Source organism: Chloroflexota bacterium, from assembly GCA_020850535.1.
Lineage (GTDB): Bacteria > Chloroflexota > UBA6077 > UBA6077 > JACCZL01 > JADZEM01.
Genome location: JADZEM010000094.1, coordinates 1 through 57510, shown reverse-complemented (window position 1 = coordinate 57510; position 57510 = coordinate 1). Strand labels below are relative to the sequence as shown.

Genomic DNA, 57510 nt, shown 5'->3' with positions numbered 1-57510 from the left:
TTGAAAGCCCCGCCTACGATCCTGCAGTCGCTGCGCGACGCTCCAGTTGCACCAGTGCCGGCCGTTCCCGACGGCCGTCGCGCAGCGACGGCGTGACTGTAGGCGGGGACTTCAGTCCCCGACCGCCCGTTCTATGATGCTTCGGGTACACCAATGAACATGCAATCGCCCTGAGGGCAGCGCCAGTGCAATCGTATGTTGAGCGCGTCGTGCCGCCGCGTCGGGGCTTGAAACCCCCGCCTACACGCATGCAGTCGCTGCGCGACGCTCCAGTCGCACCAGTGCCGGCCGTTCCTGACGGCCGTCGCGCAGCGACGGCGTGACTGTAGGCGGGGACTTCAGTCCCCGACCGCCCGCTCCATGATGCTTCGGGAACACCAATGAACATGCAATCGCCCTGGGGATCGACTCCCTGCCATTGTGTCAAACTGTCAATTCTGTCGAAGGGGGTATCCCCCGCGCGCCATGCGCCGCGCCCGCTGCTTGCGACAGCCTGCCCGCCTCGATAGACTCCCTATCAGACTGCACCGTCAGCATCAAGGGGAGGCCCAGGCGGAATGGCAACTGTCATGAAGACCAGCCGCGACGTGCGCGGCATCGGCTTCGAGATCCCCCGCTACGACGCGCCAGACAAAGTTGTCGGAAAGACGCAGTACGTCAACGACCTGATCCTGCCGGGCATGCTTCACGCGCGCCTGCTGCGGAGTCCACACGCGCACGCGCGGATCACGAAGCTGGACGTCAGCAAGGCGAAGGCCCTCAAGGGTGTGCGTGCCGTCCTCACCGCCGCCGATATCCCCACCCTGGAGCACGGCGCGAAGACGCGCGGCCACGCCATCATGGCGATCGACCGCGTCGTCTTCGCCGGACAGCCGATAGCCGCTGTCGCCGCCGACGAGCTGGCGATCGCGGATGAAGCGCTCGACCTGATCGAGGTCGAGTACGACGTGCTGCCGGCCGCCATCGACCCGATCAAGGCGATGCAGCCCGACGCCCCGCGCGTGGCCGACGAGGGCACCGAGGCCGACACCTCCGAGGCGCTGGCCCACTCGGGCATCGCGCCGACCGAGAGCGAGACGCTCACCACCGCGCCGAACGTCACCCAGACGGCCAAACTGGGGCGCGGCGACCTGGCAGCCGCCTTCGCGGCCAGCGATCTGGTCCTCGAGAAGACCTATCACATCCCGATGGTTCACCAGGGATACATCGAGACGCACGGGGCGATGGCGCACGTCGATCAGACGGGCAAGGTGACGGTCTGGGCCAGCACCCAGGGCGCGTTCAACACCCGCTCGGAGATCGCGGACATCCTCCACATCCCCGAGCCCGACATCAAGGTGATCCCCCTGGAGTGCGGCGGCGGCTTCGGCGCGAAGATCCGCGCCCTGACCGAGCCGATCACCGTGCTGCTCTCGCAGGTCACGCGGCGGCCCGTCAAGTACATCATGAGCCGCCGCGAGGAGCTTGAGGCTGGTATGCCGGCCCCGAGCGTCACCATCAAGCTGAAGACCGGCGTCAAGCAGGACGGCACCCCGATGGCGCTGGAGGGCGAGACGGTCATCGAGGCCGGGGCCTACTCCGGCGCGATGCTCACCATGAGCGGCGTCTTCCTGGCGAGCGTCTACCAGTGGCCCACTTTCGAGGTCAAGCTGTTCGAGGTCTTGACCCACAAGCCGAGCATCTCCGCCTACCGCGCCCCGATGGCCCCCCAGACGGCCTTCGTCATCGACTCGCACATGGATCAGATCGCGCGGCAGCTCGGGCTGGACCCGGCCACCTACAAGCTGGCCCACCTCCAGAAGGGCGGCGACCTGATGGCCCATGACCGCCCCTGGGCCGTCAACGGCGCGAAGGAGTGCCTCCAGAAGCTCATCGAGCATCCGCTCTGGGCCGCTCGCGACGCCTGGCGCGAGAGCGGCAGGCAGGACGGCGTCCTGCGTGGGACCGGCATCGCCGTCGGCGGGTGGGTGCCGGGCGCGCAGCCGTCCAGCGCCACCATGCGTCTCGACACTAACGGCACGCTGACCGTCTTTACCGGCTCGGTGGACATCGCCGGCACCAACCAGGGCCTCGCGATGATCGCCGCCGAGACCTACGGCGTCGATATCAGCAAGGTCAAGATCGTCACCGGCGACACCGACAGCTCGCCGTGGACCGGCCTGAGCGCCGGCTCCAAGACGACCTACTCGGTCGGGACCGCCGTGCTGGAGGCCGCGAAGGACGCTCGTCGCAAGACGCTCGACGTGGCGGCCACCGAGCTGGAAGCCTCGATCGACGACCTGGACATCGACGGCAACGCCGTGGTGGTGCAGGGTGTGCCCGGCAAGTCGATGACCCTCGCGGCGGTCGCCAAGAAGGCGACGGCGCTGGCCTCGTCGCTCGGCCCGATCATCGGGCTGGGGGCCGCTGGCGTCTCGGTGCAGGCGCCGGCCTTCGCGGCCCAGCTTGCCCGCATCGAGGTCGATCCAGACACCGGCCAGATCACGCTCACCGACTTCGTCTGCGCGCAGGACGTCGGCAAGCTGATCAACCCGCTGGGCGCAGAGGGCCAGATTCAGGGCGGCGCGGTGCAGAGTCTCGGCTTCGCGCTGACCGAGGGCCTGATGTACAGCGACTCGGGCCGCCTGATGAACCCGAGCCTGCTCGACTATCGCAAGCTGACGGCTGCCGACGTGCCGAACATCGAGACGATCATCGTCGAGGTGCCCGCGCCGCAGGGGCCGCTCGGGGCACGTGGGGTCGGCGAGCCGCCGATCATCCCGGCCCCGGCCGCCCTGGCGAACGCCCTGGAGGACGCGACGGGCGTCCGCCTGACGACGCTGCCGCTCACCCCTGAGCGGGTGGCGTTGGCCCTTGCCGCGAATGGCCCCAGCAACGGCCACTGAGTAGCGACCCACGCTGAACAGTTCAGCCCCCTTCCCCGTTCGCGGGGAGGGGGCCTTTTCGTGCGGCGACCCGCGGCTACACTCGGCGCAGACGCGGCCGGAACGTGTGCAAGGGCGTGCAAATGAGGCGCAGCATGGCGCAGAGCCGCTGCGGTGACCCGAAGGGATTCGGGCCTGAATTGGGTTCGAACCGTCAGAATGTGCTCGCTTGGGTCTGCGCTGATGCCAGGTGACATGGCGGATGGCCTTCCTTGAGAAGGAGTACCCGCCGGGAGGGAGGCTCGTCCACCAGCGCCTGCCCCTTGCGATGAGGAGGGGGAGTCGGAGCAGATGACACCGTCGCTGCTCGGCTGCGCGGACGGCCAAGGAGAGAGGCGGTGATTCGACGTTCTGGAGGCGCTGCGCCGTACCGGTGAAGCGACGTGGTGCACTGCCGCGCCCAAGCACCGGAACGCGGTAGGCGCGGCGCGGAGATCTGCCGATAATCGGTGCATTGGTTGGTCATGTGGACGATCGCGAGGACTGAGCCACGAGTCGATGGCACGCGATCCGCGGGCCGGTGTCCAGACAGTGTTCTCACGCTGCGCGACCGGGAGATGGACGGAGTAGCATCGCGGCTGTCACGCTGCGACATCTCTTCCGGGAGCCGCCATGCCACCGTCCGGGTGCGAGATCGGTACGGCGCGGCGACTGGGATCGAGATCGGCGCGATGCCAGGCACGAGGTGAGATGGGAGCCGCGTGGATCCGGGCTCCAGGCCGCGGGCCTGACCGTCGAGGCTGCCTCGTGCCGCTCCTCGGGTAACAAGGCAAGGAATGGGGCAAGGCGGCGTCCTGCCATCGTCCGCCCGGCTTCCAACTCGCATCGCTGCGCCGAATACCATGAACAAGGACTGAGCGCCGACCGAGACCGCCGACAGGGTCGGGCTGACGTCAGGGATGGACGGTGCCAGGCAGGCGAGCCAGGACGAACGCCATGACATCGCGGGCGGCATCCAGCGCTTCGAGCGCGTCGAGATCGGTCGGGCCGACGGCGATTGGCGGGTAGCGGAACGCCGTCCCGTACGGCGTGACCTGCGCAGCCACCGTCGAGAGTGCCCCGAAGGCCGAGTCGATCTGATCGCAGAGGATGACAAGGTCGGGCAATGCGTGGGTGCGCGGGACGGCCTGACGGTGCCAGACCAGGAACGCTTTCAATGCCTTCTCGAACGCCTGCTGGCAATGGTAGACCACACCTGACAACATCGGCGGGTCGGCGCCATTGGCGAGGTCAGCAAGACTCAGATCGTCGGCGGCCACTCGGAGCCACTGGCGCGTCAGTTCCGACCGGGGATCGAGCGTCATACAGCAGTTGACCTTCGCGGATGACGGTCGCGGCGAGCGAGCCGGGCACCGGCAGGAAATGCGCAAACTCGTCGTGTGTCCACACCAGGATGTCGGCCGCGATTCGGATGCCCCGCAGAGCGCGGTGCGCGAACTGCGCTCTGCGGTGCGGCGCGAGGTCGGAGGCTGGAACCACGATCATCAGATCGTAATCACTGTCCGCCTGATGGTCGCCGCGCGCCCGCGATCCGAAGAGGTAGATCGCTTCTGGCCGGAGCGCGTTGACCAGGCGGCGCACAACCTCGGCGAGCTGCGGTTCAGCTACGGTCGCACCCGTGCCTCGTCGCGCGTCGGCGTGCTCGCTTACACGCTCAATCGCCACGCCTGATCCCTTCCTGACTGCCCGCCTGGGTCCGCAGGCGAGTGAATGCCCCCAGAGAGATCATAGCCTACGGAGAGCCGTATCACGCTGCCAGAGCCGGTGACGTTACCGTCGCAGATCAGGCGGGACAGACGCTGAACCCGCTCGGGGCTGAGGGCCAGATCCAGGGCGGCGCGGTGCAGAGCCTCGGCTTCGCGCTGACCGAGGGCCTGATGTACAGCGACGCGGGCCGCCTGATGAACCCGAGCCTGCTCGACTATCGCAAGCTGACGGCTGCCGATGTGCCGAACATCGAGACGATCATCGTCGAGGTGCCCGCGCCGCAGGGGCCGCTCGGGGCGCGCGGGGTCGGCGAGCCGCCGATCATCCCGGCCCCGGCCGCCCTGGCAAACGCGACGGGCGTCCGCCTGACGACGTTGCCGCTCACCCCTGAGCGGGTGGCCCTCGCCATCGCCGACCACGCCTGACGGGGCGTCACGGCGCAAAGACGCAGCGCGGGGGACACATCCCCGCGCGACGTTTGCTCGCCATCCCCGTCGCCGCCCGTGAATGCCGCGCCCCCGGGACGCTACCCTTCGTCACTCTCGTCGGCTGGCCGCCGTTCTCCCTGATGGGACGTGGCTTCAAGACTGTCGCGCTGGATACTCGACGTGCTCGCTCGCTTCGCGAATGTGCTCCTGGCCATACTGGTCCTGGCGGCGCTGTTCGTGGCGGGGCCAGCGGGCGGCGTGACATCGAGCTTGGGGACGTTCGCAGCACCTTCAAGCGGCGCAGCGGTCGCTCACGCCCAGGCCAGCCTGCCGGCTATCCCGGCGAGCTGGCCATCCAGCCTGCGCTCGCTCCAGCTTGGCCGCGCATCCGTGCCCAACGAGGCCGCCGGCATGATGGCCCGCGCGCCGTTCGGCTTTTGCTACCAGTATCTCGCCGGCGGCGTGAACACCGGCAACGGCTGGGCCACCTGGAACGCCGACGGCCAGTTTGTCACGTACTACGTGCAGGAGTCCGTGGCCAGCGGCGTGACACCGGTCTTCACGTACTACATGATCTATCACTCGGCGCCGGCCAACGGCTCGGGCGCGGAGGCGGCAGCCGTCCTCGGCAACCTGAACAACACCTCCACGATGCAGGCGTACTACGCCGACCTCAAGCTGTTCTTCCAGCGGGCCGGCGCGTTCCCGAACAACACGGTGGTCCTGCACGTCGAGCCGGATATGTGGGGGTATGCCCAACAGGCCGCCAGCAGCGACAACGCCGCGACCGTCGCGGCGAAGGTCGGCGCGACCGGCGTCTCAGAGGTCAGCGGGCTGCCGGATACCGTCGTGGGAGTCGCGCAGGCGGTGGTTCGGCTCCGGAACCTGTACGCCCCGAACGTCATCCTGGCCTACCACCTCTCGGACTGGGGCACCGGCTCCGACATCACCCTGAACGATCCGTCAAACAGCCAGGTGGACGTGCTGGGCGACCGCGCAGCCGCCTTCTACCGTTCCCTCGGCGCAGACTTCGACATCGCGTTCGGCGAGCTGAGCGACCACGATTCGGCCTTCGACCAGACTTACTACGGCATGGGCGCGGAGGCCTGGTGGAACGACGCCGACTTCACCCGCCACGCCCGGTTCGTCGGGCGGTTCGTGCAGGGCAGCGGCAAGCGGATGGTGCTGTGGCAGGTGCCGCTCGGCAACACCAGGATGCTGGCGATGAACAACACGGACCACCATTTCCAGGACAACCGTGTCGAAAAGCTCCTGGACGAGCCGTCTCGCGCCCGCCTCCAGATGTACGTCGACGCGGGCGTCCTGGCGTTCCTGTTCGGGGCTGGACACGCCTGGGCCACCAGCCCGACTGACGCCGCCGGCGATGGCGTGACCAACCCGGCCGCCATCAACGGCAACTCCCAGACCTCGTACAACGCCGACGACGACGGCGGATTCTTCCACAACCGGGCGGCGGCCTACTACACGGCCGGCGCGATGAGCGTGCCGTCCGGCGTGAGCGGCCCGCCCACCCTGACCCCGACGCCGACCGCCACGCCAGCCGGCGCGACGCCGACCCCGACGATCCTGCCGGGCGCCTACACCCAGAGCGCCGTAACGGCTCCGTTCACGGTGGCGGCCGGCGGCAGCACCACCGTCTCGGCCACGTTCGGTACCGGGACGGCCGGCAGCTACCTGCTGGATGTCGAGGTCTACTCGCCCACCTGGGCGAAGGTCCATCAGCAGTGGTTCGATAACCAGAGCTTCGCAGCGGGGCAGCATCGCACGGTCCAGACGACCTGGAGCGTGCCGGCCAACGCCGCGCCGGGCGTCTACACGATCATGCTCGGGACGTTCTCGCCCGGCTGGGGCACAAACTACGCCTGGAGCGCCAGCGCCGCGACCTTCACCGTGACGGCGGCCGGCGCGCCGACCGCCACCCCCGGGCCAACCTTCACCCCCTCGCCCTCACCGACCTCCACCTCGTTGCCGACCGCGACGCTGACACCCACCGCCACCGCGACGCTCCCGCCGGTCGCCTGCTCGCCCCGCCCGCCGGTCTCCGTCAGCACGGCCCCCGTCGGCGGCAGCCTGCGCGTCGATCTCGCCGCCACCGGCGCGAACAATCGACTGCTCTCGGTGCAGGTCACCCAGACGACGAACGCCCTGGTGGACATCGGCGGTCAGACCGGCCGGACCGGGGCGTTCGCCGTCAGCCTGAACGGCCTTCCCACGACCACCACGTTCAACATTCGTCGTGCCGCCGCTGGATCGGCGACGGTCCGCCTCAACGTCGTGGACCGCTGCGGCTCCTGGTCAACCTTCGTGGGCGGCGGCCCGAACGGCGGCTTCTCGTGAGTGTGTTTCTCGTGGCCTCTGCCTATGCGCTCAAACAGTACATCGGGCAACTTCCCGAGTGACGATTGGTAGATATCGGCGAGCCATACGAGCATATGGGCGCGCTCATCTGCGATGCCGGGCTGCAGCCAGGCGTCAACTACCTCAACGTGGTCTGGCCGCGCATCGAGAATCTCATGAAGGCGCATCCATCGGCCGCGACAACGTCCGGCTTCCTGTGCGTTGCCATGGAGCACGGTCTTGGGCAGATACTGTCTTGGAGCGGCTCGAAGAAACTGCAGACAATTGCCGTGCTGACGGAGTTACTCCATCGGCACGGAGTTGAGACGGTTTCCGATCTTCGCGTCTGGCTCAGCAATCCCCAGCATTTGGAAGAACTGGCAGCCATCGTCGGCATCGGACGCAAGACGGTGGACTACATCCAGCTCATCGTGGGGTTGCCAGCTGTCGCCGTCGATGTGCACATAGCGAAGTTCGTGGAACAGGCAGGTATCAACGCCTCGGAGTACCAGGACATCCAAGACTTGATCGTCCGCACGGCTGCGCTCATGGGTATCAGCAGCGCCGTGCTCGACCACAGCATCTGGATGTATATGTCGAGCAGGCGATCTGGCAAGTGACAGGGGGACGCGGCCCGAGGCGGTCCCGAGATACGTCCTCACTTATGTGGCGTCGGAAGCAGCGGCCTGACAGGGCCAGGCACGCGTCACCGCTCGCGTCAGCGAGTTGGACCCCGGTACAGGGTATCTGGTGTCCAACTCGCTGACGCGATCTTGACGGTCAGCGGGTGAGATCCTTCGCTGCGCTCAGGATGACAACCGAGAGTCGCGTGCTTTCACCACACCATTCCCACGACCCACGACCCACGACCCACGACCCACGACCCTACGACCCACGTACCTACGCCGGCAGGTACGACAGATCCACGGCCTGGGTATAGGCGACTGGCTTGCTCACCACGCCTGCGAACAGTTGCTGATCGAGCACCGTCTGGTGCGCCTTCTCGCCGATCTTACCGTCCTTCGAGAGGCGTGGCAGCGTGTTGACGACCGCTGCTTCCAGGGTTGTTGCCGGAATGTCCCCGAACTTCTCGCGGGCCACCGCCTGGGCTGCTGCCGGATCGGCCTGCAGCTCGGACTCGGCGGCCACCAGGCCAGCCAGCAGACTCCGCGCCGTCGCCTCGTTCGCCTTGAGCCAGTCGCGACGCAGTGTCACGCAGAGCAGCGGGTACTCCAGCGAGCGGAAGTCGTGGACGACCTGGTAGCGCTCCGGCTGTTGCAAGAGCTGCGTCAGGAGTGGATCGAGGAACATGCCGGCCGCGATCTGGTCGTTGTCGAGGGCTGCCAGCATCGGCGCGCCCCCGCCGACCGAGATCAGCTCGACGCCGCGCTCAGGATCGATGCCGCGCTGCTTCAGCCCGAAGCGCAGGTTGATGTCCGTCGAGGAGCCGGGGCCGGTCGTGCCGAGCTTCGTGCCCGCCAGTGCCTCCAGCCCGGTCAGGGTGGCCGACTTCTTCGCCATCAGCGCGTAGGCGTACGTCGCCTCGACGTTCGCCACGGCCACCACGTCCATCCCCTGGTCGCGCAGCTTCAGGACGTGATCGTACGAGCCGATTAGCACATCGGCGGCCCCACCCACGAACGCCTTGCCAGCGTCGCCGCCGCCCTTGAACTCGCGCAGCTCCAGCGCCAGACCTCGGTCCTTCAGGTGGCCGCGCTGCATGGCGGCGTAGAGCGGCAGGTAGCCAAGATAGGGGTAGACCGTGGCCACCTCCAGCGTCTTGAGCGCGCCGGGCACGGGCGCGGTCCCGGACTTCGGGGCGTCGGCCGGCGCGGGGGCCGTGGCCGGCGCGGCGGGCTTGCCGGCCGGCTCGGTCCGACCGCCTGGCGTGCAGGCCGCCAGCGACCCGACGGCCGGCAGTACGGCGAGCGCGGCCATCTGGCCCAGCAGCGCGCGTCGCGAGCGGCGAGCCGATCCTGCTGCTCCGACAGGCGGGGCGTCACGGTGCGCGGCAACGCTGGCGATGGCGGCGGCTGCATTCGCGATACTGGTGTCAGTGGTGCGTGTGGTGGTCTGCATGGGACGCCTCCCGTCTGAGGCTCTAGCGGGCCTCGGACGACTTCCAGCGGAACAGGCGCGCCTCGGCCAGCTTCATCAGCTCGCTCAGCGCGATGGTCAGGATCATCAGGACGACCAGCCCGGCAAAGACGCCGGTCGTGTCGAAGTTGGCGGCGGCGGCTTCGACGTAGTAGCCGACGCCCCGGCTGGAGCCGACCAGCTCGCCGACGACCGCCCCGATCAGGCTCATGCCAAGCCCGATCCGCAGCCCGGCGAAGATCCACGGCAGCGTTGACGGTATCGTCACCCGCCGCGCAACCGTCCACGGCGAGGCCTGCATCGTCCGCAGCATGTCCACCAGGTCGCGGTCAACCCCGCGCACGCCCTGGTAGGTGTTGATCAGGACTGGGAACACCACCAGCGAGAAGGCCAGGATGACCTTCGACGGCAGCCCGATCCCGAACCAGATGATGAACAGGGGCGCCAGCGCCACGCGCGGCAGACTGTTCAGCCCCATCAGCAGCGGATCGAGGACGGCGGCGACCCGTGGGTACCCCCCGAGCAGCAGCCCCAGGCCCACCCCGACCACCCCCCCGAGCGCCAGCCCGAGCAGGGCCGCCTGGAGGGTGGCCCAGACATGCCAGAACAGCAGGCCGCTGGCGGTGAGCGTCAGCAGACGCTCGAAGACCCGGCTCGGCTGGCTGACCCAGAACGGCGTTGTGACGGTGGTCGCGGCCACCTCCCAGGCCACCAGCAGCAGCGCGGTCAGCGCCAGCCGCCAGCCGTTCAGGATCAGTCGCTGCCGCCAGCGTCGCGCGACCGTCGTCTCCTGAGCGCCTGCCGCTGGCGTCGTCCGCTGACCGGGGGCCGCCGCCTGGGCGGCCGCGCGAGAGAGGGCGCGAGCAGCGCCGTATGGAGTGCTCATCGTCGTCCTCCGCTAGCTCGCCGCGCCGACCGGCGATGCGCCGACCGGCGATGCGCCGGCCAGCTGCGTCTGCTCTGCCAGATCGCGCCAGATCGCCCGGTGCAGCTCCTGGAACCGGGGTGTGAACCGGACCTCGTAGAAGTCGCGCGGGCGCGGCAGGTCGATCCGGTACTCGGACGCGATACGGCCGGGCCGCCGACTCATCACCAGCACCCGGTCGGACAGGCCAATCGCCTCTTCGATGTCGTGCGTGACAAACAGGACGGTGCGGTCCAGGTCGTCCCAGATCCGCAGCAGCTCAGCGCCCATCGCGACCTTCGTCTGGGCGTCGAGCGCCCCGAACGGCTCGTCCATCAGGTAAACCGAGGGGTCGTAGGCGAGCACCCGCGCCAGCGCGACGCGCTTCCGCATGCCGCCAGACAGGGTGGCCGGATAGGCGTCCTCGAAGCCCTCCAGCCCGACCAGCTTGAGGAGGTCGCGGGCGCGGCCCTCGCGCTCGGCCCGCGCGACACCGCGCAGCTCCAGCGCCACCAGGACGTTCCCGAGCGCAGTGGACCACGGCAGCAGCGCATCGTGCTGGAACATGAAGCCGACGCTCGGCGGCACGCCGTTGACCGGCTGCCCGTCAAGCTGCACCGAGCCCGTCGTCGGCACGAGCAGCCCCGAGATCAGTCGGAGGATCGTGCTCTTGCCGCAGCCGCTCGGCCCGACCAGCGCCACAAACTCGCCATCACGCACGCTGAAGGAGACCCGGTCGAGGGCGCGCACCGCGCCCCGGTCCGTGGGGTACTCCAGCGAGACGTTCGCGAGACGAATCTGGTTCACCGTCACCCTCCTGCCCGCCAGGGCCACACGCCCGCCAGGGCCACACGCCCGCCAGGGCCACACGCCCGCCAGGGCCACACGCCCAGCAGGGCCACTCGCCATCAGTCGTTGCGCTCCAGCGGAATTCAACTCTGACTGAGTTCAATATACCACATGGTGTGGCCCGGTGGTCTGCTCTGGGCGACGATTTCGCACGTTCGGTGCCGGCTGGCGGCGCGGCTGTGGCTGCAGGGGCTATCATGGCGGCGCTCGGCCATGGCGGCGCTCGGCCATGGCGGCGCTCGGCCATGACGGCGCTCCGCGGCGCTCGCCTGCTTCGGCGGCTCAGCTCGAATCGGCTGGAGGTCTCGGCGTGGCTTCTGACTCAGCTTCCGAGCCGCTCACCGCTGGGCCGGCCGCTCCCGGCCCGGGCATTCAGCGTGTCGGCCAGATCGGCGTGCGCATCCTCGATCTCGACCGTGCCGTGGCGTTCTACCGCGACGTTCTGGGGTTGCCGCTGCTGTTTCAGGCCCCGCCAGGGCTGGCGTTCTTTCAGGTCGGCCACTCTGGCCAGCCCGGAGCGTCGGGGCCGGCGGGTGGCGTCCGCCTGATGCTCAGCAGGCCGGAGTCAGCCGAGCACGATCACCCGGGCTCGATCGTCTACTACGAGGTCGCGGATCTCCACGCCGCCTGGGCCGCCGTCACCGGACGGGGCGCTCCGGCCGTCGCTGAGCCGCACCTGATCGCGCGGATGCCGGATCACGACCTGTGGATGGCGTTCATCAACGACAGCGAGGGCAACCTGCTCGGGCTGATGAGCGAGGTGCGCCCGCCGTCGTCGTCCTGACGGCGAGCTGCCCCCGCGCTTGATGGCGCACGGCTCGGCGCGTCAGAAGCCCCGCAGCCGCGTCGGCCGGAACCGAATCGCCACCGGGTAGTCGGCGGCGAAGCTCTCCGGCGTCATCTTCAGCCCCTCGACGATCTGGCGTCCGTACTTGGCCTGATAGGCGGGCACGGCATTCGACGGCGGTGCCGCGGGATCGACCGCCGCCTCGCCGAGCAGCACGACGATGTCGCCGCCGTGCTCGTCGCCGTGCAGGTTGATGCTCGCCTTCGGGTTGGCAGCGAGATGTCGCAGCTTCGCCTGGTTGTCCTGGCTGTAGATCAACAGCGCCTCGCCGTCCCACAGAAACCAGACCGGTCGTGGCTGGGGCGTCCCGCTGGCGTCGACGGTCGTCAGCCAGCCGATCACCTCGTCGTTGAGTCGGCGCGCCACCCGCTGCCCGAACTCGGTCGTCGTGTCGATCTGCATGGTTGCTGGTCCTCCGGTGGACGTGGGCTGCCTGGAGCCGCGCCGGGTCCACTCCTCTACCACAACCAAGAATGTGTGCCCGGTATGCCCATACGACCATCCCACGCTGCCACGTTGGCTTGCATCGGCGTCTGCACGTACTATCCTCGCGGGGCTGCCGGGCGCAGCACGGGGGCAAGCAGTATGGGGCGCGGATGCCTGGTGATGGTCCTGGCGGCGGTGGCCGTGGGCTGTCTGTTCTTCGTCGCGGCCAGCGTGGTCGAACTGGCGACCGGCGGCGACGGCAAGACCTCGCCGGCCGTCTACGCCGGACTGCTCGTCTTCTTCGGGGGCATGGCTGCCGTCAGCGGGTTCGGGGCGTGGAAGCTCTACCGTTCCCGGCCTGCCGCCAGCGGCGCGGCCCGTCCAGGGGCCGGTGGGACAGGTGGGGGCTACGGCTACGGCGGGCCACCCGAGCCGCCCCGCACAGCCGAGGAGCGCGAGCAGCGGGTGCTCGACCTCGCGCGGGCGCAGCGGGGGCGGGTGACGCTGCCGGAGGTCGCCTCGGCCTGCGACATGACGGTGACGGACTCGAAGGAGACGCTCGACACGATGGTGCTGCAGGGCATCGCCGAGCTGCGTGTCACCGAGACGGGCGTGCTGGTCTACGTCTTCCCAGGCTTCCTGTCCGACGAGGAGAAGCGCGGCGCACAGGACTTCTGAGGCCGGTGCAGCCCGGCGCAGCCGCCCGGGCGCTGCTGCCCGGGCTCGGCCTCCCGGATGCCTACCCTGGCACCCGGCCGGCCGCTGCGATGATCCCCAGCAGGTAGTCGGCCAGCCGTTTCAGGTCGGCGGTGGCGACGTGCTCGTCGCGCGTGTGCGGCTTTCGCATGGCCGCGCTGAGGCACGCCGATGGCAGCCCCAGCTCTGAGAAGGTGTTGGCGTCGCTGCCGCCGCCCGTGGCGATGGCCTGGAACGGCACGCCGGCCAGTTGCGCGCCCTGGCGGGCCAGCGTCATTCGGAAATCGTCCTCGGTCAGACGGTAGGCGCGGTACTCGCGCTTGGTCGTGATGTCCACCGAGCAGCCGACCTCGGCGGCCGCCGACTCCCAGTGCTCGCGGAGGTCGCTGAGGACCCGGTCGAGCTTGCCATCGTCCAGCGAACGGGCCTCCGCGTCCACCGTCGCCAGGGCTGGCACGGCGTTGCGGACGCTGCCCCCGCCGATCAGCCCGACGTTGCAGGTGGTCTCGGCGTCGAGCCGTCCGAGGGGCGTCCGGGCGATGGCCCGCGCCGCCGCCAGGATCGCGCTGCGCCCTTCCTCTGGCTTCATGCCGGCGTGCGCGGCCACGCCCCGGAACTCGGCGTGGATGCTCTCGTAGCTGGGGGCGGCGGCGACGATCGTGCCGATCTCGCCCTCGGCGTCGGGCACGAAGCAGACCTTCGAGCGCAGCTTGCTGACGTCCACGGCTGCCGCGCCGAGGTGCGCGCGCTCCTCACCCCAGGTCAGGATGATCTCGAGGGGCGGATGGGGCAGCCCGGCCTCGCGCAGCACCAGCAGCGCTTCGAGGATCGCCGCGATGCCGGCCTTGTCGTCCGAGCCGAGGATGGTGTCGCCGGCGCTCCGCACGATGCCGTTCTCGATGACCGGCTCGATGCCTTCGCCGGGCTGGACGGTGTCGAAGTGCGCCGACAGGGCGATGGGCAGCCCGGCCCCGCCGTCCAGCCGCGCGATCAGGTTTCCGACGCCGTCATGGCCGGACCCGTCGTTCTCGACGGGCAGCCCGAGCGCTTCCAGGTCGGCCGCGAGCCGGCGGCAGATCGCCTGCTCCTTGAACGACGGCGAGTCGATCCGCACCAGATCCAGAAACGCTCGGGTGACGCGCTCCTCGTTGGCGGCAGCCATCCCGTCCTCCCAGGTCATGCCGAGGCATGGATTCGGCGAGAGGGTACGCGGGCCGGTCGGTCGGATGCCAGCGCTCGCGGGCGGCCCTCACCCCCGACCCCGTGCCCCGGCCCGGCGGCCTGGCCGGGCCGGGGGTGATTGCCCGTCTCCGCTTACCCGAGCGCGGCGGCCCGTCGTCCCCGTTCGGCGACGGCGGCGGCAACCTGCCCTTCGCGAGCTTTCCGCCACGCGACGTCACGCGCCAGTGTGGCCTGCATCTGGGCGGCGTGGGCGCGAACCGTCTCCGGGGCCGGGCCGCCGGGGATGGTTCGCGCCCGCACGAACGCCCACGGATCGAGCGCCGCCGCAAGCTGCTCAGCCGACAGGTTGACGGTCGAGCCGAGATCGGCTCCGAGCGCCTCTGTGGCCGCCTCGGACACGAGCGCCGTCGTCACGCCGCCCGGCTCGCCGCCGGCCTTCCGCACCACGGTGGACGCCACCTTGTGCGCCTGCCGAAACGACAACCCGACATGCCGCACCAGCGTATCCGCGATCTCGGTGGCTGTCGTGAAGCCCTCGGTGGCCCTGGCGGCAAGCCTCTCCTTGTCGAACTGGCAGGTCGCCAGGGCCGAGTCGGCCAGCCGCAGGAACGCGATGCCGTGCTCGAAGGTCCGGAACAGCGGCTCGTACAGCTCGTCTTCCACGTCCACGGTGTCCCCGAAGGCCGCCGCCTGCACCAGTGACTGCGCCGTCCCTGCGCTTCCCAGCACCCAGGCCACGCGCGCCCGCAGATGCTCCAGCACCACGGGATTCCGCTTCTGCGGCATGATGCTGCTGATCTGGATGAAGCTGTCGTCGATGCGGAGGGTGCCGTACTCGCGGGTGGCCCAGAGCAACAGCTCGTGGATCAGCCGCGCGAGGCCCAGCGCACAGGTGGTGATGGCCGCCAGCCCCTCCAGCGCGTAGTCCACCCCGCCGATGGCGTCGTAGCTGTTGATGACGACGTCGTCAAATCCCAGCAGCTGCGCCGTCAGCGTACGGTCGATGGGGAAGCCGGTCGTGGTCAGGGCGGCAGCGCCCAGCGGTCCGCGATTCGTCCGCGCCCAGGCGGCCTGGACCCGGACGGTGTCGCGCTCAAGGGCTTCGGCGGTGGCCGCCAGAAAGTGCCCGAGGGTGGTCGGCTGGGCCGGCTGGGTGTGGGTGTGACCGGGCATCAGCGTCTCGGCGTGCTCGTCGATGCGGCGCAGCAGGGTGGCCCGCAGGGCTTCGAGCAGACGGTGGACTTCGAGCAGCATCCCGCGCAGCGCCAGGCGGGCCATCGCGGCGTCGAGGTCGTTGCGGCTGCGGGCGAGGTGGAGGTTGCCGCCGGCCTCCTCGCCCGCGTGCTCGACGATCCGCGCCTCCATCTGGAAGAAGAGGTCTTCGACCCGCGGATCGTAGGCGAAGGCGGCGGCTCCGGCCTGCTTGAGCGCCTGGAGGGCCGCCCAGACCTTCGCCGTCTGCGCGGCCGGCATCAGGCCGGTGGCGTTGAGCATCAACAGGTGGGCTTCGCTGGCGTCCAGCATCGGGACGAAGAGCCACAGCTGCGACGCGGCAAACTGCGGCGCGAGGATCGTGTCGGCGTAGACAGGGTCTGGAAAGCGACGCGAGCTACTCATGGCGGGAGATCGTGCCAGATTGCGGCGGGCGGGTGCTGTGGAGCGAGTGGTCAACGGACCGTGACGATGTCGTACCAGAGGCCGGCCGCGATGACCGAGACGAGCGCTCCGTAGAGCCAGCGCAGGACACGCGCGGATGTGCGGGCGCTCAGCCAGCTGCCGCCCTGCGCCCCGAGGATCGCGCCGACCACCACCAGCGTCGCCAGCCAGAACGGCACCTGCCCCGTGGCGACCTTCCCCACGGCGGCCGCCAGCGAGGTCGGGAAGCCGACGGCCAGGACCGTCCCCAGCGCCGTCCGCGTCGGCAGGCCGACGAGGTAGATCAGCGTGGGCATCATCAGAAACGCGCCCGCGCCGTTCATCCCGATGACCAGCCCGATGAGCAGCCCGGCCGTCAGCACCACCACCACGTTGTAGGTGAGCGGTGCGTTCGGGTCGAGGTCTTCGGTGCGGGCCGGCAGGAACATCAGCAAGGCCGCCGCCGTCGCGAGGCAAGCGGTCGCCAGGAGCAGCAGGTCGGGTGGCACGTACGCCGAGACGACGCCGCCCAGCAGCGCGCCGCCCGCGCTCGCGCTGCTCATCGTGATGGCCAGGCGCATGTTCACGGCGCCACGCCGGCGATGCGCCAGCGCGCCCGAAAGGGTGGCTGCCGTCACCTGGACCACGGCGATGGCGCTGGCCGTCCGGATGCCGATCTCGCCGAAGCCCAGCCACTGCGGGGCGTACAACAACAGCGGCACGATGACGAGGCCGCCGCCAATCCCAAGCAGCCCGCTCAGCGTCCCGCCGATCAGGCCAAGCACCAGAAAGAACAGATCGTAGAGGGAGATCACGTCACAAATAGGGGCCGCGCCCCTGCGTGACGCGGCCTCCACATGCTACGCGAGATCAGCGGAGCCGGCCCATCCGAGTTCGCCTATGCCCCCGATAGGAGGCCGGCATGGTGGCGCGCACAGCAGCCCAGGGCCCCCGCCGTTCTGAAGAGATGGTCGTGGGTCGTGAGGATGATGTGGTGAAAACGTGCGACTCGCAATTGTCATCCTGAGCGCAGCGAAGGACCTCACCCGCTGACCGTCAACGCTCGCGTCACCCGCCGACTGCTCTCTGAGTGAACACCCGCTGACCGTCACCCCTCGCGTCACCCGCCGACTGCCCTCTGAGTGAACACCCGCTGACCGTCAACATTCGCGTCAGCGGGTGAGGTCCTTCGTTGCGTTCGCAAGCTCACTTCACTCAGGATGACAGCGTGGGGGCACGCATCGCTCATGAGTCACTGACCACTGACCGCTGACTCAGCCCTTCACCGCCCCGGCCGTCAGCCCGGCCACGTAGTACTCGACGAAGAACGAGTAGATCAGCGCGACCGGCACCGACCCGAGCAGCGCCCCGGCCATCAGCGACCCCCAGAAGAACACGTCCCCGCGGATCAGCTCGCTGACCACGCCGACCGGCAGCGTCTTCATCGGGGTGGTCGTGATGAAGACCAGCGCGTAGATGAACTCGTTCCACGAGAGCGTGAAAGCGAAGATGCCGGCCGAGAGGATGCCCGGCATCGCCAGCGGCAGCACGATCTCGATCAGCGCGCGGATGCGCCCCGAGCCGTCGATCAGCGCGCTCTCCTCCAACTCGCGCGGGATGCTCTTGAAGTATCCCATCAGGAGCGCCGTGCAGAACGGGATCAGGAAGGTCGGGTAGGTCAGGATCAGCGCCCAGTAGGTATCGCCGATGTTCAGCGATTTGATCACGTCGAACATCGGGATGAAGAGCAGCGTCTGGGGCACCAGGTAGCTGACGAAGATCGCCACGCCCAGGAACCCGGCCGCCTTGAAGCGCAGCCGCGCCAGGGCGTAGCCGGCCAGAATCCCGAAGACCAGTGAGATCGCCGTGGACACCGCCGCGATGAACAAGGTGTTCATCAGCCAGCGGAAGTACATGGTGTTCGTGAACAGGTACTTGTAGTGGTCGAGGGTCGGGTTGAAGACCCAGAACGGGAAGATCCGCAGGTTGTACAGCTCGTTGTTCGGCTTCAGGGACGCGATGAACATCCAGTAGAAGGGGAACAACGTCAGAACGATGAAGGCCATCAGCGGAACCCAGAAGGTGAAGATCCGCTTGACCGGGCTGGACCGGTCCACCCCAACGCCGTGCGAGCTGACCTGATGCGCGACCGCGTTCATAGCCCCTGCTCCCGCCGCTGGTACCACAGCGTCACGACGACCAGCGCCGCCATGAACGGGAACATCCACAACGAGATCGCCGCGCCCATACTCAGCTCGCCCGCCGACATCCCGATCTGGTACGCCAGCGTGGCCAGCAGGTGGGTGCTGTTGGTCGGGCCGCCGCGCGTCAGGACGTAGACCAGCTGGAAGTCCGCGAACGTCCAGATGATCGAGAACAGCGTGACGATGGTCAGCACCGGCATGATCAGCGGCAGGGTGACGTGTTTGAAGCGGGCCCAGGCGCCCGCGCCGTCGATGGCCGCCGCCTCGTAGAGATCCTGCGAGATCGTCTGCAGGCCGGCCAGCAGCGAGATCGCGAAGAACGGCGTCCCGCGCCAGATGTTGACGGCGATCACCGACCCCATCGCGAGGGTCGGGTCACCCAGGAAGGGAATGTTGCGCTGGATCAGCCCCATGTTGCGGAGCATCCAGGAGATGATCCCGTAGGTCGAGTCGAAGATCCAGAGCCAGGCCAGTGTCGAGAGGGCCGTGGGGATGATCCAGGGCAGCAGCAGGCCGGCCCGGACCAGGTTCTTGAAGCGGAAATGCTGGTTCATCAGCAGGGCCAGGGCCATGCCCAGCACCAGTTTCCAGACGGTGGTGATGGCGGTGTAGACGAACGTGTTCTTCAGCGTCTGCTGGAAGATGCCATTCTGGGCGTTGACGATGAAGTTGTCCAGGCCCACGAACTTCCCTGGGACGCCGATCTTCGCGTCGGAGAGGCTGTACCAGATCCCCAGGAAGAACGGATAGGCGATGAAGACGGCGAGGATGATGATGGCCGGCGCCATCAGGATCAGCCCGAGGCTGCCCTCACGCTCGAGGAGATCGCCGAAACGGCTCGGCACTTGCCGCTGGACCGCCACGCGTCTCGTGACCTGGGTGCTCATCGCCGTACCTCCACCCATCCCCGCAGCGCATGCGGCTCCCGGACGACCCGTGCAGGCCGACAATCCTGCCGGCAATCGGAGTGGGCACAGAGTGCGCCCCGAACGTGAGCTGTCGGCATCATTGCCTCCAAGAGCGTGCCCCGGTGCGGCAGGCCGCCATGGCCAGGGGGGCGTCGTCCGGCGAATCTGGCGCAGAGCATACGAACGAGCCGGGACGGTGTCAAGAATGACGATGGCTCGATTCAGGATTCAGTATAGCCCTCGGCTCAGCCTGTCCTGACCATCGTGGCATGCGCCCGTGACTGCACCGTTTCAGCCAGTCAGCTCACACGCGCTGACGAGTCAGGCGCCCGGAACTGTGCCCAACTTCCGGTGTGTGTGCGGAGTAGGCCGGTTCGGCTCGCGATTGTGTAAAGCTGGTCCAAACTCCTTGATTGACAGGCGTATAATGGCGCCCGCTGAACCTCTCCAACGGAGTCGATGCATCGCCCATGCCTGGAGATCGCGCGCAGAGCGGAGTCGCGGAGCAGCCGTCTCCGTTCGAGTTGATTCAGCAGAAGGCCGCGGCGCTCGAGGCGGTGGTTGAGTCCCTCGGCGACGGCCTGCTGGTCGTCAGCGACGCGGGCGAAATCGTTGAAGCAAACGCCGCGGCGGTGCGTCTGCTGGGATGCCGCGAGAAGGGCGACCTGCGTGGGCCGCTGACCGACGTGTTGGCTCGCCTGACGCGGCCGAACGGCGCGGCGTTCAGCGTGGACGATCTCGGCTTCTGGCGCACGATCCGCCAGGGGCACGTCGAGCGGGCCACCTGCCTGCTCCGCTCCCAGTTTGGCGGCCCGTGCTCCATCGAGACCGTCACGGGCGTGGTCCGCGCCGACGATGGAACGGTCCTTGGCGCGTCCATCGTCGCACGGGACGTGAGCGCCCAGTGGCGGCGCGAGCGCGATCTGCTGCTGATCGCGTCGGTCGCAGACGGGCTGGTCTCGGCCACGGACGTGCCGGGCGCGCTCGGCGGGCTGGCCGACCGGGTGGTGCAGGATCTGGCGGACTGGTGCGCCATCTTCCACGTCGATGGGCCGCTGGACACGCCGACGGAGTCGCTGCGGCTTGGCGCGATGCGTCACCGTGACGGTCGGCGCATCCCTGGCCTGGGCGACCTCCTCGCCCGGGCAAAGGTCCGTGTCAGCGATGGGTTCGTGGGCGCGGCGATGCGCGCTGGCTCGCCGCTGCTGCTGCCCGACCTGACCAGGGAGGCGGTCCTGCGGTACGCTGGCCAGGGCGTCGAGGCCCAGCTCGCCAGCCGCCTGGAGCTGCGCTCGCTGGTGGTGGCCCCGTTGCGCGGAGCGGACGGTCCGATTGGCGCGATCTGTATCGGTTGGACCGATGGCCGCCACCGCGCCGACGAGCAGGACGCCCTGTTGCTGGGTGAGCTTGCGCGCCGCACGGCCATGACGTTGGAGCAAACGCACTTCCAGCAGTCGATCGAGCAGAACCTTCTGCGGCTCGATCGCGCCCTTCAGCGGCTCGAGCAGGTGCTCGACTCGATGGGGGCCGGGCTGATGGTGTTCGGTGGCGACGGACGTGCGGCGCTGATCAACGCGACGGCGCGCGGCATGATCGGGCTGACCGACGACGGGCTTGGCCTGTCGCTGCCCGAGCTGATGGCGGGGAGCGAGGAGCACCTGGAAGATACGCGCCAGCTCGACGATCTCCTCGCGCAGACCGACGATCCGTCGTTCGAGGCGCGTGGGGAGCTGCGGCTCCACGCGCCGTCGCCCATCGACGTCGAATGGATCGCCTCGCCGGTGCGCGACGACGAGGGCCAGCTACTCGGGCAGGTGATCGTCTGGCTGGACGTGACGCACATCCGGGCGGCGGAGCGGGTCAAGGATGACCTGGCCGGCGACCTCAGCGACGCGCTGCGCTCACCGTTGCAGGCGATCTCGACCAACGCCGTCTCGGCGCTCCGACGGGGCCGGCGCACCGGCGGCGATGGAACGCTCCTGCACAGCCTTGAGGTGATCCTCCGCAACGCGCGGCAGGTCTCCATGCACGTCAACGATCTGGTTGACGCCGCCCGCTTCGACGCCACGAACCTCAGCCTCGACCTCGCGGATGTCGATGTGCGGGCCGTCATCGAGCAGGCGGTGGACGAGGCCCGCGCGATGACGACCGTCCATCGGTTCCGCCTGGACGTGCCGCCGGCGGTCCCGACGCCGCGCTGGGATCAGCACCGCGTGCGGCAGGCGATCCTCCACATCCTGACGAACGCCATCAAGTACTCGCCTGACGGCGGTCAGGTGACGATCAAGGTGCGAGCGCAGGTGGAAGGCGTGATCGTCAGTATCCGCGACCGTGGACTCGGCATCCCGCCGGAGGAGCAAGAGCGGGTGTTCGCGCGGTTCTACCGCCTCTCGGGAGATGCCGTGCGGCGCAAGATCCGTGGCAACGGACTGGGGCTGTACCTCGTGCGGGGCGTCGTCGAGGCGCACGAGGGCACGATCTGGCTGGACTCGACCGGCCTGCCCGGAGAGGGCACCACGGTCAACCTGCTGCTGCCCTGGCAGCCCGGACAGCAGCAACCCGGCTGACAGCGGCGCGCGGCCGAGCCGCGAACCGCCCCGCGCCTGCCGCGCGGCAGGCGCGGGGCGGCGTCCACGAGGGCCGGCTGACCCAGGCCGCGACTGGCTGCCGGGGCTGCGCGGCCGGCTCGCCGAAACCCCACGCGCATGCTTCCTCTCCTCTCCACGGGGGGCATCTGACGGGGGGCCTCTGATCGTCCGAACGATTCAGGTGTCAGGCGGGTGCAACGGGTGACGAAAGGCGGGCGGCCAGCGCTTCGAACGCGGCGATCTGCGCGTCGGGATGCCGGCCGACGATATTGAGATCCCAGATGACCTCCGCGACGCCAGCCTCGGCGGCGCGCTGCAAGTCGTCCACGACAGACGGCTCGGTCCAGGCTGTGGGCGGCGTCTCGTGCTGGGCGTCGGCGAGCATCGGGCCGGCCCGCAGGACGATCGGACCGGCGCCGCCGGCCTCGTGGTACCAGCCGATGTGCTCCAGGGTGCTGTCCCAATCGCGGTGGGCGACCACCACGCCGTCGCCGAGGCGGGCGGCCCGCGCGATGGCCGGCTTCGTGACGCCGCCGATGAAGACCGGTAGCGGGCCGTTCCGGGGCTTCGGCCCGATTCTCGACCTGGGGATCGGGTAGAACGGCCCCTCGTGCAGGACTGGGTTTGGACCCCAGCACGCCCGCAGTGCCGCCAGGTGATCCTCGAAACGACGGCCACGCTCGGCGACTGGCACGCCCGTCGCCGCGTACTCCTCCGGCATCCAGCCCGCCGCGATGCCGACATCAACCCGGCTGCTGGACAGGTGGTCGAGGGTGGCGAGCCGCCGTGCCAGCACCACGGGCGGCTGGAACAGCGAGATCAGGATGCTGGTGCCGAGCCGGATGCGCGTCGTGTGGGCGGCGACCCAGGTCAGCACTTCGAGGGAATCGTAGGACGCATACTCCGGGAGGCCGTAGGGGTTGCTCCAGCCGTCCGGGGTCGGGAGCAGCAGGCGCTCGGCGTTCGAGACGCTGTGGAAGCCGAGACGCTCGGCGGCCGTCGCAACCTTGACGATGGCCTCAGGGCTGGCGTGCGGCCCGACGATGGGCAGGCCGACGCCGACGCGCGGGAATGGCATGGGGCGGCTCCTTCGGGGGCGATCCGGGCGCTCATGGGGTGATCCGGCCGCTCATGGCGTGATCCGGCCGCTCATGGGGCGATCCGGGCGCGAAGGCTCGGGGCGGCGGCGTCAGGCGGAGACAGGCTGGCGCTCCAGGAACGCGCCGAGGGCGTTCAGCAGCAGGCCAGTGCCGTGCTCGCGCTCCTCCGGGTGGTCCCAGCCATCCAGGAACGCGCCCTGCTCCGTGAACGTCAGCTTCGTGCCCTTGCCGACGGGCTTCAGATCGACGGTGGCCAGCGAGACCGAGATCCTGGTCTCGTCCAGGTGCAGGTCGTAGGCGAAGACGATCCGCTCGTTGGGGACGATGTCGTAGTAGCGGGCGTCGAAGGCGTGGACCGGGCCGCCCTTCGGGCCGCCCCGGCTGGTCTCGCGTCCGCCCACCCGGAAGTCCAGCTCCGGCTCATCCCGGTCCCATTCCGCCGGCCCCCCGAACCATTGGAACTTGAGGGTTGGGTCCGCGAACGCCGAGAAGACCCGGGCCGGCGAGGCCGGGTAGGTCCGCTCGATGACGAACGTGGCATGCGTGACGGTGCGCGCGGTCATGGTGTACTCCCGGAGTCTGATTCTTCTGGCGGCAGCCGCGCGAGCAACTGGCCCAGCCGGTCGAAGCGCTGCTCCCAGCTGCGCCGTCGCTCGTCGATCCATTGCTCGACCATCGAGAGCGCCGCCGTCTCCAGCCGGCAGGTGCGGACCCGCCCGACCTTCGCCGAGGTGACAAGGCCGCTGGCTTCGAGGATCTGGAGGTGCTGCATGACGGCCGGCAACGAGACCGGCAGGGGCGCGGCCAGTTGGCTGACGGAGGCCGGCCCCCGGCTGAGCCGCTCGACCATCGCGCGGCGGGTGGGATCCGCCAGAGCCTGGAAGACGCCGTCGAGCGACCCCTGATAGTTAAGCATAAACTTAAGTATCATGCTGGCCGCCTCCCCGTCAAGCCGTCTCGGGCCGCCGGGCATCACAGTCTGGTGATGCCATCCGGTGGCGCCGTGCCTGCCCAGGCGCGACAATCCCACCCCACCGGTCTCGATTCTCCACGCACCGGGAGCGCCGCCGTTGCCATCATCTGCCGCCTCCGCGCCGCCACCTGTCCTGACCGCCCGCAGCCTGCTGATGGTCAACCTGGCGGTCGCCCTGTTCGGGCTGGCCGGCGTCCTGGGGCAGTTGACGGGGCTGCCGTCGCCGCTGGTGACGTTGGGGCGAGCGCTCTCGGGTGCGCTGGCCCTGCTGCTGTTCGGTCTCTGGCGCGGGGCCGATCTGCGATTGCCCGGCTGGGTCCTCCTGCTGCTCGGCGGGCAGGGGCTGCTCCTGGCCGTCCACTGGACCGCGTTCTTTCAGTCCATCGCCGTGGCGGGCGTCGCCGTCGGCCTGCTGACGTTCGCGACGTTCCCGCTGTTTACCGCGCCGCTGGAGTGGCTGCTGCTGCGTTCGCATCCGGACCGGCTCCAGCTTGGCGGTGCGCTCGGCATCGTCCTGGGGGTCTGGGTGCTGGTCCCGGACCCCTCATTGCAGGACGCATCCACCCGGGGCGTCGCCTGGGGGCTGATCGGCGCGGCGACCTTCGCGCTGCTGGCGGTGCTGAATCGGTGGACGCAGCGGCTGGCCTCCAGCCTGACGGCGAGCCTCTATCAGAACGGCGTGGCGGCGCTGGTGCTGCTGCCGCTGCTGGCCGCTGCGCCGGTGGAGTCGCTGCTCCAGCCGCGCACGCTGGGGTTGCTGCTGGTGCTGGGAGTCGGGTGTACGGCGGTCGCGCATACGCTGTTCATCGCCGGTCTGCGCCGGATGACAGCCCAGCTCGCGAGCCTGCTGGCCGGGCTGGAGCCGGTCTGGGGCATCCTGCTGGCGGTGCTGATGCTGGACGAGTGGCCGACGAGCCGGGCGCTGCTCGGCGGCACGATCATCGTCGCCTCGACGATGCTCCCGGTCGCCCTGGCGTACTGGCGGCCGGCTCGCGCTGCCCCCTGAGCGCGGGTGGCCGGCCGCGCTGCTGCCCGCCCTGGCTACCGAATGCCGTTGGCCACGCCGTCGTAGAACGGGTCGTCGGGGCTGATTGGCAGATCGACAGGCCGCTTGAGGATGGCCGAGCTGTAGAGGCCGGCCAGCACCTCCAGCGCTCGCCTCCCCTCCGCGCCGCCCGTCAGCGAGGGCTGGCCAGTCTGGATGGCCGTCAGGAAGTCGCCCACCTGCGGCGCCATGCTCCAGGCCGGCGGCAGCAGGTTCGGGCCGGGGTTGCGGTACGCGTCGGTCTCGGGCCTCTTCGCTCGCCACGTCTCGGGGAGGGCGGGGGCTTCGTGTTCGAGATAGTCGGCCAGCCGTGCGTTCGTCTCGGGGTTCACCGAGTAGGCGGACCATGGGTACGCCTGCACGGCCCCGTGTTCGCCGGCGATCTCGATCTGGCTGCGCTCTAGCTGCTGACTGACGGTCGCGCAGAACTCCATGAACGTGCCGTCCTCGAAGGTGACCACCGCAAGGGCCGTGTCCTCGATGGGGACCGTTCCGGCCGGGGCCTTCAGGCGCGGGACGGGATGCACGAACGTGTCGATCTTGCCGAAGACCTGCACCGGCCGCTTCCCGAGGATCCAGAGCAACTGATCCAGGATGTGGATGCCCTGGCCGGTCGCCGCGCCGCCGCCCTCACGCTCCCAGGTGCCGCGCCACCAGAGCTCGTAGTAGCCGGGCGGACGGTACCACTGGCCGTCGGCCTTGGCAAAGAAGACCTTCCCGAGCAGCCCTGACTGGACGAGCGCCCGCATCCGCTGCTGTTCCGGCGCGAAGCGCCCCTGCGAGACCGTCGAGAGGATGCGCCGGGCGGTGGCGGCGGCTCCGATCATCTCGTCGGCTTCGCGCAGGCTGACGGCGAGCGGCTTCTCGCAGAGGACGTGCTTGCCAGCCTCCAGCGCCGACAGCGTGACCGGGCAGTGCAGGAACGGCGGCGTGGTGACGATGACGGCGTCGACGTCGGGATCGGCGATCAGGTCCGTCCACTCGGTGTAGGTGGCCGGGACGGTCTCGCGGTGCTGACGGTATGCAGACGCGAGCGCGGCGTCATCCGCCGACTCGGCCAGCCCCAGCTCGGCCTGCTCTCCGATGTAGGTGGCGGTGGCCTCGATGCTCTCCTGCGAGCGGCTGGCCAGCGCCGTGATGCGGGTGTCCGGCGCGAAGTGCAGCAACGCGCGGATGTGGTTCCGCGCAATGGTCCCGCAGCCAACCAGCCCGACGCGGATCGGCCGCCCGCTGATGCGGTCCGTGGTCTGTTCCGCCTGCACCATCGCAGCAGCCTCCCAGGTGTGTCAAAGGTCTCGGCTGGCGGGATCATACCGGGTGGATCGTGGGTCGTGGGTCATGGGTCGTGGGTCGTGGGTCGTGGGTCGTGGGTCGTGGGTCGTGGGTCGTGGAAGTATGCCTGCTGATGCGCGCCGCGGCGTCGTAGCAAATACGAAACTCACCCTTGTCATCCTGAGCGCAGCGAAGGACCTCACCCGCTGACGCGAGCGTTGACGGTCAGCGGGTGACGCGAGTGTTGACGGTCAGCGGGTGACGCGAGTGTTGACGGTCAGCGGGTGACGCGAGTGTTGACGGTCAGCGGGTGACACGAACGTTGACGGTCAGCGGGTGAGGTCCTTCGCTGCGCTCAGGATGACAAGGGCGAGTTGCACGCTTTCACTAACACCTACGACCTACGACCCACGACCCTGGTATAGTCATCGCGTGACAGAACAGCCCCCTGCATCGCCCACTCGTGTCCCGACCTCGGCTGACGGCGAGTTCACTCCGGCCGAGCTGATCCCCAGGCGGCAGCCTGGCGAACCGCATCCGTACATGCTGGAGCGGAACCCGCCGAACCTCTGGATGCTCGTCTTCATGACCGTCGGCTCGCTGGTGACGGCGGCGGTCGTGCTGGCGCTGACGGTGCTACTCTAGCCTCCGCGCGCCGCTGCGCTCGCGCGCAAGCCCTTGCCCGGAGAGTTACCGATGACCCGTTCGCGTGCCGCCGTCCTTGACGGCACGGGCAGTCCCCGCCTCTCGGTCCGCGAGTTCGATGTGCCGGCGCTCGGCCCCGCCGGCGAGCTGGTGCTGCGGACCGTCCTCTGCGGCGTCTGCGGCTCCGACTTCCACCGCTACAGCTGGGGTACGGCCGGCCCCTGCATCCTCGGCCATGAGATCCTGGCGCGCGTCGAGCAGGTCGCGCCCGGCTGGGCCGCTGCCGACGGCTCGCCGCTGCACGTCGGCGACCTCGTCGTGCCGGAGACGCGCATCCCCTGCCACAGCTGCCAGTACTGCCGGGGCGTCGGCTCGCGGGCCTCGAAGCTGATCGACTATGCGATCTGCCCGCGGCAGCGCGGCCTGGGCGGCATCCCGCTGGACGAGATGCCGCTGCTCTCGGGCGGCTGGTCCGACTTCGTCGAGCTGCCGCACGGCGCGATCGTGCACCACATCCCGCCAGAGGTCAACCCGACCGTCGCCGTCCTCCTGGAGCCGTTCTCCATCGGCATGAAGGCGACACGCACGGCGGACATCCGCCCAGACGACATCGTCGTCATTCTCGGTCCTGGACCCATCGGCCTGTTCGCGACGGTCGCTGCCCACGAGGCCGGCGCGCGGAAGATCGTGCTGGCCGGCCGCGACGGCGACCAGATGCGGCTGGCGCTCGGGCGTGAGCTTGGGGCGCACCAGACGCTGCTGCTGGGCGACGGAGACCCTGCCGAACAACTGCGCTCGATCAATCGCGGCCAGTTGGCGACGCGCGTCATCGAGGCGACGGGCGCGTCTGGCGCGTTCGAGATCGGCGTGCAACTGCTGGGGCGTGGCGGCGTCCTGACGACGGTCGGCGGCCACCGCCCGGGCACGAAGATGACGATCGACCCGGCCGATCTCGTCTGGAAGCAGCTCGACATCCGGGGCAGCGCGCTTGGTGCGAACAGCTACGAGAGCTGCATCTCCGTGCTGGCGAAGGGCGCCTATCCCTTCGAGAAGCTGGTGACGCACCGCTTCGGGCTGCCAGACATCGAACTGGCGCTCCAGACGTTCGGGCAGCGCGGCGACTGCATCAAGCCGGTGATCGTCTTCGACTGAATGGACGGGCGCTTGTGGCTCCGCGGCCACGCCGCTCTGTCCTTTCGAGTGCGATCGGGCACAGCCAATCCGCCATCCCGCCGCCATACGTATACGAGCGGTCCGGACAAAGATGTCCGCAACGCACATCCTGGAGGAGGGTGAATGGCCTGGAACGTTCAGAGGACGGACGCCACCGCGGGTATGACGGCGGAGACTATGACCATCGCCGGGGGTGGTGGCGACCCGATTCACGCCTTCATCGCGCAGCCAAAAGGCCCCGGACCGTTCCCCGGCGTGGTGATCGTCCATCACGCTCCTGGTTTCGACGAGTGGACGCGTGAGTTCGCGCGGCGGTTTGCCGACCACGGATTCCTGACCGTGGCCCCGAATCTGTACGAGCGATTCGGGCACGGATTGCCGGACGAGGTGGCGGCCGTCGGGCGCACTCAGGTCACCGACGACTCCGTGGTTGCGGACGCCGAGGCGGCGCTCAACTGGATCAAGGCCCAACCGACCAGCAACGGCAAGGTTGGGGTGATCGGCCCGTGCTCGGGTGGGCGGAACGCCGTGCTGGTGGCCTCCCGCGTCCCGGCGTTCGATGCCGTCGTAGATCTGTGGGGTGGCGGCGTCACCGCCGATCCCACGCCCCAACGGCCGGTCCGCGTGATCGACATGACGCCGCAACTCACAGCGCCGCTGCTCGGCCTCTTCGGGAACGACGACCAGGGTCCGAGTCCGGCCCAGGTGGATCAGCACGAAGCAGCGTTGAAGGAGCACGGCAAGACGTACCAGTTCCACCGCTACGATGGAGCCGGCCACGGATTCTTCTACTGGCATGCCCCGAGCTATCGGCAGCAGCAGGCGATGGACGGCTGGGACAAGGTCGTGGCCTGGTTCACGCAGCACCTGAGCTGAACCGTCCTACGGTGGAACGCTGACTCAGGCCGGCCCGGGGCCGGCCTGAGCATCCGCCCTCCTGCACCGCTCGTTCCCGAGCGAGCGCGTCAGGTGCGCGAACTGGTGCGCTCGTAGGGGTCCAGGGCCGGAACATCCCAGGCGGCATAGAAGGCAGAGACGTGCTCGCGCAGGAGGGCCACCCGCGCGGCGGCCTCCTCCGGGAACGGCGTCGTGCCCAGTTGCGCCGCGAACTCGGCGGTCACGGCGTCCACGTCGAAGCGCGTCGGGCGGCCATCCTGCAGCACGACCTCTCCGCCGATCAGGACCGTCCGCACGTCGCGGGCCTGCGCTCGGAGCACCAGCAAGGCGCGCGGGTCGGCCTCCGGGGCGATCCACGGCCAGGACAGCCGTTCCAGGTTCACGAGTACGATGTCGGCCTGGTAGCCGGGGGCCAGCCGGCCAAGCTGCCCGGCTTTTCCGAGCAGGGCCGCGCCACCGGTCGTGGCGAGGTGCAGGGCCTCGCGGGGTGCGAGCGTCGGCGCGCCGATGACGGGGCCGCGCTGGAGCCACGTCGCCACGCGCATCTCGCGGAAGATGTCGTCATCGTCGTCGAAGCCGTGGCCGTCCAGCCCCAGCCCGACCGTCCCGCCGGCCGCCAGCAGTGCCCGCGACGGCGCGATGCCGGCCCGCAGCCGAAGATTTGAGCTGGGGTTGTGGCTGATCGACGTGCCCGTGCGCGCCAGGATCTCGATGTCCGCCTCGGTGAGCCAGACGGCGTGCGCCAGCGAGCAGCGCGGCCCGAGCACGCCGATCCGCTCCAGGTGGCTGACCACCGACTCGCCGTAGGTGCGGGGGCCGTACAGCTTCTCGTACAGCGACTCGGCGACGTGGGTCTGGATGCCCGTCCGGTGGGCGCTCGCCCGCTCCGCGATCCGCAGCAGGAAGTCGTCCGTCACCCAGTTGGGGCCGGGCGGCCCATACCAGACGTCGATGCGCGGGTGATCGGCGTACTCCGCGTGCAGTTCTTCGACCAGGGCCAGGAAGCCGTCCGGCTGGAGAGCATCGGGGCCGGGCAGGAACATCTCAGCGGCGGCGCGGGCCTCCGCTGGCAGGCTCGCCAGGAAAGCTGCTGTCTCGTCTGGGCCGCTGGCGCTGACCAGCGGGTTCTGATCGGCCACGCCGGGCGCGAAGGCGACGCGGATGCCGGCCTCGCCGAACCCGCGCAAGGCCTGCCGCACGCGGGCGACGGCGGCCTCGGCCGTCCCCCGGCACTGGTGCATCTCGACCACGCTGGTCACCCCCGAGCGGAGCAACCGTGCTGAGGTCAGGAGCACGTCCAGGTATGGATCGGTCGGGCGCATGCGCCGCAGTTCGAGCAGCCATGGCTCCAGCACGTCGTCTGGGATGCCCTGCTGGATGTGTGAGACCCCGGCCGCGTGGTGGTGGGCGCTGACCATGCCCGGCAGCACGGCCACCCGCTCCGAGCCGAGGACGGGGGCATCCGGATGGTCGCGGCGCAGGTCGGCCCACGCCCCCAGGGTCACGATCTGGCCGTCCTGCACCAGCACCGCTGCATCGGTCAGGGTGGCGTCGTCAGGGGCGGCGCCGGTGACCACCCAGCGACCACGCACCAGCAGGGAGGCATCGGATGGCATCGTCATGGTGGCATTGTCCCAGGGTGGCGCGGGCCGGGCAACTGTTGACTGCCGGCTCTGGTATCCTCCCGCACCCCTGATCTCCCGCACTGCCACGACCGGAGGTTGAACGCCATGCAGGCGACTGAGCAGATCGCACGGACCGTCGAACGGATGGACCCAGGGCGGGCCGTCGTGGCGAGCCTGCTGGCGCACGGCGTCGATACCGTGTTCGGGCTGGACGGCTCGCACGTCATCCAGGTCTTCGACGCCCTGGCCGACGCCCCCAGCATCGCGCCGCTGACCTTCAAGCACGAGAACAACGCGTCCATCGCCGCCGAGACCTACGGCCGGCTGACGGGCAGGCCGGGCGTCGTGCTGGTGACGGCCGGCCCGGGCGCGACCAACTCCTTGTCGGGCATCGGCGGAGCGTACGCGGCTGGCGCGCCGATCGTTCACATCTCTGGCGGCGTGCCAGCGGGAGCGCCCCACGAGGCGTTTCATGGCGTCGATACCGCCGATTTCCTCCAGAGCGCCTTCGCTGGCGTGACCAAGTGGTCCGTGCGGATCGAGGACGCCTCCGAGATCCCGGCCGCGCTGGCGAAGGCGTTCGCGATCGCCGTCAGCGGGCGGCCGGGCCCGACGCACATCGAGATCGCCGAGAGCGCCTTGAACGTCAAGGAGATCGAAGTCGAGCAGGCGGCGCTGGTGAGCGGCCCGACGTCGATCTATGACATGGGCGACGGCGCGGACGGCCTGCCGAGCCTGGACGGCGTCGTCAAGCAGATCGACGGCGCGCAGAAGGTGGTCATCGTGGCCGGCAAGGGAGCGATGTTCCAGCCGGTCAGCGAGGGGCTGGTGAGGCTGGCCGAGCGGCTCGGCGCGCCGGTCTGCCACACCTGGGACGGCCACGGCGCGATGCCGACGGTCCATCCGCTCTCGGTGGCGGTCTGGTGGGGGCCGGCCCGCAGCCACCAGACGGCGCTGCAACTGGTGGACGAGGCCGACCTCGTCATCGGTGTGGGCGTGCGGGCCGGGACCGAGATGGGGGCCGGGCTGCTGGGCGGCACGGCCCCGTGCCTGCTGCTCGACGCCTCGGACGATCCGACCCCGACCTGGGGGCCGGCCCTCGGCTCGGTCGGGCAGCTGGTGGCGGCGCTGGACCGACTCGCGACGACGTGCGCCCCGCGCGAGACGGCCCAGGCGACGCTCGATCTCTGCGCGAAGGCCCGTGAGCTGCAGCAGCGCGGCCTCGACATCGAGCTGGACCGCTACAAGGACGCCCGCCCCTGGCACATCGGCGCGGCGCTCGACGCGTTGGCGAAGCGGATGACGCCGGACACGTTCGTCATCAGCGACGTCAGCAACGTCAAGCTCTGGACGCCCCTCCAGGCGCCGGTCTGGGGGCCGGAGTCGCACTTCCAGTCGGGCTCGTGGGGGGCGATGGGGTACGCGCTGCCGAGCGTGCTGGCGGCGGCGCGGCTGCGGCCGGGCAAGAAGATCGTCGGGGTCTGCGGCGACACCTCGTTCCTGATGGCCTCGTCCGACTTCCTGACGATCTGCGAGCAGCGGCTGCCGGTCGTGATCGGCGTCCACCACGATCAGCGCATCGGCATGATCGACAACATGCACACGAAGGCGTACGGTCGAGCGTACGCCAGCGAGATCGGGCGGGTGGACTTCGTGAAGTACGCCGAGGCGTTTGGTGCGACGGGCATCCGCGTCGAGGACCCGGCCGACATCGGGGCTGCCTGGGACGCGGCGCTGGCGGCCGACGGGCCGGTCATCATCGAGTTCCGGGCCGGCCACGACTTCCCGTGGCCGTGGCCGGTCTCGCGGCTGGTGCAGCAGGCCCTGGACGCGTAGCGCACGGTTGGACCCCGAACAGACGAGTCTGGCACGCGACTCCCGGGCTCGTCCGCTTTGCTGGCGGCCGGCACCATGAGAAGTGCATTAATTCTGGTCGAATGATGGTGGCCTGACGCCGCATGCGGTTGGCTTACGTCAGGATGCTGCCGTACAATCGCGCGACTTCCAAGGTGAGGACCGTATGCTGCCATTCGATCTGGCCGATCTGATCAAGGCCGTAGGCTACGTCGGACTGTTCGCCATCGTATTCGCCGAGTCGGGGCTGTTCTTCGGCTTCTTCCTCCCGGGCGACAGTCTGCTGTTCACGGCTGGGTCGGTCGCGGCGCGGTTCCCCGACCTGCTGAACGTCTGGGTGATGCTGGTGCTCCTGAGCGTCGCTGCCATCACGGGGGACAGCGTCGGCTACTGGTCCGGCGAGAAGTTCGGCCGACGCCTCTTCACCAACGAGGAGTCGTTCTGGCGGAACCCGAAGCGCCTCGACTCCGCCGCCGCCTTCTACGAGAAGCATGGCGGCAAGGCCATCGTGCTGGCCCGCTTCATCCCCGCCGTCCGCACGTTCGTGCCGATTGCCGCCGGCATGGCGCGGATGAGCTACCGCAAGTTTCTGATGTGGAACGTCCTGGGCGGCATCGGCTGGGTGACGAGCATGACGCTCGGCGGCTACTACCTGACCGAGGTCATCCAGACTCGGCTCGGGCTGGCCGAGAAGGACATCGACAAGATCCTGCTGCCGGTCATCTTCCTGATCATCATCGTCTCGGCGATGCCGGCCGTCTGGCACATGTACTCCGAGAACCGCGAGTTGATCCACCGCGAGGTTGGCCGCCGCCTGGGCCGCGCCCCGAGCACGTCGTCCCCGTCGTAGTCCGGTCGCGCCTCTGCTATCCTGCTGTCACGATGCGCCGACTCTCGATCACCGTCGATCTGGCCGGCCCCGCTGCTGCGCGTGACCGCACCCTGGCCTACGTCCAGGCCGCCGACGCGGCCGGCGTCGAGACCGTCTTCGTCTCGGAGGCCTGGGGCCGCGAGGCGTTCGGACAGCTCGCGCAGCTTGCCGCCCGCACCGAGCGCGTGACCCTCGGGACGTCTATCGTCAACGTCTTCTCGCGGACGCCGGCCGCCCTGGCCCAGCACTTCGCGACGCTGGACGAGCTGTCGAACGGGCGGGCCATCGTCGGGCTGGGGACCAGCGGCAAGCTCGTGATCGAGGAGTTCCACGGCATCCCGTTCGTCAAGCCGGCCGCCCGCCTGCGCGAGACGATCCAGATCATCCGCCTGCTGCTGGCCGGCGAGCCGCTGCGCTTTCAGGGCGAGGTCTTCCAGTTTGCGCGCGGGTTCACCCTGCGCTTCACGCCCGTCCGGCCCAGCATCCCCGTCTATCTCGCCTCATTCCGGCCGGCCGGCCTCAAGATCGTGGCCGAGCACGGCGACGGCTGGCTCCCGATGATGATCCCGCTGGACCGCCTGGCCGAGCAGGTGCAGCGGGTCCGCACGATGACCGCCGAGGCCGGGCGTGACCCTGCCGCGCTGGTGGTCAAGTCGCCGGGCGCGGTCATCGTCACGCACGACGTGCCGGCCGCCCGGCGGGCGTACAAGCAGCACCTGGCGTACTACGTCGCCCGGATGGGGGTCTACTACTACACCCAGTTGGCCGAGATGGGGCGTGGCGCAGAGGTCGAAGCGATTCGGGCTGCCTGGGAGGCCGGCGGCTCGGCTGGCGGCGCGGCGGCCGTCTCCGACGATCTGCTCGCACAGTTCGCCGTCGTCGTCACGCCAGCGCAGCTGGGCGACGCCGTCGCACGGCTGACGCAGCAGCAGGCGGCCGGGGTCAACCTGCACCAGATCACCCTGAGCGGCGTCGCCGATGCGCGGGAGCAGCAGCGGATCCTGGAGCATCTCGTCGTCGGCGGATGACGAGCCGACAGCTCACAGGTGTCAGCAGTCAGCCGCTGACGCCTGACCGCTCGCGGCTTGCCTCGCAACTCCTGGACCGGTCGCTCGTTACCCGATCCGCAACCACCTGCGTATTGAGGAACGTCGCGCCTATCAGTATCATAGGCGCGGCTGCTGGCGTCAGCGCGGAGCCGGGCTGCGCGGGCCGTTTCCACCGCCGTTTGCGGCGGGGCCGTATCGAGTCTACCTCCCGGGGAGGAGCCGCATGAGTACTTCGAATCGTCGCCAGCGCCGGAGCACCCCTCCGCGCGCGTTTGGACCGCTTGTCGCGCTGTTGGCGATGGCGCTTGCCGTCTTCCTGACCGTCGAGCCGGCGCTCGCGGCGATGACCACGCCGTCGACAGGCACGACGGTGAATCAGGCCCCGCTGGGGACGCCTGGTAACCCGCTCAAGATGGCGTTCGTGCCATCCACCGACTCGCAGAAGGTGCTCGCGAGCGGCCAGCCGCTGGCCGACATGCTCTCGCAGCAGACCGGCCTCTCGTTCAGCGTCTCGGTCCCGACCTCGTACGCGGCGGTCATCGAGGCGATGGGCGCGAACAACGTGGACATCGGCTGGCTGGCCCCGTTCGCCTACGTGCTGGCGAAGGACAAGTTCAACAGCCGCGTGATCCTCGCCAGCGTGCGCGGCGGCAGCAAGACGTACACCGGCCAGATCATCGCGCACGTGGACAGCGAGATCAACAGCGTTGCCGACCTGCCAGGCAAGAAGTTCGCGTTTGTGGACCCAGGCTCAGCCTCGGGTTTCCTCTACCCGAACGCGCTCCTCGCCACCAACGGCATCGACTACAAGACCGCCTTCTCGGAGACGGTCTTCGCGGGCGGCCATGACAAGGTCGTGATCGCCGTCTACAACAAGCAGGTGGACGCCGGCGCGACCTTCGGGGACAGCGTCGAAGGCGTTCAGACCGATGCCCGCACCAACGTCGTCAGCACCCTTCCCGATGTGATGGAGAAGGTCAAGGTCATCGGCAAGACCCCGCCGATCCCGAACGACACCGTGTCGGTGCGCGCGGGCCTGCCGTACGAGCTGGTGCTCCAGGTGCAGGATGGCCTGCTGGCCGTCGCCGCCACGGAGGATGGCAAGAAGCTGCTGTCCGAGCTGTACCGCATCAACGGCCTGGCGCCGGCCGTGGACAGCGAGTACGACTCGGTCCGCAGCGCCGCCAGCGTGCTCGGCCTGAACCTCGAGCAGGAGCTCGCGCCGCGCTAGGTTGGCACACCGTACAATAGAAGCGCGCCCGTAACCGGCTGGGTTGCGGGCGCCTTTCTCTATCAACCGTCGGGGTTGTGCTGGGCGATTCGAGCAGCAGCGCGGGACGAGGCCGCCGATGTTACGTATCCAGAATCTCCGCAAGGTCTTTCCGAACGGCGTCGTCGCGATTGACGATCTCTCGCTGACGGTCCCCGATGGCGAGTTTCTCGTCATCATCGGCCTGAGCGGGTCCGGTAAGTCGACGTTGCTGCGCTGCATCAACCGCCTCGTCGAGCCGACGTCCGGCAAGATCTGGCTTGACGATGTCGAGCTGACCGCCCTGCCACCGAGCCAGCTGCGCGACGCGCGTAAGCGGATCGGCATGATCTTTCAGCAGTTCAACCTCGTGAAGCGGTCGAGCGTCATCACGAACGTGCTCTCCGGCCGGCTCGGCTCGGTCAGCCCGCTGCAGAGCATGTTCGGGCGATTCCCAGCGCAGGACTACGACCGGGCCTATGCCAACCTCGACCGCGTCGGCATCCCCGAGAAGGCGAACCAGCGGGCGGACACGCTCTCGGGCGGCCAGCAGCAGCGGGTCGCCATCGCGCGGGCGCTGATGCAAGAGCCGAAGCTGATGCTGGCCGACGAGCCGGTCGCCAGCCTGGACCCGGCCACGTCGCACTCGGTGATGAAGTACCTGGAGGAGATCAACCGCCAGGACGGTATCACCGTGATCTGCAACCTGCACTTTCTGAGCCTGGCCCGGCGCTACGCCACGCGCGTCCTCGCGCTGAAGGCCGGCCAGATCGTGTACGACGGCCTGCCGGCCGACATCGACGAGGTGCGCTTTCGCGAGATTTACGGCGAGGACGCCGTCGAGGTGGAGATTCACTGATGGCACAGACCGAGATCGCGCAATCCATCAGTCGGACGCCGGCCCCTTCGGCCTTCCGGAAGGCCGGCCCGGGCGGCTTCATCACCTCGTGGCGCAACTTCCTGTTCATCATCATCGCGGTGGCGGCGCTGGCGTACGGCTGGCGGGTGACCCAGGTGGACTTCGTCTCGCTGGTGGTGAACCTGCCGAAGTCGGAGCGGATCTTCACCGGGCTGATGCAGCCAGACGTCATCGCCCAGACCTACGAGATGCGGCAGGTGCAGGCTCCGCTCCAGGTCGGCGGCGTCGAGGCGGGGCGCGAGTCGCGGACCGAGATCCCGGGCGGCGGCTCGCTGGTGGTCTCGCCCTCGCCGATCCAGCCAAATCAGCCGTTGTCGATCACCGTCACCGGCGCCGCCCCGAACAGCGATCTCAACCTGATCCTGGTGGACTTCAACAACACGCCGCGCCCGATCCGCCGCAATGAGAAGACGGACGCCAGCGGCAACTACACGCTGTCGTTCCCGTTCCCGGCCTCGGTGGGGCTGGGGGCGTATCAGGTGCGCGCCGAGACGGCCACGGCAACCGGCAGCTACCGCCTGAGCGAGACGTTCGTGACGGCGCTCGACAAGATGATCGAGACGATCTTCCTGGCGCTGATGGGGACGTTCTTCGCGCTGGTGGTCAGCGTGCCGCTGAGCTTCCTGGGCGCGCGCAACCTGATGCAGGGCAGCCGCGTCGGCTGGACGATCTACTACCTTGTGCGGACGCTGTTCAACGTGCTCCGCTCCATCGAGACGCTGATCCTGGCCGTCATCATGGCCGTGGTGGTGGGCCTGGGGCCGTTCGCGGGTGTCATGGCCATTGTGATCCACTCGATCGGCGCGATGGGCAAGCTCTACTCGGAGTCCATCGAGAGCATCGATCCCGGCCCGATCGAGGCGATCACCGCCACGGGCGCGAACCGGCTGCAGGTGGTGCTGTTCGCGGTGCTGCCGCAGGTCGTGCCGCAGTTCCTGTCGTTCACCATGTACCGCTGGGACATCAACGTCCGGTTGTCCACGGTCATCGGGCTGGTGGGCGGCGGCGGCATCGGGTTTATCCTGATTCAGTACATCAACTTGCTGCAGTGGAATCAGGCGGCCACGGCGCTCTGGCTCATCGGCATCGTCGTGATCGTGATGGACTACGCCTCGGCGATCATCCGCGAGAAGCTGGTGTAGCTAGCGGCGGGGCTGCGGCGTCGGGATGGCCCAGGTGATGTCCCCGACGCTCGCCTGCATCAGGTCTACCCAGCGGGCGTTGTCGGGGTGCTTCAAGAACGCGCCCTCGCAGGTGTCGGCGGGCAGGGCGCGCAGCTCCGTCCAGCCCTGCGGTGAGATCGTTGCCCGAAGCTGGAACGCATCCTGGCCGGACGCCACCACGATGTCGCTGGCGACGTAGTCTACCAGCGGAAAGGTTGGTAGTCCTCGCCGCTCGCGCTGGAGGCTGACAGCCATCCAGCCAGCCACCACCTCGGCGTGCCGCTCGACGTAGGCGGCGCCCTGCCCCGTGAACAGGGCGCTGGTCGGATCGATGGTCACGCCCTGCCGACCCATGTACGTGGCGTACGCGGCGCGCACGGCGGCTTCGGTGTCGTTTGTCTGCGGGAAGCGCTCCGCGGCGTCGGTGCAGCGCGAGGCAAGCGGCACGGCGGTGGCTGTGGGCGACGGGGCCGGTACCGGGCTGGGCGGCGGGGCCGTGGGTGATGGCACCGGTGAAGGCAGGAGGGTCGAAGCTGCCGGCGCAACCGCCAGGTTGGACGACGGCGCGCGCTCGACGGCTGACGGCGATACCAGCGCCGAAGCCGGCGGCGCAGGCGGGCGCACGGGAATCAGCAGTGCGCCGCCGATGACCACCGAGACGACGGCCACGCCGCCGGCGGCAAGCAGCCAGCGCCCGGCTGACCTCGTTGCGGGAGATGCCCCCTTCTCTGCTGGCGGGAGCGGGGCCAGGGGTCCGGGGGAACCCACGGGCGCGAGCATCTCGGCCAGCGCTCGCAGCACCCGCGCCTCGGCCTCGGCGTCGCCGCGCTGCCGTGCGATGGCGGCCAGCCGGTCGTACGGCCGGCGGTCTGTCACGCCGTCGCGCACATTGCGCTCGTAAGCGTCGGCGGCCTCGTCCAGGAAGCCCCGCGCTTCGAGGATCAGCCCCAGCTCGGTGCGGGCACGCTGCTGCTCGGCCGCGCTCCCGTCGCGGAGCAGGGCCAGCCAGTGCTCGACGGTGGGGGCGTCGTCCACGTGCAGTGAACCTCAAAGGGAGCCGTCTCGGAACGTCGCCGCGGAGTGTACCGCGTGTTGAGCGCTGCCCGCCGAAGGGGTATCCTCGTGGCAGCGGCACACAGATTCTGTGCGCGTTGCACCAGCGAGGACGATGTGAGCAACCCCATCGGCACCGACGGCCGACCGCATTTTGCCGTCGGCTCGGCACTCTTCGGCGTCTTTGTCACCATCAACGAGGAGCAGATCAAGCTCGTCAGCGACCTTGGCTTTCCCGGCCTGGAGCTGTACGGCGAGTCGTACCAGGACTTCGCAGAGCGCAAGGACGATCTGAAGAAGATGCTGGCCGACTACGGCGTGACGCTGATCACCATCTCGAACCGAGGCTCGGTGAACGGCCGGCCCGTGGACTTCATCACGCCCGAGCTGCGCCAGGAGACCATCGACGATCACACGGCCTGGGTGCGCGACAACCACGGCACCTTTGGCTGCAAGCACTTCAAGATCAACATGGGGCGGCGCGGCCCGAACGGCACCAGCGACGACGACATGAAGGCGCTGGCGGACGGCCTCAATCAGCTCGGCAAGAACACCGCCGACCTGGGGGTCAAGCTCAGCCCGCATCCGCACATCTGGGGGCCGGTCGAGCGGCCGGAGGAGATCAACCGGCTGATGGAGCTGACCGACCCACGCTACGTCTCGCTGCTGCCGGACACTGCCCACCTCAACCTGGGCGGCGGCGATCCGCTGGCCTTGATGACGGAGCACTACGGCCGTGTCGACGCGATCCACTGGAAGGACACCAGGGCGAAGTACCGGGGCTTCACCGGCCCCACGCCGACCCGCGAGGAGCACCTGCAGGAGATCCTCTACAAGGATCTCGGGACCGGTGGGGTGGACATCCCCGGCATCTGGCAGATGCTGCTGGCGCGCGGCTACTCGGGCTGGATCACCCTGGATCTGGACCCGCCGCGCCCCAATGAGGGCGAAGGCTCCTACGCGGACAAGCTGCGGATCAACCACCGCTTCCTGCTGGAGCGGCTGCAGGTCGCGACGCTGTAGCGAGCCGTTTCAGAACGCGCAGGCGTCCGGGCCTGCGCTGTGCGTGCGAGTCCCTCTGTCGTCCTGAGCTTGCGAAGGACGACATGGAAGCTGGTACGCACTCCTGTACATCTGCCATCGGCTCCCCTGTCGGAACTGCCCGCCCATACGTGCGTGCGGGGGAGAGGGGCCGTGGTGAGGGCGTCCCAGCGACCGCAGTCAGCGCAGCAGCCTGATGCGGTGGGCCTCGCTGTCCGCGACGTACAGGCCGCCGCGCCCGTCCACGCAGATGCCGTGCGGCCGGTTCAGGCGGCAGGCCAGCGGATCAGGCTCCGGACCGTCGCCACGCTCGCCGTCGCCCAGGACCGTCGTGATGATGCCCGTCGCGAGGTCGATGGCGCGGATCGCGTGGTTCTCGGTGTCCGAGATGTAGAGGATGCCGCGTGGATCGAGCGCCAGGCCCTTCGGGCCGGCCAGCGTGGCTGCTGTGGCTGGCCCGCCGTCGCCCGTGTACCCCTGCTCGCCCGTGCCGGCCAGGTGCTCGATGCGGTTGGCACGAGGGTCCAGACGGTAGACGGTGTTGCCCTCACGCAGGGCCAGGTAGAGAGCGCTGTCCGGCCCGACGACGATGGTGCGCGGACCATCGAGCGGCGTGCCGGTCATGCGCGCGCCGTCGGCGGTCCGTCTCCGGAGTCCGTTGCCCGCGAAGGTCGTGATGATCCCGGTCGGGTGATCGACGCGGCGGACCCGGTGATTGCCGATGTCGCAGATCAACAGGTCGCCGTTCGGCGCAAACGCGATGCTGTGCGGCTGGTTTAGTTGCGCCCAGATGGCCGGTGCGCCGTCTCCGCCGAAGCCAGCTTCGCCGGTGCCGGCGACGCGCGAGATCAGGCCGGTCCCGAGGTCGATCATCCGGACAGCGTGGCTGTCGCGCTCGACGACGAGCAGCCTGCCCGCGTCGTCAAACGCGATCTCGTGGGGCATGTTCAGCGACGCGTCCAGCGCGGGGCCGCCGTCCCCGCCTGAGCCGCGCTGACCGTTGCCGGCGACGTCCGTCACACTGCCGCTCTGGAGATCCAGCCGGCGAACCTTCTGGTTGCCGACTTCGCAGAAGTACAGCGCGCCGTCTGGCCCGATGGCGAGCCCGTACGGGTCGTTGACGCCGGTTGCAGCGTCGCCGGGCGTGCCGTCTCCCAGGACGGTGGTGACCGTGGTCATCGGTCTGCCCTCGCTTTCGTCTTCGCGCCGGGCGTGGAGCCGGCAGCGATGAATGGTATCGCCTGGTTGTGGCGTGCGTGCCCTGGAGGCTTGCACAGCCTACAGTTTGGCGGTCTGCTCGTAGACGCCACGCCAGCCGGCTGGGATCGGCTCACGGGCCGGCGACTCGGCGCGCGCGGCCATCTCGACGGCGGCGCCGTCCCCTGGCGACCGCTCGGCAGCGGCCCCGAAACTACCGGCTGCCTCGGCGAACCCCCGTCTATCCCGCCGTCCACGATCCTGCTCACGCCAGGCTGGGCGACGGTCGCAATGGTACCCGCTGACTGGCCGACCGTGCCGTTTTCTCGCGGTCGCGTGGCGATCCTTCGCATCTGCCGCGCCCCGCGAGGCGGCCACGACAGGCCGCCGTGTCGACCGTATCGTGGCGGCAGCAGAGGATGCTATGCTTCTGGACGCTGGTCCCCCCGAAACGGTTCGGCTACCATCCTCGGGAAGCTCAAAGGGGAGGGGGACGCGGAGTCTCGGCAACGTCCGCGTCCCGGTCAATGGGGTCCATCGCTCGGTGGCCTGCGCTCGAAGCGCTCCACGATCCGCACTTCAGAAAGCTGTGGCTGGCGGGCCTCTGCGTCAACGTCGGACGGTGGCTCGACTTTCTGGTGCTCGGCTGGCTCGCGTTTGAGCTGACGAACTCGCCGTTCATGGTCGGGTTGGCGGCGTTCTGCCGCTTCGCGCCGATGGTCGTGCTGGGGCTGTTCGCCGGCCTGCTGATCGACCGGCTGCCGCGCGGGCGGGTGCTGCTCGCCGTGCAGGTGTCGAACGTGATCGTGTCGTGCTTGCTGGCGCTGCTGTTTGCGACCGGCCACGGCGATCTCTGGCTGCTGATCGGCCTCGAAACGATCATGGGGATCGCCTGGTCCGTGGATTTCCCCTCGCGGCGGACGGTGCTGTTCACCCTGGTGGGACCGAAGCGCGTCACCAACGCCGTGTCCCTGGAAAGCGTCTCGATGCAGGGCACCAAGATCGTCGGGCCGGTCCTGGGCGGCGTGTTGCTCGGCGGGTTCGGGCCGGTCTGGTGCTACGTGACGCTGGCCGCCCTCTACGTGATGGCGCTCTCGCTCACGTTCTCGCTGACTCGCACCGCGAAGCTGCCGGCGGCCCGCCCGACCGGCGAGTCGATGCTGGCCGGGCTGGTCATGGGCTTTCAGGAGGCCCGCTGGCAGCCGGCGATTTTCGGCGTGCTGATCCTGACGGTGGTGATGAACGGCCTGGTCTTCCCGTACCAGCAGCTGATGCCGGTCTTCGCGCGGGACGTGCTGAACGTCGGGCCAGAGCTGCTCGGGGTGCTGGTGGCGGCCGGCGGCGTCGGCACGCTGGCCGGCGCGTTGTGGACGGCCGGCCGCCGCGACTTCATGGCGCACCGGCAGTTGTTCGCCGGGGGCTGTCTGCTCGGCGGCATCATGGTGGTGGTGCAGTCGTTCACGCCGGACCTGTGGATCGCCCTGCCGATCCAGGTCGCCATCGGGCTGGCGGATGCCGGCTTCGGCACCATGCAGAGCACCATTGTGCTGCTGGCGTCCCACGAGCGGGCGCGCGGCCGGGTGCTCGGCATCCTCTCCGTCTGCATCGGCACGAACCCGTTCGGAGCGCTCGCCGTCGGGTACATCGCCACGTATGTGGGTGCGCCAACAGCGTTCGGCGCGGCGGCGGCGCTGGCGCTGATCCTGATGGCCCCGCTGGCTGCGCGGCTGTTCGCCGAAGGCTCTGCGCCGCTGCGGGTGGTGCGCGAGGAGCGGCTGGCCTGACGCGGTCGCGCCGGGCGCGCGGCCTGCCCGGCCCCCATCCGCCTGCCTGAGCGTTCCCCCTCTTGGAGGCCGTCTCGGACGGCGTGGCCGAAGCGAGGCGTGCGCTCCTCAGACGGCGATGCGCTGCCGTGACGAAAATCCAGCGCCTGCTTGACAGGTGGTTGGTACACTTGTCGCCAGGAATCGACCATTGATGGCGTTTGCCCCCCGCGTTCTGGCGCTCCTTTTCGCCCTCGTGATCCTGGCCGGCCAGCCCGCCGTCGTGAGCGCCGCCGAGCGCGCACAGCAGGAGCGGCGGGCCGGTCCCCTTGTGATGCGCTGGGTCGGCGCGGACGACGCCGCGGGGCAGGCCGAGTTCGCCTGGTACGCCACGGCAGTCGAAGAGGCGTACGCCGACGTGCTGGGGGTGTTCGGCAGCGCCATCCGCTCCAGCGGGACGGCGTTCCGCACGGAGGTGGTTGTCACGCTCTACGGCGACGACGCAGCCTACGCCCGCGCCAACCCGATCGCCGCCCGCGAGGATGGCGTGCTGGGCCACGCGCAGCCTCAGGCGGGGACCATTGGGATCGCGGTGGCGCGTCTGCGGGACAAGGGCGAGGGGTTCCGCCGCGACGCCGTCCGCCACGAGCTGACGCACATCGTGCTGGGCGACCTTTCGAAGCAGCGCCTGCCCATCGGGTTTCAGGAGGGCATCGCGCAGTACCTGGAGCGGGATCTCGAGCAGCGGCAACGGTTCGCACGGACGGTGCAGCAGGCCCGCGACGCCGGCCGCCTCCTCAACTTCACGAACCTGAACCAGCAGCGACCGTTCCTCTCCGCTGCTGGCGTGGCCTATCCGCAGAGCTACTCGGTCGTGGTCTTCCTGGCCGAGCGTTACGGCTTCGGGAAGCTCATCCAGCTGGTGCTGGCGACCCGCGAGGCTCGGACGCTCGACGCGGCGATGAAGGCAACATTCGAACGGAGCGTGCCGGAGCTGGAGGCCGAATGGCAGGCGTTCCTGCCGGGCTTCGTGGAGGGCGGCTGGCAGCGCAACGACCTTGACCTGTTCGATCTTGCCGCGCCGCGCCAGTTGATGGTGGCCGGCAAGTACGCCGAGGCCCGTGACCTGTACGACCGCGCCTCGGCGATGCTGGAGAGCATCGGGCAGCCCGAGCGGCTGGCGCAGGCGCAGGCTGAGCGGCAGCGGGCGGTCCTGGCCCTCGAGGCGACAGACTTCAGCACGCGCGGGATGGCCGCGCTCACCGACCACAGCTACGAGACGGCGGCCGACCTGTTGGCACAGGCCGAGGAGCGTTGGCGCGCCACTGGCGATCTCCGTCGGGCCGAGTTGACGTTCATGGCACTGATTCAGGCCCGCGATGGGCAGAACGCACTGGTGCAGCTCGACGCAGCGCGGCAGAACCTGGCCGGCTGGCGCTTCCAGGAAGCTGACGACCTCGCGTACACGGCCGGGCACGTGCTGGCCGAGCTTGGCGATGCGGCCGGTACTGACGCCGCCAGCGCGATCATGCGCGACGCACAGCGGCTGCGGACGAACCTCGGTATCGCGGCCGCCGGTGGTGGTGCAGCCTGTGTGGTGCTGCTGGCCGTCGCCTGGGCCGTGGCGCAGCGCCGCCAGCCGAAGCCCGCGCCCGTGCGGCCGGGCGTGGCCACCATGGAACAGGACTGGTCCCTATGAACGAGCAGCGGTGTGCAGGCGCCACAGGTAGGAGGCGACTCGGATGAGCGTCGCGCAGGCTCCCGGCAGCGATCCTCGCGCGGCCTTCCTCTTGGAGATCGGCGCGGTCCGGCAGCGGCTCTGGCTCGAACGGGCTGGCGTCCTGGTGACGCGCGGCCTGATGCTCGGCTTTCTGCTGACGCTCATCCTGGCAGCCGGTGGCTGGTTCCTGAAGTTCACGGTGCCGCCGCTCTGGTACGCCGTGCCGTTGCTGGTCCCGATGCTGCTCGGCGGCCTGATCTCGTTGCTCTACTACCCTTCCGTGACGACGGCTGCGCTGATCATCGACCGGCGGCTGGAGCTGGCCGAGCAACTGGCGACGGCCGCCGAGCTGATAACCGAAGGCTCGGATGAGCCGGTTGCCTGGGCTCAGGTTGAGACGGCGGCCGAGGCGGCAGCCTGGGCGCAGGAGAACTGGCGGGGCGGGCCGCGCCTGGGCCGCGACCTCGCGCTGACGGCCGTGCTCGGGTTCCTGGCGGCAGCGGCGCTGCTCCTGACGGGGCCGGATGGCCGTTCGTTGATCCCCCGCCAGTTGACGCCGCAGCAGGAGGAGGTCGCTCAGGTGCAGCCCAGCTCGCAGACCGGCGCCAAGCCGACGCAGCCGCCGGCCGCCCAGCCGTCGCCGCAGGCGCAGCCACAGGGCCGCACCGGCGGCGTGCAGCGGGCCGTGCAGGAGATCAAGCGCTCACGCGAGGGCGGCGGGCTTGACGCCAGCGAGGCTTCCCGGCGGCTGGGACAGGCCGAGGCTGAGCTGAGCCGCCTGACGGGCCAGTCCAACACGGACCAGCAGTCATTGGGGCGGCTGGCGCAGGCGCTCGACCAGATCGCGGCGGGCCACCAGGCGGCCGAGGCGCTGCGACGCGGTGACTACGAGCAGGCGGCGCGTTCCATCGCCGAGCTTGGGGCGGAGTCGGATCAGCTGTCGCAGGAGGCGAAGAGCCAGCTCGCGCAGGCGTTGCGGCAGGCCGCGAACGACTCCGCTGCCTCGCCGGAGCTGTCGCAGGCCGAGCGCAAGGCGGCCGACGCGCTCACCGGCCGCGACTACGAGCAGGCCGCCCGCGCCATGTCCGACCTCGCCGATCAGGTCACCACGCGCGGCCGGAACGTGATCCCCCAGGCCGAGCAGAACCGCGCCTGGGACGCCGTGAACCAGGAGCGGCGCGCGCAGGGCCAGCCTGACAGCCCGGGCAGCGCTCGCAACCAGCAGCAGGGGCAGCAGGGGCGTGGCCAGCAAGGACAGCAGGGCCAGCAGCAGAACCAGGGGCAGCAAGGGCAGAACGGCCAGTCGCAGCAGCCGCAGAACGGCCAGGGGATCGGCACGGCGCCATCCACGGGCGGCCCGCCCGGCGAGCAGCAGGCCGATGGCGAGCCGGCTCCACGCCTGGAGGCCCAGGGAAAGCCCGTTGAGGTGGACCTGAAGCCGAACGAGAAGCCGGGGGCACGGCCTGGGGATGCCGACCAGCCCGACGACAAGCCGCGTGACGACGCCGGCGCGATCCGGTCGTCGTCGAGCGCGGCCCCGGGCCAGGTCACGTCGTCTGCGCCGCCCGAGATGAACTTCGTGCCGAGCGGTCGGCGCGATATCGTGCGGGAATACTTCCAGGGGCCGGGCGAGGCCCGTCCGCAACCGTAGTACCGTGATAATGACGGCGACCTCGGCATCGCCCCTTCGGACGGCGCGGCGCGCACGGCCCACGTGCGTGTCCTCGTCGCTGTACCGATGCGTGGCGTGGGGACGGGGTCGTCTGGGGCCGCGAACAGGAGCACCCGTTGGCAGCTGAACGAGGAGGGGCGGTGAGCGAAGCGCCGCGCGAGGTCGCAGACCTACGAGAGACGGCCCGCCTGATCGAGAGCGAGGTTGGCCGGGTGATCGTCGGCCAGGAGACGGTCGTGCGGGGGGTCGTGATCGCCCTGCTGGCCGGCGGGCACGTGCTGCTCGAAGGCGTGCCCGGCCTGGGCAAAACGATGCTGGTGCGGACCCTGGCAGATGTCTTGCACCTGCAGTACAGCCGCATCCAGTTCACGCCCGACCTGATGCCGGCCGACGTCTCCGGCACCAACGTGCTGCTGGAGGATGCGCACGGGCGGCGTGAGTTCACGTTCCAGCCTGGGCCGATCTTCGCCAACCTCGTGCTGGCCGACGAGATCAACCGGGCCACGCCCAAGACCCAGGCGGCGCTGCTGGAAGCGATGCAGGAGCAGACCGTCACCGTCGCCACGACGATTCACAAGCTGCCGCGCCCGTTCTTCGTGCTGGCAACGCAGAACCCCATCGAGATGGAGGGCACCTATCCCCTGCCCGAGGCCGAGCTTGACCGCTTCTTCTTCAAGCTGAACGTTGGCTATCCGACCCGCGAGCAGATGAACGAGATCGTGCGGCGGACGACCTCCAGCGGCAGCGAGCCGGTCCGGCGCGTAGCTGACGGGCGCACCCTCCAGTCGATGCAGGCGCTTGGGCGGCAGGTGCCGATCGCCAGCCACGTCACGGATTACGCCGTGCGGATCGTCCTGGCGACGCACCCCGGCGGGGAGGGCGCACCCGACGTGACCAACCGGTACGTGCGGTACGGGGCCAGCCCGCGCGCCGCCCAGGCCATCGTGCTGGCGGCGAAGATCCTGGCGCTCTTGAACGGTCGGCTGAACGTCTCCTTCGAGGACGTGCGGCGGGTGGCGGCTCCAGCATTGCGCCATCGCGTGCTGGTCAACTTCGAGGCCGAGTCGAAGTCCGTCACGGCCGACACGGTCATCCGCCAGATCCTCCAGTCCGTCCAGGAGAACGGGTAGCGATGGCCTGGCCGCGCTGGCTCGGCGGGCGTGGCGGGGGCGGGGCGCCGCCGGCGCGGCCGGCCGCGCCGGACGCCCCGCTCATCGACGAGTTGCTGCTGCACCGGCTCGAGCGTCTCTCGCTGGCGCCGCGCCGGCCCGTCGCGGGGGGGCTGGGCGGCGAGCACCGCTCCAGCGCGCGGGCCTCGTCTACGGACTTCGCGGACTACCGCCAGTATGTGCCCGGCGACGACTTCCGACGGATCGACTGGAACGCCTACGGGCGCTCGGGCACGCTGTACGTGAAGCTGACCGAGGCCCGCGAGCAGTTGCCCGTCCACATCCTGCTGGACGCCAGCCAGTCGATGGCCTGGGGCACGCCTGGCAAGCTGCGGTACGCCAGCCAGCTTGCGGCGGCGCTCGGGTACGTCTCGTTGGCCCGCTACGACCGTCTGACCGTCACGGCGCTCGGGGAGACGCCCCACCAACTGCGGGACGTGCGCGGGCGTGGGCGGCTGCCGACCGTCCTCAGCTTCCTGTCCGGCCTGCGGCCCGGTGGCCGGCTCGATCTGAACGGGGCGCTGACGAGCTACCGGGTGAACCGGCGGGCCGGCGGCATGGCGATCCTGATCTCGGACCTGCTCTCGCCAGAGGGCTTCGAGGATGGCCTGGATCACCTGCTGTCGGCCGGGCTGGATGTCATTGTGCTGCAGGTGCTCAGCCCTCAGGAGCTGAGTCCTGCCGAGGGCGGCGACGTCGAGCTGATCGACGCGGAGACCGGCGAGATCGTCGAGGTGAGCCTGACGGCGCGGATGATCGGGATCTACCGCGAGCGGCTCGACCGCTGGTGCGCCGATGCCGAGGCTGCCTGCACTCGGCGGGGCGTGACGTACTTCCAGGTGCGGACGGATACGCCGCTCGAAGACCTGTTCCTGGATCAGCTGCGGCGCGTCGGCATCCTGCGCTGAACGGCGGACGCCGTCGTCAACCGGAGGACGTCCCTCCTGCAGCGGGTCAGGCGGGCGTGGCTCCGGACCGCCTGTCGCCCATCACCAGCACCACCGCCGCCCGCAGCTCGGCCAGCGTGACCGGCTTTCCGATCACCAGATCGACGCCTGTCGGCCGCTCCCCGACCTCGTTCATCAGGTCGCCGAGCCCCGTCAGCATGATGACGGGCGGACTCTGGCCCTGCTGCTCCAGGGTGGCAGCGAGCTGGTCGCCGCCCATCTCGGGCATCGCGCGGTCCGTGATGACGAGATCGAACGCCCCCGGCCGGTACTGCTTCAGGGCTTCCTCGCCGTTCGCGACGGCCTGGATGGCGTGGCCGTCCACGCGCAGGTAGCTGGTCAGTATCTGCCGGAGCGACGGCTCGTCCTCGGCGAGGAGGACGCGCAGTCCGCGCGCACGTGGCCGCTCGGGCGGTGGCGGCGCCGCGGCGATCTCCAGCGAGGCCGCAAGCGGGTGGAAGCGCATCGTGAAGATGGTGCCCTGGCCCGGCTCGCTGGCAACGATGATCTCGCCGCGATGTTGTTGGACGATGCCCTGGACCATCGGCAGGCCCAGGCCGGTGCCCCGGTCGCCTTTGGTCGTGTAGAACGGATCGAAGATGCGCTCGCGGATGTCGGTGGTCATGCCGGTGCCGGTGTCGGCTACCTCGACGGCCACCATATCCTCATCCACGCGGGTGCGCAGCGTGAGTGTGCCGCCCTCTGGCATGGCGTCTACCGCGTTGATGATCAGGTTCGCCAGGGCCTCGCGCAGCTCGCTGGCCCGACCGCCGATGGTGGGGACGGTCCCCAGCTCCGAGGTGACGCGGATCGTCCGGCCGCTCGCCTGGGCCTGTGCTCGCCAACGGGGCTGCGACAGCGAGATGGCCTGCGCCACGATGTCGTTGATGTGTACGGGCGGCAGGTCCAGCGTGGCAGTGCTGGGGCGTGAGAACTCGCGGAGGCGCGCCACGACGGCGGTGGCGTCCTGCGCGGCTGCATGGATGCTCTGGAGTTGGGTGCGCCGCCGGGTGGGGTCCGCGGCGATGGCCTCGTCGGAGAGCAGCAGCTCGGTGAAGCCGACGATCATCGAGAGGGCATTGTTGAAGTCGTGAGCGATGCCGCTGGCGAGCTGGCCGAGCGCCTTCAGCCGCTCCTGGCGCAGCATCACCTCCTGGGTGTGCTGGACGTCCGAGAGGGCCTGTTCGAGCCGCTCGCGTGTTTCACGCTCGCGGCTTTGCAGCTCGGCGAACGGCGTCATGTCCTGAAACATCAGGATGAGCAGTGGCTGGCCGTCAGCCGTGGTCGGGGTGATGCTGACGGCGACCGGCAGGTCACGACCGTCCGCGCGCCGGGCGTCCAGCGGGTTGGACTCGCCGAGCCGCCAGCCGGCGCAGGTGCTCGTGGGCGGCGTGGGCGGCTGCTGCGAGGACGGTGGGGTCAACGAGATCGGGGCGAGCCGCGTGACCGGCTGGCCGGCGACGCGGCTGGTGATGTGGCCGAAGAACCGTTCGGCGGCCGGGTTGAGGGAGACGATTCGCCCGTCCGCATCGACGGTGGCCACCGGGTCAGGCACGTGGGTGAAGAGGTGGGCCAGCAGACGCCGCTCGACCGCGCCACGTGCGGGGCCAGCGCTCATCTGCAGGCTGGGCGTGGTGGGGAACGCTCGACGCTCAGCGTCTCGGGCCGCCTCGTCGGCGAGCGCCGGGGTGGGGAACGCAGATGGCGCGGCTTTTGCTGGCGCGTGCTGGCTTTCCTGGACACGCCCAGTCGCAAGGCGTGCCAGCAGCGCACGAACGCGCCTGCTGAAAGTGCCGTTCATCGTGGTGACTCATTCCCCGATCGGGCACGCATTCAGGTAGGTGATGCGCTCCCGCCGTCTCCCCGCCGCGACGAGCCCGGGCTGGGATCGTCACCCCGACATGATGACGCACGTGTCCCCCTGTTCACCAGTGCGATGCCGTGAGCCGTCAGGTGTCAGGTGTCAGCGGGCAGCAGACAGCGGGCAGCGGGCAGCGGACGGCGGACGGCGGGCAGCGGACGGCGGACGGCGGACGGCGAGCGGCGGGCAGCGGACGGCGAGCGGCGGGCAGCGGACGGCGGGCAGCGGGCAGCGGACGGCGGGCAGCGGGCAGCGGGCAGCGGACGGCGGGCAGCGGGCAGCGGGCAGCGGGCAGCGGGCAGCGGGCAGCGGGCAGCGGGCAGCGGACGGCGGGCAGCGGACAGTATGTCATCCTGAACGAGCGAGCTTGCGAGCGACGTGAAGGATCTCCCAACCTTGACGGTCAGCGGGTGAGGTCCTTCGCTACGCTCAGGATGACAACTGGAACTCGCGCTCTTGCACCGACATACTCGCACGGCTGACGGCTGACGGCTGACGGCTGACGGCTGACGGCTGACGGCTGACGGCTGACGGCTGACGGCTGACGGCTGTCAGCGGCGGTGGGCCTGGATGCGGCCCTGCGAGAGCGTATCGGAGATCTGGAAGACGATCCGCCCACGGCTGTCGCGGATGGTGATTGACACCTGATCCCGCCTGCCGGACTCGCCGCCGTCCACCACGGTCCAGGTGGCCGTAGCAGCGGAGCCGTCCGCCAGCCGACCAGTGCCGGCCCCGGTGTGGGTGTCGAACCCGACACGGCGCCCGGTGTTGGCGACGGATGGGTTGTCTGTGCAGGTTGCGCCTGTCAGGTTGGTCAGGTGGAAGCGGCCCCACCCGCCTCGGCGCTCGTCAGGGTCGTTGTCGCGGCGACGGCGCTCGCGACGGTCACGGCCCCAGTTGTAGGCGTCTCGGTCGTCCCAGTCGCGATCATTCCAGTCGCCATCGTCCCAGTCCTGGACGTTCCAGTTGCGTCCACTCCAGTCGCGGTCGTCCCACTCCCACTCTGGGCGCCGGTCGTTGCGGTCGCGGGGGTCGCGGGTGCTGGTCGCCTGCCAGATCAACTCGAGCCGCTTGGGCTTCCGGTTGACATCGCAGGAGAGCGCCAGGGCAATCGAGGCCGACTGCTGATCCTCGCGCAGGACGCCGCCACCGGAGATCCAGCCGTCCGCGCCCGAGGTCGCAGGGGTAGGCGTCAGAGTGGCAGTCGGTGTGCGCGTGGGCGTTGTCGCCATAGTGGCTGTGGCCGTGAAGGTGGGAGCCGGCGTGCGGGTCGGGCTGGCGGTAGCCGTCATGGTGGCCGTGACCGAGGGCAGCGGGGTGCGCGTGGCGCTGGCGGTCGCGGTGGGTGGCTGCGGAGCATGGGTGGCCGTGGCCGTCGCGGTGGGCGGCACGGGCGTCGCGGTGGGCGGCACGGGCGTCGCGGTGGGCGGTACCGGTGTCTGAGTCATGGTCTGCGTGGCCGTGGGCGGCACCGGGGTGTGCGTCTTGGTCGCGGTGGGCGTAGCGGTCATGGTCGGGTCGGTCTCGACTACGAAGCCGATGGTCGGGGTTGGCGTCACGGTAAAGGTCGCTGTCGGAACGGGCGACGGCGTGAGCGTGACCGTCATGGTGGCTGTGGCCGTCGCGGTGGAAGTCGGCGTGAAGGTCGGCGTTGCCGTCGGGACTGGGGTCTCGGTGGCCGTGGCCGTCGCCGTGTTGGTGAGCGTGGCTGTGGCCGTCGCCGTGTTGGTGAGCGTGGCTGTGGCCGTAGGAACGGGGGTCTCCGTTGGCGTGCTGGTAGCCGTATTTGTCGCCGTGGCCGTAGCCGTGGGCGTCTCGGTTGGGGTGTTTGTTGGCGTATTGGTCGCCGTGGCGGTCGGTGTGAGCGTCGGGGTCTCTGTGGGCGTATTGGTCGGTGTATTCGTGGCGGTCGGTGTGAGCGTCGGGGTCTCCGTGGGCGTATTGGTCGGTGTATTCGTGGCTGTAGGTGTCAGTGTCGGGGTCTCAGTCGGGGTGTTGGTCGCCGTGGCCGTCGCTGTCGGGGTCTCAGTCGGGGTGTTGGTCGCCGTGGCCGTGGGCGTCAGCGTCGGCGTGTCGGTGGGCGTGGGCGTCGCGGTGGACGTCGCGGTTGCCGTCTCGGTCGGCGTCGCCGTCGGGGTCTCGGTGGGGGTTGCGGTGGGCGGCAGCGTTGGCGTCGTCGTGGCCGTCATCGTCATCGTGGGCGTCGGCGTGGACCACTTCTCAATGGTCACGGGCTGCACGAGCAGGTTGTTCTTCTCGCTCTGCTCGAAGCGCTCGCCCCAGATGTCGGCAATCGCCAGCAGGTACCAGGTGCCGGCCGCCACGTCGGGCACGGTCACGGTGAAGGTGCGGGTGTACGATGCGCCAGGCTCGAAGCTCTCGCCGGAGTACGCCCGCGAGGCGATCACGGTGTCGTTGCCGCTGAAGGTCTGGTCGGATGAGAGGACGAGGGCGTCGGTCCAGACGGGCGCCGAGGGCCGGTCGCCGATGTTCTGCACGGTGAACCCGAGCGACACTTCGGAGCCGGTCAGCAGCGGACCGCCGGGCGTCTGGATGCTGGCGGTGGTCAGGTCGGGGTTGGGAAGTGGGGGATAGTCCACGCTGACCGGGATCGCCAGCGAGTTGTTGGCGAACGACGCCTCGGTCAGATCGGCTGTCAAGTTGGATTTCAGGACCAGATACCAGTCACCAGGGGGCGCACTGGGGACGGTGAAGGTGACGCTGTTGGAGTACGACGCGCCAGGGGCCAGCACGCCGGGGCCGTCCGCGCCACCCAGGTAGCGGTCGCTGGCGATGGCGTTGGGGGTGTTGGCGAGGTAGAGGGCGTCGTTCCAGGCGCCGGACAGCGGGGCGCTGCCGACGTTGGTGACGGTGAAGGTGGCGGTGTAGGTCAGGCCGAGGAGCAGCTGCCCCTTCGGCATCGGGACGGACAGGCTGTCCGGCCGCAGGTCTGGCAGGCTCTGGGCCATGGCCACACGCGGCTGCAGCCCGAGCAGCCCGTCGAGTACGGCTCCGGTCGGGCCGCCAAGGCCCACAGCCACGACGACGAACGCCGTGAGCAATCTCGCAAGCGTAGGACTGACCCGCACGAGAGGATTCCGCCCCTGTCACCGAGTGGTCGCCGATGCGTCTGTCCCGCGCAGACGTATCGCGCACCCACGTTGATGATCGGCAGAATGGGGGAGAACGACATGCCCATCCTGACTATTCCGTCGCCGCAACAGCGCAACGGACTAGTCAGTGTGTGGTGCATCACCTGGGCAGACGGCGCGGTCTCTCGCGCTACCGCGAGGTGTCTGAAGTTCCGTCGCCTGTGCGCAATAGATGGCCTTCGGAGGCCCCGTTTGCGCGCAGGCGCGGACTGCTGCTCGGGCTGCTACTCGGCGCGCGGCTCTTCCCAGGGGTTCTTCCAGAACCGGACGCCGTCCCCCACCTCGCCCCACTCCGCGGCTGGCCGTTGTTCGAGCGCCTTGCCGAAGTCCAGCCCCGGCGGCGGGCGCAGGTTCGCGCCGAGCGTCTGGTCGAAGTGGGAGGCGATCTCGTCGGGCGTCAGGCGGCGGTCGGCCTCGATGCGCCGCATCGGCGTGGGCTGGGCCAGCAGCGTGTAGCCGTAGCCGAACGAGTGGAACGCCTGCCCGTTGACGTGCGCCGCCTGCTCCGAGGCGAGGTAGACCACCAGCGGCGCGACGTTGTCAGGGTCGCGGGCGGTCCCCTTCGCCGCCTCGCTGGGCCAGACGCCAGTCCGCTCGAACTCCTCGCGGGCGCGCGGGGTCGAGTCGATCATGCGGGTCGCGCCGCTCGGCAGGATCGCGTTGCAGGTCACGCCGTAGCGGCCCATCGCGTTGGCGGTCGACCACGTCAGCCCGAGGATGCCCGCCTTCGCCGCGCCGTAGTTTGGCTGCCCGGCCGACCCGAGCGCCGAGACGGACGACATGCTGATGACCCGGCCGTACTTCTGCTCGCGGAAGCGGACGGAGGCCGCCTGCGTGCAGTTGAACATGCCCTTGAGGTGGACGGCGATCACGGCGTCCCACTCGGCTTCGGTCATGTTGAAGAGCATGCGGTCGCGCAGGATGCCGGCCACGTTGACGAGGATGTCGATGCGGCCGAAGGCGTCCACAGCCTGGTCGATCATCGCGTGGGCCTGGTCCCAGTCCGTGACCGAGCCGTAGTTGGCGACCGCCGCGCCGCCGTGGGTCAGGATCTCGTCCACCACCTGATCGGCCGGCATCTTCTCCTCGCCCTCGCCGCTCAGGCTGACGCCGAGGTCGTTGACGACGACGCGCGCGCCGGCGGCGGCCAGCGCCATCGCGATGCCCCGCCCGATGCCCCGTCCCGAGCCAGTCACTACGGCCACCCTGCCGTCGAGCATTCCCATGCCAATCCTCCCGGGCTGTCTCGCAGTCGATTGCATTCCGTTTGCGGCAGGGTAGCACGACACGGGGTGAGCAGGCGGCGTCAGCCGGTCGGCCGCCGTGTCAACTTCCGGCCGGCTCGCGGCGCATGCCCCAGACGGTCATCCCGAGCGCCGGCACGTCGATCTGCCCGCCGACCTTGAAGCCGTGGCGCTCGTAGAAGGGGATAGTGCGCTCGTTCGAGGTCTCCAGGTAGGCGGGGTACCCTTCCTCGTCCACCATCTCCAGGGAGGCTGCAAGCACCTCGCCGCCGACGCCCTGCCCGTGCATGTACGCCTCCACGCCGATCAGCGCGAGATACCAGTGCGGGTCCGGGGCCACCTGCTTGTGCAGCGCGGAGGTGGCGCGGCCAAGCTCCTGGAGGCGCTCCCAGGCTTCCGGTCCGAGCACCGTGAGGCCGTCCGCCAGCCCCGTGTCGGCGGCCTGCTCGTCGTCCGGCGCGACGTTCTCGGGCGCCCACCAGACGGCCGCCGCCTGGACTGTGCCATCCTCCTCGACGGCGGCGATCACGTCGCCGTAGGCCAGCCCGTAGACGAGGTGCGACTCGAAAAACCAGCGGCAGGCGTCCTCGCGGATGTCGGGATCTGGCGCGATGATCTCCAGCAGCGTGGTTCCCTCGAAGGCCCGCGCCAGCATCTCGGCCGCCGAGACGATCTCGTCCGGCTCAAGCTCGCGGACCTCCATCTCGAACTCTTCTTCTTCTTCCTCGTCGTCGTCAGGGGCGGGCACGGGAACGTCAGTCGGCATGATGAGAAGCTCACCCCTCGCCCCCTTCCCCTCTTCCGCACGCGGCAGAGGAGGCGTTGGAGCGGCGCTGTCGGTTGTGTACGATGGCGCTCGGCCGGGAGCCGGGCGATGCCGCTTATGATGGGGCAAGCGCGCGCAGGGCTGCCTCAACCTGGGCGGCGGCCTCGGTGTTGCTCAGGCCAGCGCCGACACGCACCGGCTGCCCGGCGACGATCCGCAGCGGTCCCATTCTCGGGATGGTCCGGCCTTTCGGGAGGATGCGGTACGGGCCGTCCAGGTAGACTGGCACGACCGGCACGCCAAGCTCGCGAGCCAGCAGCCCGATGCCTGGCTTGAACGGGGCGATCTCGCCGGTGGTCGAGCGGGTGCCCTCGGGGAAGACCAGCAGGCTGTAGCCGCTGTCCGCAAGGTCGCCGCAGTGCGCGAGGCTCGCCGCGACCGGGCCGGTCCGGTGAAACGGGAACGCCCCGAGCGCCAGCGACGCGACGAACGCCGTCCGCCGATCCGCGAAGAAGTAGTCGGCGGCAGCGGCTACGGCCGTCCGACGCCTTCTCGCCTCGGGGAGCGCGGCCAGGACCGAGAGGCTGTCCAGGTGGCTGGTGTGGTTGGCGATCAGCAGGGCCGGGCCGCGCAGGCGCTCCAGGTGCTCACGACCCTCGACGGTCAGCGGCCGGCCGAGCAGCCGCAGGAGTGGGAGGAGGACGGCGTCCTGCAAGACGGCCCGGAGCGCCCGCGCCGGCAGCGAGCGCGGCCAGCCCGGCAGCGGGGCCGGCGGCGCGGTGTTCGTGGGTTGCTCCAGCGCCGCGAGCAGATCGCCCACCGTCCGTAGCTCGGCCATCTGCTCGTCGGACAGCGAGCGGCCAAGCTCCTCCTCGAGCAAGACGGCCAGCTCCACCCGCCCCAGCGAGTCCAGGCCCAGATCGAGGTGGAGGTCTGACGCCGGGGCGATCCGGCCAGCCGGCCGACCTGTTGTGCGCGCCAGCAGCCCGATCAGCCGGGCCTCGGGCGTGTCGGCGTCGAGGGCGGTCGGGCCGTGCTGTGGCGGCGCGTGGCGATCCACCAGCGCGGCCAGCACTTCGCCACGCTTCACCTTCAGCGAGGGTGTGCGCGGGAGATCTGGCTCCGGCCAGACGGACCAGCCGCCGATCTGCTGCTGCGGCCCCAGCTGGCCGTTGGCGCGCCTCACGGCAGCCTCGGCGCTCGCCTCGCCGCCAGACGGGTCGGCCGGGATCACGACGGCGTGAACCTCCACGCCACTGCCGCGCGGCCGCCCGACGACGGTGCAGTCGCGCACGGCGGGATCGGCCCGCAGGACCGGCTCGATGTCCTCCGGGAAGACGTTGCGCCCGTCCGACAGGACGATCATGTCCTTCTTGCGGCCCCGCAGTCGCAAGGCGTGCTCGTGCGCCTGCTCGCCGCGCTCTGGGTCTGCCGGCAGGGCGCCTGTCACCCACTCGCCAAGGTCGCCGGTGCGGTACCAGCCGTTCTCAAAGCTGGCGGCGGTGGCGGCAGGATCGCGCCAGTAGCCGGGCGTCACGTTCGGCCCGCGCACCAGCACCTCGCCGTCTGCCGCCAGCCGCAGCTCGACGCCCGGCAATGGCCAGCCGACCGTTCCAGGCTCGCGGTGGTCGTAGCGGTTGGACGCGACAATCGGGGCGCACTCCGTCGCGCCGTAGCCCTGGATCACGCGGACGCCGAGCCGCTCCCAGGCGGCCTGAGTCTCGGGGGTCAACGGTGCGCCACCGCACAGGGCCATCCGGAAGCGTCCGCCGAGCTTCTGGTGAAATGCGCCAAACAGCCGGGGCCGCAGGGCGAACGGCAGACGGGCGGCGGCAGCGTGCATCAGCTCCCAGGCGCGCCGCTTGCCCGCCCGGTCGATCTCCCGCTCGACGCCCCCCAGCAGCAACGACAGGACTTCGGGGACGCAGATCAGGATGCCGATGCCGTGCCGCTGGAAAGCGGCCAGAATCGAGCTGGAGCGGCGGCTGGTGGCGTAGTAGACCGTCGCGCCGGCGTTCAGGGCGGCCAGCAGCCCGGCCGTCTGCTCCATCATGTGTGAGAGCGGCAGCAGTGAGAGGAGTCGCTCCCCGACCTGGATGGAGAGGGCCGCCCGGGCCGCCTGGACGTTCGCCAGGATGTTGGCGTGGGTGAGCATGACGCCCTTGGGCGCGCCGGTGGTCCCGGAGGTGAAGACGACCTCCGCGAGGCCAGAGCTGAGCGTGCCCTCACCCCCTGGAGGGCCCTCCCCCCCCAGCCCCCTCACCCGCGCACAGGGAGAGGGGGCGCAACGCGAGCGTCGGGTGTCTCCCCCACGCCCGCGCACAGGGGGAGGGGGCG

Annotated in this window: 46 protein-coding genes; 23 read left to right on the top strand and 23 right to left on the bottom strand. The window is 69.7% G+C overall.

Going from position 1 to position 57510, the window contains the following annotated elements; all coding sequences use genetic code 11:
- Positions 1 to 557 precede the first annotated feature (557 nt).
- Entirely contained in the window at positions 558 to 2885 is a 2328-nt protein-coding gene (locus tag IT306_13600) for a xanthine dehydrogenase family protein molybdopterin-binding subunit (GenBank protein MCC7369457.1), read from the top strand.
- Between the two features lie 932 nt (positions 2886 to 3817).
- On the opposite strand, the gene IT306_13595 is transcribed toward IT306_13600, so the two are convergent.
- On the bottom strand, positions 3818 to 4183 hold the full coding sequence (locus tag IT306_13595) for a HEPN domain-containing protein (protein ID MCC7369456.1): 366 nt from the start codon (positions 4181 to 4183) through the stop codon (positions 3818 to 3820).
- A complete protein-coding gene (locus tag IT306_13590; GenBank protein MCC7369455.1) occupies positions 4155 to 4583 on the bottom strand; it encodes a nucleotidyltransferase domain-containing protein in 429 nt (142 codons plus the stop codon). The genes IT306_13595 and IT306_13590 overlap by 29 nt, the downstream gene beginning before the upstream one ends.
- A gap of 47 nt (positions 4584 to 4630) precedes the next feature.
- Between IT306_13590 and IT306_13585 the strand changes: the two genes are divergently transcribed.
- The 3 genes from IT306_13585 to IT306_13575 all read left to right on the top strand — a co-directional run bounded on the left by IT306_13585 (position 4631) and on the right by IT306_13575 (position 8037).
- Positions 4631 to 5056, top strand: coding sequence for a xanthine dehydrogenase family protein molybdopterin-binding subunit (locus IT306_13585; protein ID MCC7369454.1), 426 nt, complete (start codon positions 4631 to 4633; stop codon positions 5054 to 5056).
- Positions 5057 to 5239: 183 nt separating this feature from the next.
- Positions 5240 to 7417 (top strand): hypothetical protein, encoded by a 2178-nt coding sequence (locus tag IT306_13580; protein ID MCC7369453.1) that lies wholly within the window; start codon positions 5240 to 5242, stop codon positions 7415 to 7417.
- A 65-nt stretch (positions 7418 to 7482) separates the two neighbouring features.
- Entirely contained in the window at positions 7483 to 8037 is a 555-nt protein-coding gene (locus IT306_13575) for a hypothetical protein (protein MCC7369452.1), read from the top strand.
- A gap of 280 nt (positions 8038 to 8317) precedes the next feature.
- Here IT306_13575 and IT306_13570 read toward each other — a convergent pair whose 3' ends face one another.
- The 3 genes from IT306_13570 to IT306_13560 form a co-directional block, all read right to left on the bottom strand.
- On the bottom strand, positions 8318 to 9496 hold the full coding sequence (locus IT306_13570; GenBank protein ID MCC7369451.1) for an ABC transporter substrate-binding protein: 1179 nt from the start codon (positions 9494 to 9496) through the stop codon (positions 8318 to 8320).
- 22 nt (positions 9497 to 9518) lie between these two features.
- On the bottom strand, positions 9519 to 10250 hold the full coding sequence (locus tag IT306_13565; protein MCC7369450.1) for an ABC transporter permease: 732 nt from the start codon (positions 10248 to 10250) through the stop codon (positions 9519 to 9521).
- Between the two features lie 162 nt (positions 10251 to 10412).
- Positions 10413 to 11327 (bottom strand): ABC transporter ATP-binding protein, encoded by a 915-nt coding sequence (locus IT306_13560; protein MCC7369449.1) that lies wholly within the window; start codon positions 11325 to 11327, stop codon positions 10413 to 10415.
- Positions 11328 to 11496: 169 nt separating this feature from the next.
- On the opposite strand from IT306_13560, the gene IT306_13555 reads away from it, so the two are divergent.
- Positions 11497 to 12051, top strand: a complete 555-nt coding sequence (locus tag IT306_13555; protein MCC7369448.1) for a VOC family protein — start codon at positions 11497 to 11499, stop codon at positions 12049 to 12051.
- 42 nt (positions 12052 to 12093) lie between these two features.
- On the opposite strand, the gene IT306_13550 is transcribed toward IT306_13555, so the two are convergent.
- Positions 12094 to 12516: a TIGR03667 family PPOX class F420-dependent oxidoreductase gene (locus IT306_13550; GenBank protein MCC7369447.1), complete on the bottom strand. Its 423-nt coding sequence runs from the start codon at positions 12514 to 12516 to the stop codon at positions 12094 to 12096.
- A 201-nt stretch (positions 12517 to 12717) separates the two neighbouring features.
- On the opposite strand from IT306_13550, the gene IT306_13545 reads away from it, so the two are divergent.
- Complete coding sequence (locus IT306_13545) at positions 12718 to 13218, top strand: hypothetical protein (protein MCC7369446.1); 501 nt, start codon at positions 12718 to 12720, stop codon at positions 13216 to 13218.
- Positions 13219 to 13279: 61 nt separating this feature from the next.
- On the opposite strand, the gene IT306_13540 is transcribed toward IT306_13545, so the two are convergent.
- The 5 genes from IT306_13540 to IT306_13520 form a co-directional block, all read right to left on the bottom strand.
- A complete protein-coding gene (locus IT306_13540; protein ID MCC7369445.1) occupies positions 13280 to 14398 on the bottom strand; it encodes a M20/M25/M40 family metallo-hydrolase in 1119 nt (372 codons plus the stop codon).
- 152 nt (positions 14399 to 14550) lie between these two features.
- Positions 14551 to 16035, bottom strand: a complete 1485-nt coding sequence (argH, locus tag IT306_13535) for an argininosuccinate lyase (GenBank protein MCC7369444.1) — start codon at positions 16033 to 16035, stop codon at positions 14551 to 14553.
- Between the two features lie 50 nt (positions 16036 to 16085).
- The gene (locus IT306_13530; GenBank protein MCC7369443.1) at positions 16086 to 16868 is read right to left on the bottom strand and encodes a sulfite exporter TauE/SafE family protein; all 783 of its coding nucleotides are present in this window, start codon (positions 16866 to 16868) and stop codon (positions 16086 to 16088) included.
- Between the two features lie 459 nt (positions 16869 to 17327).
- Positions 17328 to 18212: a carbohydrate ABC transporter permease gene (locus tag IT306_13525; protein ID MCC7369442.1), complete on the bottom strand. Its 885-nt coding sequence runs from the start codon at positions 18210 to 18212 to the stop codon at positions 17328 to 17330.
- Positions 18209 to 19144 carry a sugar ABC transporter permease gene (locus IT306_13520; GenBank protein ID MCC7369441.1) on the bottom strand — a complete coding sequence of 312 codons (936 nt, stop codon included), beginning with the start codon at positions 19142 to 19144 and terminating at the stop codon, positions 18209 to 18211. Before IT306_13520 ends, IT306_13525 begins: the two co-directional genes overlap by 4 nt.
- A gap of 491 nt (positions 19145 to 19635) precedes the next feature.
- On the opposite strand from IT306_13520, the gene IT306_13515 reads away from it, so the two are divergent.
- On the top strand, positions 19636 to 21732 hold the full coding sequence (locus tag IT306_13515) for a PAS domain S-box protein (protein ID MCC7369440.1): 2097 nt from the start codon (positions 19636 to 19638) through the stop codon (positions 21730 to 21732).
- 205 nt (positions 21733 to 21937) lie between these two features.
- Here IT306_13515 and IT306_13510 read toward each other — a convergent pair whose 3' ends face one another.
- The 3 genes from IT306_13510 to IT306_13500 all read right to left on the bottom strand — a co-directional run bounded on the left by IT306_13510 (position 21938) and on the right by IT306_13500 (position 23769).
- A complete protein-coding gene (locus IT306_13510; protein ID MCC7369439.1) occupies positions 21938 to 22831 on the bottom strand; it encodes a TIGR03619 family F420-dependent LLM class oxidoreductase in 894 nt (297 codons plus the stop codon).
- Positions 22832 to 22942: 111 nt separating this feature from the next.
- On the bottom strand, positions 22943 to 23416 hold the full coding sequence (locus IT306_13505) for an SRPBCC family protein (protein MCC7369438.1): 474 nt from the start codon (positions 23414 to 23416) through the stop codon (positions 22943 to 22945).
- Positions 23413 to 23769, bottom strand: coding sequence for a helix-turn-helix transcriptional regulator (locus IT306_13500; GenBank protein ID MCC7369437.1), 357 nt, complete (start codon positions 23767 to 23769; stop codon positions 23413 to 23415). Before IT306_13500 ends, IT306_13505 begins: the two co-directional genes overlap by 4 nt.
- Positions 23770 to 23923: 154 nt before the next feature.
- On the opposite strand from IT306_13500, the gene IT306_13495 reads away from it, so the two are divergent.
- The gene (locus tag IT306_13495; GenBank protein MCC7369436.1) at positions 23924 to 24832 is read left to right on the top strand and encodes a DMT family transporter; all 909 of its coding nucleotides are present in this window, start codon (positions 23924 to 23926) and stop codon (positions 24830 to 24832) included.
- A gap of 35 nt (positions 24833 to 24867) precedes the next feature.
- Here the strand turns inward: IT306_13495 and IT306_13490 are convergent, their stop codons facing one another.
- Positions 24868 to 26136, bottom strand: a complete 1269-nt coding sequence (locus IT306_13490) for a Gfo/Idh/MocA family oxidoreductase (protein ID MCC7369435.1) — start codon at positions 26134 to 26136, stop codon at positions 24868 to 24870.
- Positions 26137 to 26575: 439 nt separating this feature from the next.
- Here IT306_13490 and IT306_13485 point away from each other — a divergent pair, with 439 nt between their 5' ends.
- The 3 genes from IT306_13485 (at position 26576) to IT306_13475 (ending at position 28837) form a co-directional block, all read left to right on the top strand.
- Entirely contained in the window at positions 26576 to 26788 is a 213-nt protein-coding gene (locus IT306_13485) for a hypothetical protein (protein MCC7369434.1), read from the top strand.
- Positions 26789 to 26839: 51 nt separating this feature from the next.
- Positions 26840 to 27940: an alcohol dehydrogenase catalytic domain-containing protein gene (locus tag IT306_13480; protein MCC7369433.1), complete on the top strand. Its 1101-nt coding sequence runs from the start codon at positions 26840 to 26842 to the stop codon at positions 27938 to 27940.
- A gap of 144 nt (positions 27941 to 28084) precedes the next feature.
- Positions 28085 to 28837 (top strand): dienelactone hydrolase family protein, encoded by a 753-nt coding sequence (locus tag IT306_13475; GenBank protein MCC7369432.1) that lies wholly within the window; start codon positions 28085 to 28087, stop codon positions 28835 to 28837.
- A gap of 89 nt (positions 28838 to 28926) precedes the next feature.
- On the opposite strand, the gene IT306_13470 is transcribed toward IT306_13475, so the two are convergent.
- Positions 28927 to 30474 (bottom strand): amidohydrolase family protein, encoded by a 1548-nt coding sequence (locus tag IT306_13470; GenBank protein MCC7369431.1) that lies wholly within the window; start codon positions 30472 to 30474, stop codon positions 28927 to 28929.
- Between the two features lie 114 nt (positions 30475 to 30588).
- Here IT306_13470 and IT306_13465 point away from each other — a divergent pair, with 114 nt between their 5' ends.
- From IT306_13465 to phnE, 6 genes are all read left to right on the top strand, one after another.
- On the top strand, positions 30589 to 32319 hold the full coding sequence (locus IT306_13465; protein MCC7369430.1) for a thiamine pyrophosphate-binding protein: 1731 nt from the start codon (positions 30589 to 30591) through the stop codon (positions 32317 to 32319).
- A 187-nt stretch (positions 32320 to 32506) separates the two neighbouring features.
- The gene (locus tag IT306_13460) at positions 32507 to 33187 is read left to right on the top strand and encodes a VTT domain-containing protein (protein ID MCC7369429.1); all 681 of its coding nucleotides are present in this window, start codon (positions 32507 to 32509) and stop codon (positions 33185 to 33187) included.
- Positions 33188 to 33219: 32 nt separating this feature from the next.
- Complete coding sequence (locus tag IT306_13455; GenBank protein MCC7369428.1) at positions 33220 to 34236, top strand: LLM class flavin-dependent oxidoreductase; 1017 nt, start codon at positions 33220 to 33222, stop codon at positions 34234 to 34236.
- A gap of 244 nt (positions 34237 to 34480) precedes the next feature.
- Positions 34481 to 35488, top strand: coding sequence for a phosphate/phosphite/phosphonate ABC transporter substrate-binding protein (locus tag IT306_13450; GenBank protein ID MCC7369427.1), 1008 nt, complete (start codon positions 34481 to 34483; stop codon positions 35486 to 35488).
- A 118-nt stretch (positions 35489 to 35606) separates the two neighbouring features.
- Complete coding sequence (gene phnC, locus IT306_13445; GenBank protein ID MCC7369426.1) at positions 35607 to 36365, top strand: phosphonate ABC transporter ATP-binding protein; 759 nt, start codon at positions 35607 to 35609, stop codon at positions 36363 to 36365.
- A complete protein-coding gene (gene phnE / locus IT306_13440) occupies positions 36365 to 37567 on the top strand; it encodes a phosphonate ABC transporter, permease protein PhnE (protein MCC7369425.1) in 1203 nt (400 codons plus the stop codon). The genes phnC and phnE overlap by 1 nt, the downstream gene beginning before the upstream one ends.
- On the opposite strand, the gene IT306_13435 is transcribed toward phnE, so the two are convergent.
- The gene (locus IT306_13435; GenBank protein MCC7369424.1) at positions 37568 to 38623 is read right to left on the bottom strand and encodes a hypothetical protein; all 1056 of its coding nucleotides are present in this window, start codon (positions 38621 to 38623) and stop codon (positions 37568 to 37570) included.
- 135 nt (positions 38624 to 38758) lie between these two features.
- Between IT306_13435 and IT306_13430 the strand changes: the two genes are divergently transcribed.
- On the top strand, positions 38759 to 39664 hold the full coding sequence (locus tag IT306_13430; protein MCC7369423.1) for a TIM barrel protein: 906 nt from the start codon (positions 38759 to 38761) through the stop codon (positions 39662 to 39664).
- 198 nt (positions 39665 to 39862) lie between these two features.
- Here IT306_13430 and IT306_13425 read toward each other — a convergent pair whose 3' ends face one another.
- Positions 39863 to 40861, bottom strand: a complete 999-nt coding sequence (locus IT306_13425) for a hypothetical protein (protein ID MCC7369422.1) — start codon at positions 40859 to 40861, stop codon at positions 39863 to 39865.
- Between the two features lie 545 nt (positions 40862 to 41406).
- Here IT306_13425 and IT306_13420 point away from each other — a divergent pair.
- From IT306_13420 to IT306_13400, 5 genes are all read left to right on the top strand, one after another.
- Positions 41407 to 42663 carry an MFS transporter gene (locus IT306_13420; protein MCC7369421.1) on the top strand — a complete coding sequence of 419 codons (1257 nt, stop codon included), beginning with the start codon at positions 41407 to 41409 and terminating at the stop codon, positions 42661 to 42663.
- Positions 42664 to 42856: 193 nt separating this feature from the next.
- Positions 42857 to 44341: a hypothetical protein gene (locus tag IT306_13415; protein MCC7369420.1), complete on the top strand. Its 1485-nt coding sequence runs from the start codon at positions 42857 to 42859 to the stop codon at positions 44339 to 44341.
- 43 nt (positions 44342 to 44384) lie between these two features.
- A complete protein-coding gene (locus IT306_13410) occupies positions 44385 to 46013 on the top strand; it encodes a hypothetical protein (protein ID MCC7369419.1) in 1629 nt (542 codons plus the stop codon).
- 161 nt (positions 46014 to 46174) lie between these two features.
- Positions 46175 to 47164, top strand: a complete 990-nt coding sequence (locus IT306_13405) for a MoxR family ATPase (GenBank protein MCC7369418.1) — start codon at positions 46175 to 46177, stop codon at positions 47162 to 47164.
- A gap of 2 nt (positions 47165 to 47166) precedes the next feature.
- Entirely contained in the window at positions 47167 to 48111 is a 945-nt protein-coding gene (locus IT306_13400) for a DUF58 domain-containing protein (protein MCC7369417.1), read from the top strand.
- Between the two features lie 46 nt (positions 48112 to 48157).
- On the opposite strand, the gene IT306_13395 is transcribed toward IT306_13400, so the two are convergent.
- The 5 genes from IT306_13395 to IT306_13375 all read right to left on the bottom strand — a co-directional run bounded on the left by IT306_13395 (position 48158) and on the right by IT306_13375 (position 57436).
- On the bottom strand, positions 48158 to 49951 hold the full coding sequence (locus tag IT306_13395) for a response regulator (protein ID MCC7369416.1): 1794 nt from the start codon (positions 49949 to 49951) through the stop codon (positions 48158 to 48160).
- 611 nt (positions 49952 to 50562) lie between these two features.
- On the bottom strand, positions 50563 to 53052 hold the full coding sequence (locus IT306_13390) for a hypothetical protein (GenBank protein MCC7369415.1): 2490 nt from the start codon (positions 53050 to 53052) through the stop codon (positions 50563 to 50565).
- Between the two features lie 335 nt (positions 53053 to 53387).
- The gene (locus tag IT306_13385) at positions 53388 to 54389 is read right to left on the bottom strand and encodes an SDR family oxidoreductase (GenBank protein MCC7369414.1); all 1002 of its coding nucleotides are present in this window, start codon (positions 54387 to 54389) and stop codon (positions 53388 to 53390) included.
- Between the two features lie 100 nt (positions 54390 to 54489).
- Positions 54490 to 55173, bottom strand: a complete 684-nt coding sequence (locus IT306_13380; GenBank protein MCC7369413.1) for a GNAT family N-acetyltransferase — start codon at positions 55171 to 55173, stop codon at positions 54490 to 54492.
- A gap of 115 nt (positions 55174 to 55288) precedes the next feature.
- Entirely contained in the window at positions 55289 to 57436 is a 2148-nt protein-coding gene (locus tag IT306_13375) for an AMP-binding protein (GenBank protein ID MCC7369412.1), read from the bottom strand.
- Positions 57437 to 57510 lie beyond the last annotated feature (74 nt).

What these genes read in the sequence shown, in the direction of transcription:
- IT306_13600 (MCC7369457.1), top strand. Translation starts at nt 558, where the DNA reads ATGGCAACTGTCATGAAGACCAGCCGCGACGTGCGCGGCATCGGCTTC.
- IT306_13570 (MCC7369451.1), bottom strand. Translation starts at nt 9,496, where the DNA reads ATGCAGACCACCACACGCACCACTGACACCAGTATCGCGAATGCAGCC.
- IT306_13560 (MCC7369449.1), bottom strand. Translation starts at nt 11,327, where the DNA reads ATGGCGAGTGGCCCTGCTGGGCGTGTGGCCCTGGCGGGCGTGTGGCCC.
- IT306_13555 (MCC7369448.1), top strand. Translation starts at nt 11,497, where the DNA reads ATGGCGGCGCTCGGCCATGACGGCGCTCCGCGGCGCTCGCCTGCTTCG.
- IT306_13550 (MCC7369447.1), bottom strand. Translation starts at nt 12,516, where the DNA reads ATGCAGATCGACACGACGACCGAGTTCGGGCAGCGGGTGGCGCGCCGA.
- IT306_13540 (MCC7369445.1), bottom strand. Translation starts at nt 14,398, where the DNA reads ATGGCTGCCGCCAACGAGGAGCGCGTCACCCGAGCGTTTCTGGATCTG.
- argH (MCC7369444.1), bottom strand. Translation starts at nt 16,035, where the DNA reads ATGAGTAGCTCGCGTCGCTTTCCAGACCCTGTCTACGCCGACACGATC.
- IT306_13525 (MCC7369442.1), bottom strand. Translation starts at nt 18,212, where the DNA reads ATGAACGCGGTCGCGCATCAGGTCAGCTCGCACGGCGTTGGGGTGGAC.
- IT306_13520 (MCC7369441.1), bottom strand. Translation starts at nt 19,144, where the DNA reads ATGAGCACCCAGGTCACGAGACGCGTGGCGGTCCAGCGGCAAGTGCCG.
- IT306_13515 (MCC7369440.1), top strand. Translation starts at nt 19,636, where the DNA reads ATGCCTGGAGATCGCGCGCAGAGCGGAGTCGCGGAGCAGCCGTCTCCG.
- IT306_13510 (MCC7369439.1), bottom strand. Translation starts at nt 22,831, where the DNA reads ATGCCATTCCCGCGCGTCGGCGTCGGCCTGCCCATCGTCGGGCCGCAC.
- IT306_13505 (MCC7369438.1), bottom strand. Translation starts at nt 23,416, where the DNA reads ATGACCGCGCGCACCGTCACGCATGCCACGTTCGTCATCGAGCGGACC.
- IT306_13500 (MCC7369437.1), bottom strand. Translation starts at nt 23,769, where the DNA reads ATGCTTAACTATCAGGGGTCGCTCGACGGCGTCTTCCAGGCTCTGGCG.
- IT306_13490 (MCC7369435.1), bottom strand. Translation starts at nt 26,136, where the DNA reads ATGGTGCAGGCGGAACAGACCACGGACCGCATCAGCGGGCGGCCGATC.
- IT306_13480 (MCC7369433.1), top strand. Translation starts at nt 26,840, where the DNA reads ATGACCCGTTCGCGTGCCGCCGTCCTTGACGGCACGGGCAGTCCCCGC.
- IT306_13475 (MCC7369432.1), top strand. Translation starts at nt 28,085, where the DNA reads ATGGCCTGGAACGTTCAGAGGACGGACGCCACCGCGGGTATGACGGCG.
- IT306_13470 (MCC7369431.1), bottom strand. Translation starts at nt 30,474, where the DNA reads ATGCCATCCGATGCCTCCCTGCTGGTGCGTGGTCGCTGGGTGGTCACC.
- IT306_13465 (MCC7369430.1), top strand. Translation starts at nt 30,589, where the DNA reads ATGCAGGCGACTGAGCAGATCGCACGGACCGTCGAACGGATGGACCCA.
- IT306_13455 (MCC7369428.1), top strand. Translation starts at nt 33,220, where the DNA reads ATGCGCCGACTCTCGATCACCGTCGATCTGGCCGGCCCCGCTGCTGCG.
- IT306_13450 (MCC7369427.1), top strand. Translation starts at nt 34,481, where the DNA reads ATGAGTACTTCGAATCGTCGCCAGCGCCGGAGCACCCCTCCGCGCGCG.
- phnC (MCC7369426.1), top strand. Translation starts at nt 35,607, where the DNA reads ATGTTACGTATCCAGAATCTCCGCAAGGTCTTTCCGAACGGCGTCGTC.
- phnE (MCC7369425.1), top strand. Translation starts at nt 36,365, where the DNA reads ATGGCACAGACCGAGATCGCGCAATCCATCAGTCGGACGCCGGCCCCT.
- IT306_13425 (MCC7369422.1), bottom strand. Translation starts at nt 40,861, where the DNA reads ATGACCACGGTCACCACCGTCCTGGGAGACGGCACGCCCGGCGACGCT.
- IT306_13420 (MCC7369421.1), top strand. Translation starts at nt 41,407, where the DNA reads ATGGGGTCCATCGCTCGGTGGCCTGCGCTCGAAGCGCTCCACGATCCG.
- IT306_13415 (MCC7369420.1), top strand. Translation starts at nt 42,857, where the DNA reads ATGGCGTTTGCCCCCCGCGTTCTGGCGCTCCTTTTCGCCCTCGTGATC.
- IT306_13410 (MCC7369419.1), top strand. Translation starts at nt 44,385, where the DNA reads ATGAGCGTCGCGCAGGCTCCCGGCAGCGATCCTCGCGCGGCCTTCCTC.
- IT306_13400 (MCC7369417.1), top strand. Translation starts at nt 47,167, where the DNA reads ATGGCCTGGCCGCGCTGGCTCGGCGGGCGTGGCGGGGGCGGGGCGCCG.
- IT306_13395 (MCC7369416.1), bottom strand. Translation starts at nt 49,951, where the DNA reads ATGAACGGCACTTTCAGCAGGCGCGTTCGTGCGCTGCTGGCACGCCTT.
- IT306_13385 (MCC7369414.1), bottom strand. Translation starts at nt 54,389, where the DNA reads ATGGGAATGCTCGACGGCAGGGTGGCCGTAGTGACTGGCTCGGGACGG.
- IT306_13380 (MCC7369413.1), bottom strand. Translation starts at nt 55,173, where the DNA reads ATGCCGACTGACGTTCCCGTGCCCGCCCCTGACGACGACGAGGAAGAA.